Here is a 57,671-nt window from a genome sequence, read left to right on the forward strand (position 1 = left end):
GGCGAACATGGCGGCGGGGGGCGGGAGGCGAAGGCGGGAGCGTTGTCTCTTGGTACGCCACGCCGTCGCGCGCTGCTGTGCGCCGCCACCTCGGAAGCGGGCGGGCGAGAGCCCCGAACGTGTGCCGGGCCGTTCCCTACGCCGGCTACTCGCAGCGGTAGCGGATTACGCCCGCGGGGTCGTTTGTGGGCGTCCGCCCGAGGCTGATCACGCCTTCCTTCAGGAGGTGCGTCTGGTCCCGGTGGAGGAAAACCAGCTCCGCGCCCATGCGGATATACGTCCCGTTCGTGCTGCGGTCGGCGAGGACGAAGAAGCCCTTGCGGAACTCGACCGTGGCGTGGGTCCGCGACACGCCCTGCTCGGGGATGACGAGGTCGTTGTCCTCGCCGCGCCCCATCTGAAACGACGGCCCCTGCGCCTCGACGACGCGGCGGTCCGATCCGTATTCGAGGATGAGCTTGCCACCCCCTTCCTCCTCTCTCCCCCCCGACCACGGCAGGGCGCCGATCATCGTCAACTGCTCGGTGTCCTCCTGCCAGACCAGCTCGCAGAGCTCGATGGGGAGCGCCTTGCCGCGCACGCGAGCTTCGCCGAGCCGACGCGTGGCGTGTTTCAGCGCCGGCGGGAGGCGTTCCGCCGTCTCCTGCGTCGCCATGATCTGGTCGGGCTTCGCGAGGCCGACCATCCGGGCGGCGACGTTCACGGCATCGCCGTAGACATCGCCCTTCTCCAGGATTACCTCCCCGATGTGCAGCCCGACCTTGATGCTCGCCCCGATCTCTGTGAGCATCGGGTCGGCCTTGACCGCCTTGTGCATCGCCGACGCGGCTTCGGCGGCGGAGACCGCGTCCGCGAAGGTCGCCATCACTTCGTCGCCGATGGTCTTGATGACCAGGCCGCGGTGGCGGACCGTCACGTCCGAGAGCACCTCGAGGGCGCGGCCGACGATCTGCAACGCCCGGTCGTTGCCGACGCGCTCGAACAGCTTAGAGCTCCCGCACAAATCCGCGAAAACGATGGCGCGCACGCCTTTCGAATACGGACCGTTCTGCTCCTCGAACGAACTCATGCTACGCGACTCGATAACCTGTCAACTGGAAGCGAAGGGAGACGCAATGTAGCACAATTCCACCCCCGTAGGCTGCAGGCTTCGGGGTCGAACCGTCCACCACGCCGGCCGCCGCAGGCGCGCTGACAGCGTGGCGCCGTCGCCGTAAACGAGCGAAGCCCCGAGCCGGCGGGGTGCCGATTCGGGGCTTCGCATAGCGTGCCCGGGAGGATTCGAACCCCCGGCCTTCTGATCCGTAGTCAGACGCTAAGCGGATCAGGCCGGTGCTCTAATGTCCCTTATGCCCCCGTATTCAGCATTTTCGAGCGAGTCTCAGAATGCTAGCTTGTAGTGTTTCCGCACATCTTCCGCAGATTGTGCGCCGTCGTGTTCTGACGAGACGCTTGAGGATCTAAATGTACGCATCGGCAGCGAGCTTGTCCCTACGTGGCGCTACTCCCCTCCTGCCTCTCAAGAGTTGCCTGACCGTCTACGCGTGCAGCCCTACCTCTTCAAATTTCGCCCCCTTTGGTGAAGACCAAAAACGAGATCCAGCCCACCGGATCTCGCTTCCCTTTGCCGTGCTAGTTCGCCGGGCGTGATAGCGCGTGCTCGATGAGCGACGACACGGCGTACTCGTTGTGGCGGAAGTCGCTTACCGTCGGCCGATCCGCGTGCCACGTCACCGCCGTAGCCGCATTGAGCAAGCCCCAGCCGCTGAGTTCTTCTTCCAAGAGGTAGCGGTCCACGACCTTCCCCCACAACGTCACCGGCATGTTCGGGAGCACGTCGCGCCGGATCTCGCGTAGACGAGACGACGACATCCGCATGGACGCCAACGACCTCGCCGCCATTGCGAAACGGGCGATGCCCCCTTCAGCATGCCGCAATGCCCCCAGCGTCCGCTCCACCTCACTCTCCCATTCCGATGCCGTGGGATCGTGGCGGAACCGGACCTCTTTAAACAGCGACTTCGCCACCATCCCGTTCGAGCACACCAGCCTTGTTAGGTACACCCCGGCGCTGAAGGCCCGGCTCCCGTCGTAGCTGTTCCAGAAGCCCAAGGACAGCCCTAATACGTCGCCCGGCTTCACTTCCACCGTCTGCGCTTCCTTTGCCGTCAAACCAAGGAAGTAGCGCTTGCCGTCGAAGAACGTCCGGTCCTCTTGGAAAGGCAAGCCGGAGCGGTGCGCGATCTCCCCGGCCAGATCCCGGACCCTTGCATTGGGGATGAGGAGGTAATCGCCGCTTACGACGCCGCACTCGCGCCATCCGGTTTCTCCGTCGGGGTCGGCGATGCGGACGGTGTAGCCCGCGCTATCCATGCCGTCGGCCGTCTGGAGCCGCCGCTTCTCGATGGGGGCGTACGGGCCGGATTCCGGCTCCGGATAAAACTGGCGTTCGGGTGTGGTGATGAGGGTTCGTGTGTTGTCATGAGTTGACAGATTGCCATTGTTCGCGGCGTTGCCATGTGTTTTGCCGTTGGTCGTGCCGTTGCTAGATAGGAGGTACATGGAGTCGTTCATGGTCATGTTGGTTGAATGGTTGGAGGGTGGCATCTTTGGCGTATCCCAACGGTGCGGGATCGTGCGAGTCCAGCGGTGGTGCAAACACAGAAAGAGCCGGGCAGCGTGAATAGCCACCCGGCCCTGATCGTGTCGATGCCTTGATCGCGTCGATTTATTGCTGGCTACAGCCCGGCTTGCAACCGGACGTAGACGTTGACGCCGAGCGTGTGCCCCTTCGCTTCGTCGCCAGTCACGCCGATGAGGTGGACGGAGACGTGCGCTGGAAGGAGCGGAGCCAGCCACGGCGCGTGCTTGTCCTGTATCCGACCGATGGCGAGGCTTCCCCAGTAGACCACCACCCCGTTGGGCGTGGCGTGGAGGTGGAGTTCGAGGCCTGCTTGGACCAGATGATTACGCGCGGCATCACGCAGGGCACGGACGTTGGACTGCACCGCCCTTACCCCCACCAGCTTCGTCGGGATGGAGAGCACGACCGGACCGATAGAACCGGATGATGCAGCCGAATCATTCTCACCGATGGAATCCCTCTTTCCGTTGGAATCCATGTGGCCATAGGAATCTCTCTTTCCGCTAGAATCACCCCAGCCGTTGGAATCCCTCTTGCCGTTGGAATCCATGTGGCCGTTCGGGGGATAGCCCGTCCAATCCTTCTGGCGGGCGAGGTAGGTCAGCGTGAACGAGAGGGCGGCGAGGGCTTTCTCGACGACGTAGGCCGGATCGAGCTTGGAGTTGGCAAGGACGTGCTCCGTCCAGCGGCGGGCCTGCCGGATGAGGGCGTGGATGAACGGGAGCGTCGGGGGCCCTTCGAAGGACCCGAACGACGTGGCGCCGTTCTTGGGGATGGCGTGGGGCGGCATGAGCAGTGGGGGTTGCATGAGTTGGAGTCCGTGGATCGGACCCCTTACACTGCTATGGTGCCGGGATACGAGCGAATCTTGCAGCTGTCGCCGGACACCCCGTTGCCCTCCTCACCCCTCCCCTACTCCTACGCTTTAGATCTACCACCTAGCGCCACGAATTGTTATACTATTTCGTGACAGTCCGAAATTTGCGCGCTCACGAAAATCGTCGCCAGAATGCGATCAAAACGGCCAATGTAAACTAATTAGGCACTATTGAAGGAATGCACCCAGTTGTCTTCACACAATCCCAACGACCATAAAGAGAAGAATCATAGATAGACGACGAGAGAACCACCTACAAGACTCCAGACGATCAAGATAGATACAACAATAATAGAAGATACAACTAGAAGTAAGATATAACTAGATAGACTCCCTAGATAGAAGACTACAAGAGATCCAGAAAGACCACTACAACCCCTCTTCTTTCGCCGCCTCACCCAATACCTCCATTTGCGGCCTCATCCGATTTTTTGGCGCCGACATCCGAATCCTCCCCTCCTTGTGGTCGCAACACGCCCTATCCCTTCCCTCTCACCTATCAACGTTCTGCCGTCTCTATCGAATAGAGAGGTCTCTATCACGTAGAATGGTCTCTCTCTATCACATAGAAAGGTCTCTATCAGCTAGAGAAGGACGCCAACACATCCATTGACATGACCTGTTGCCGCTTCCTTCCCATACACGACGTGCTGCCATTCTAAGACGTGACGTGCTGCCACTTCCTTCCCATACATGACTTGACGCCATTCAAAGAGAGACGTGCTACCATCCACATAGACGTGCTGCCATTTCCGACGTGGCCTGAACCTGAATGTGTCCTCTGCCATTGCTAAGCCTTTGATCCAGCATTGGGCTCCAAATCTGGCGCTGTCATTGATCAGCATTTGGCCCTGATCCAGCATCAGCCTTTGATTCGGCTGCCAGCTTTGATCAGCAATTGGGTCTTGATCAGCACCGGCCTTTGATCCGGCCGTTGGCTTCGACCAGCACTTGGCCCTGATCCGGTGGCAGACCGCCAATCTTGCGTAGGCTTCGATCAGCATGAGCCTCTGATCCGGCGGCAGGCCCTGCATCCTACGAAGGCTTCTATCAACTCAATCCATTGATCCGGTCGCAGCCTCTACCTGCATCGTGCTTCGCCCTTAATCAGCCCCAGAATTCGCCGCCCCTTTGCCCTCCCCTCTTAACGCGGTCGAACCGGACGAGCGTAGCGGGCCTAACAGGAGCATCTGCGGATCGATGAGCATCCGTGGGTCGATGAGCATCTATGGACCGTTGAGGGGCATCTGTGGGCCGAACAAGAGCAATCGAATACGAAGCATCAGGATGTCGGTGGCGCGAGATCAGCGGCTACCAGATGCGCCTCAACGTACCCTCTTGATGTCTGGCTCGCCGCTGATCAATACGGTCGCTTCCTAGAGGCATACGACGCGATATGATGCCGTGCTGTAGTGCTTGCGTCCGCACTCCGGACATCGCGCCAACTTGCTTGACTCCTTCATCGTTACCGTCTACATTGCCACACCCCGCTGCCTGGTACAGCAGGTGAAGGGTAACTCTGTTGTGCACTTAGGTGCAGCACAACATTACTGTGATGTAAACAGCGCAAGAAGTCAGCCTCAGCCCCTCAACCCCAGAATGGTTCAGCGATGAAACGCCTTCTTCTACTCTCTGTAGTTTTGGTGTTAGTCCTCTATCCGATTCCCTTGGTCGCTCAATCCCCTCAAAGCGACTCATTGGAGATTAATCCATTTATAGACTTGGTTGAAAGGTCGAGATCTCTTCCTGATATAGAATCCCATATTCTGATCTCACCCAATATGTTCGAATCACTAAATAGTATTCTAACAGAGACCTTTGAAGAGGCGGGAGACACACCCCAGGATCAGGTAGATGCCATGGCAATGGCATCGACCTACCTATACAATGCTAATTCCGTGGATCAAAGATATCTATGGGGCAAAGATGCAATAGAACGAATGATTGCAGGTGTAGATAACGTTAATGAAGTTCTGAGAAGTGCACAATTGGAACAGTCTATTGGACTAGGAACCAATTTATGGTCCGATGAGAACTTTCGAAACGCAGCGGATCAAGTAGGAGATTGGGGCACTGCAATTGGACTCCTTGCTTCTGCTGCCACTATACTAATACCTCAAGAAGACAGAGGCGGTCTACCTCAAGTAGGATTGGGTATTACCGCACTCTCCAAATTCGTAGGCACAATCTGGGGAGGACAGACGGGGAACAATTTTGAAGACAAAACCCGCTTCATCGAATTTACGCGTTCTGCTTATGAAGACATGAGAGAGCGAAATACTATGATAGCCCTATATATTCAAAGCAACGAAGCTTTCAAAAGTGATCTAGTTAAATTCAAACAGGAAATGTATGATAGTGCCAGCAGCACTGAGCTTAAGCGGGAAGCAATTCTAAACACTTCTTTCTTTGTAACTCAGTATGACAACATTCTAACACAGATACCGGCTCTGTACGAGGTGTATCAAAAGCTAGTGACAGATTACTGTCCTGATGTATTCATTCACCCGACCCCTGCCGCTGCAAAGTGCGAACCTGAAGTTTCAGGTGTAAAGTATACCCTAAAGGGCGATCCAAGAGATAAAATCCTGGAAGCCGCATCGATCGTAGAAGACTTACAGCGTGCTAGGGCTAGCTCAAACAGCCTCCGCCTCCTTACTGCACAAATGCGATCCGCATTCTTAAACGTTTGAAACGCAATTCAAGCACAGATATGTCTAAACTTCCATTCATACTCGGAATATGCCTCGTCGTTTCTGGCTGTGCCGCTTCGGAGCGGGCAGGGACGGAAAGCAAATTCGTAGAACTGACAGGTGATGGTCAATCGGGGTTGTACGACTTGTCAGACACCAATATTCCCGCGCAATACCTAGAAATGGTGAGGTCGGCAATCAATCGCGCGGATTCGCTTTCATTGAGTCAGACGTTTCTTGCTGCCGTAGGGGAGAAGACGGATTGGAGCTATGTGAGCAATGACATAGGGGGGGAAACAGTAGCTAAAATACTAGAGGCCCGGGTGCACTCGATCGACAGTCGCCCTATTCGCCCAAGTCTCGCATTTTACACACCACCTCGTGTTGGCCGCGACATATGCAATGGGTGGAGTTGGTGGGGACTGAGGCGGACGGCTTCAACCGGCTGTACGTCGAATGGGACGGTCTACAAAAGTCTTGAGAGTATCTCGGATGACCCCAAAGTCTTAGCTGGTTTCCTCCTTCATGAATGGCTCCATGTAGCTGGCTTCGGGCACGACGGCAATTTTCAACAATGCAGCGAACGGAAGCGCAACTCTGTTCCTATCTATGTTGACTGCTTGTCTCAGGCTCATCCTGACCCCGAACAGGTCGCGCTTTGCTCGCTTGCTTGCTCGGGTGATAGCGAACGTGAGTGAGGCGGAGAAGAGTAACCCATTTAAAACGTTGACGTAGGGGCTCACATGCAGAGAATCAGTATGCAGGCATCCCAGCTTCCGGCCTCCGCATAAGACCCACGAAGAAACCAAGTGGAAAACCAAGATGGCTAAGTCGAAATCAGGCTACAAGATCGAAACCGTCAGCGCCAAGGAAGCCCACGAAACCCTCTCCAAGCTGCGTAAGGGCAAGGGTGGAAGGAGCAAGTACCAGCCGATGCTAGAGGCCGTGCAGAAGGCCAACAAGGGCGATTTGGTTACGATCAAGGGCGTGCCGAAGAGCGAGGTGCAGCCGATGCGCTCCTACATCTACGGCGCCCTCGACAAGGAGGAGTACACCGTGAAGAGCGCTCGGGAGGACGAAGAGGGCAACACCTACACCGTGGTGGCCGGCCGCACCGTGGATTTCGACTGATCCTACCTATGCCGGTCGTTGTGGTAATGGAATTGCGGGGCTCAGCTGTTTCGCATCATAGGCCTCATGCGGCTACAGCCTCACCGGACCGGTAGACAGGGTACGGCCCCCGCGACTGGTCTATTTGTAGATACAATGGGCACTTCGAGACTATGAGAAGACCTAAGTGGATCGCCATGTCCGTACCCATCTGGTATCTGGTGCTGCTATTGGTGCCGTTCACCTTCCTTGGCTTACCCATGTGGCTCACCGGAGGGAGGATCGCACTAACGCTTAGTCTGGTCTATACGCTAGTCAGCTCGTTTGTGGCAATCGGTTTCACTTGGACCTATTTGAGCCTAATCATCAAGGAAACCAGTCGGCTCAACAGTTCTGGCTCTCGTCCCAGCAGCTTCGGTGACAGGGTCAAGGCGCACTTTGCAGACCTTCAATCCTCTGGCGTCGGATTTTTGCTCGTCGTTGTGATAGCCGGGTACCTACTGATATCTATCCCATTCGGGCTGGCCTACTCCCTTGCGGGAGACCTCACCACCAGTGACTCAGTATGGGACAATGTGCTGTTCAGCACCAACTTGCTTTCCACGGTAGTATTTGGAGATATAAAACCTGTCGGCTTTGGAAAAACGTTGGCTTCCATCCAAACCATCGTGGGTTTGATTTTTCAGGTCATGGTCGTCGCTCTCGCCATTGCTCTGGTGATTCCGGACAAGGAATAGCCACGTGCCCATTACCCACGGCTGCACGCCGACGAAACGCTCTGCCGTCTTGCCTCTCACCACCGTCCTCGTCTACGTTGCCCCGTCCCGCCGTCTTGCCGCGTGCTGCTGGTGAGCGGCCATCCGTTATGCCCACTCTAACCTTAGACCGTGTCTGACACAAAGCCGGACTACTCCTCATTCGAGCATGGAGGACGCCGTTTCTCTGTCCGATGGGGCAACCTACTCGTCTCGCAGGCCCAGGCTCGTGAGATGACAGAAGAAGAGGCCGCTTCCCTACTGAGAGTGTGGGGCGCCGCCGCGCTGGAGGAATCAGACCGCGACCCTTCCGGTTACATCTACTTGGCGCATATGCCCGCCACAGGACACTACAAGGTTGGCTACAGCAAAAAGCCAGAGGCCCGTGTCAACCACTTCGACGTGCAGATGCCAGTCGAAGTAAAGATGCTTCACTCGTTCCCAGCCGATGACGCTCGCGCCTGCGAACAGCAGATCCACAACTGGGCGGAGCCGTGGCGTGTCAACGGGGAGTGGTTCGCGCTCCCCGGCGGGCAGGCTTTGCTGATCCAATACTACCGGGGATACGAGAACGGCCGGTTCGTAACCGATCCTAATGAGGTGCCAAACCTCATTCAGGACCTTGGGCAACTACCACCTAGAGAGTTTCAACCGCACCCTGAGTCTTTAGCCATAGCAGAACAAGGGCGAAAGCAGAGAGAGAAGGACCTCCGTGAGCGCCAGAACTGGCCTGAACTAGAGCGAGACCTGCCAGCTTCGAAGCCAGACCTCAAGCGCCTGTTCAGCCATGTTAGATCTGCTATCAGCTCAGAGGGCTGCGACCACACGCTCAGGCACACTCTCTCTTGCTCAGCAGCTAATAATTTGCCTGAACAACCCTTAGTCACGTGGCTTCAGCACGGAGGCGGATACTGCGACTGCGAGGTGATCGCCAACGTCGCTGAAATGTGGGAATGGCGGCTGTGACAAGGCTGCGCCACGTGGGCATAGCCAGCCTCCCCACCCGCCTTAGGGCACTACAGCCTTGCCTCTTTCCACCGCCAGCGTCTACGTTGCCTCATCCAACCGCTTCGATACCCGGTGCGGCTTAAGTGCCACCTTGTTATACCGCCCTCCGACCTGTGTACACTGATTCCCCGTTGAGGCCAGGTGTTCTGATCGTTGACGACGATGCCATCGTCCGTTCAGTCTGGGCGAAGTTGCTAGAGGATAATGGCTTTTCGACGGTCGAAGCGAAAGACGGAATTGAAGCAATCGAAAAGCTGTCTGCAGCACAGGAAGGCATCCACGTGATTTTGCTAGATCGCATGATGCCCAGGATGACCGGGGACGAATTCCTTAAGCACATTATCAATACTCACCGCTGCCACGTATCGGTTATTATGATAACAGCTTACGATTCAGAAGAAAGCAAGCTTAAGTTCTATGGCCTGCGGTCTGAATACGTAATTCCGCACCGATATATTCCGAAGCCATCAAATTGGGAAAGCCTTTTGTCGAACGTTAGAAGCTCTGCCGATTCGGCAATAGATAGACGTAATAACACAAGCAATTCAGAAATGTCTCGAATGCGAGATGATATCCAGAGGCTACACGAGAATACCTTAGCCATGCAGAGATTACTAGCAGAGCTTCCTACAAAGACACAAGTTGAGGGTATACGTGCTGAGATGGCGAAGCATAATAGAAGCTTTCTGTCAGAGATTGGAATGGATTTGATTAGGGCGCTTGTCATAGCCGCTGCAATAGTTGCTATTCTCTCCTTAGGATTGCCAGATCTGATTCAGAGACTTATTGGGGCGGTATAGTCTGTTGAGATCGAGTGGCATTCCGCCGCTCCAGGAGTACCAGCCCATTGCTGCATAGGATCATGTGGGTACTTGCATGTTGAACCGTGGCGCCCTCATCGTCCGCCCCGCGCAACCGTACCTCGATTGGGCCGCCAGCTTGGACGACTCCGGCATCCTACCGGACCCCCACGACGAGGTGACCATCTACTTGGTCCCGGAATACGAAGACGACCTAGAAGCAGATAAGGTGCTCAAGCGGGTGTACGCCGAAGTCTTCGAGCGCGAGCTGTTCGGGTGGTGCACCGACGAATCCCTCTGGCCAAAGCGCCGGACCCTCGCCCTCTTCAAGGCGTGGTTCACCGTCGAGATGCACTCCATCGTAGAGGATCTAAGCAACGCTCCCCTAGTCGATGACGACATCTAGATGGGCAGCAGATGGGTATGGAAGCCTCAGCTAGGTTGTGACGTAGCTGCAACGGGAATCAACTGATTGACTCAGGATTAACGCAAGCTATTTATCCCATTATCGTGACAGTCGGATTTACGTGCCCCACCGGATTTGGCCAACAAGAGGGGTATAAATCGTCCTTTTTAGCTTACTAATCCACATTCTCGATCACCGGCCGTTGCTCTTCACACAAACCCAACGACCATAAAGAGAAGATACATAGATAGATGACAAACCACTAGAGAAGAATATATAGATCGAGTAAGGAGGCTAGACAGACGACACAGTCTAAGAAGACAGACTACGACAAGCATCTATAAGAGACAACTAAGCAGACTAATAGAGCTGTTTTTTTCACACGCTGACCTTTTATCGCCGCATTCCCGCTAGAGCACGTTCGCCAGCGTCTATGTTTTCTAAACCAACCGCTCCGTCTCGTGCTGCATCTGAGTGACGGAATGTTATGTTAGGCCGCTTCAGAGACGGTATAAAAATACAATCACGTCTAAGCTACGGCACTTGGCAATCAGCAATAGAGATGGAACCTGACGACACGACGCCCACCACCTCCGTAACTCGGGCCGATATCCAAGCTATCAGTCCTTTCACCCAAGGACTGAACACATTCCTTGTTAGCCACGGCCTACCCACAGACAACGTGCTTGTCAGTGTAGAGGAGAGACGCAGGGTCATTGGAAACATCGGGGACGCTCTGACTAGGCTGGACACCGACCAGCGAGGACGTGCCCTTTACGTCTCCAAATTCACTGCTGCCGTAGCTGCAGGGCTTTTTGATGCAGCCCTCACCTACCTGTGGGATGAGACGGTCCAAGAATTACGGCGCCGAATCGCGCACTACGACCTCTCGTATTTCTTCGATGTTGCTGTAAAGAGTCCGGACAAACGGAAAAGACTTCGGACAGCCGACGACCTCGACAAGATCGACGACGCCGAGCTACTCGAAGGAGCTCGAGAGATTGGCCTGATCTCAAATGTGGGCTACCGTCAACTAGATCACATCCGATACATCAGGAATTGGGCCAGCGCTGCTCACCCAAACCAGCATGAGTTGACCGGTCTCCAGCTAGTAGCATGGCTCGAGACATGCATCTTGGAAGTTGTGGCGCTCCCGCTCTCTGTTGTCGTCGTACAGGTCAAGCAACTGCTTGTTAACGTTAAGGCGTCTGCCTTAGACGAAACTAGAGCGAATCAAGCTGGCGCGTTCTTCGCCGATCTAGATAGAGAGCGCGCGGAGAGCTTGGCGAGTGGATTCTTCGGCATCTACGTCGATCCTGATTCGACAGAACAGACGAGACAGAACGTCCGGTTCCTACTGCCTAGGCTCTGGCCATTGCTGAATGACGACGCAAGGAGACAGCTTGGCGTTCGCTATGCGCAGCACGTAGCCAATGGCGACGAACAGCCAGCTACCCTTGCAAGAGCCTTTCTTGACGTAGTCGACGCGGCAACGTACATCCCCGATCCAATTCGGGCCGCAGAAATCCAAGAGGCGCTTCAGGACCTGCTCCGCGTGCACAGAGCCAACCTCAACAACTTCTACAACGAGCCTGCTTTCGCAAAGAGGCTTAGCGCGGTAGCGGGGGCCACCGGTTCTATCCCTGATGCCGTTGAGCCGGAGTACGTTCGCGCCCTTGTGGAGGTGTTTCTTACAAACGGCCACGGAATCGCTTGGAATGCTGAACCAATCTACAAGGCACTGATTGAGCAGCTCACTCCACAGCAAGCAGCACGAGCTCTCATCTCCTTCACGGATCAAACGATAGCTACGAAACTCCAGCGCCAACTCAGCCGGACCAAGTTTGCAGAGTTGCTTACCCTCATTGAGAACAAGCTTGCGTCTCCCATAGCGCGAGAACTGCTCGCCGCTGTACGGGCTTTCACGGGCCCATTTGAGAAAATGGGCAACGATTCAACTGTTCAGCGCCGTGTCGCCGTGCTTAGGGAAGTATTGGGGTTATGACGCCCAACGCCCCTGCCGCTTCACGCCTGTAGCATGCTGAGGCGTCCTTGCTTCGTCCGAGCGTCGGCGTCTACTTTGCATGCTCTACCGACTGTGCGCATGGGGCGGCTGAACATCGATCCGTACGGCCCCCGCATCTCGCTCTGTTGAAGCAGGCCATGATTCGATAAGGTGGCTCCTTGTAGTCTAGCTTTTCGCATCGCCAATCTCAGACAGCATGGATGTTGCTTCTTTTTTGAGGACGTTCTCCGTTCGGTCGGAACGGATCATGTGGTTTCTCGGAGCGGGCGCTTCCCTCTCGGCAGGAATACCGACTGCGTGGAACATGATATGGGAGTTCAAGCGGGCGCTCTTCTGCTCGGAGCAGCGCGTTCCGATCTCTCACGTCGAGAATCTTAACGACGAGCGGGTCAGGCTCCGTATCCAATCGTACCTCGATGATCGAGGGGACTGTCCCACCCAAAATGCCCCCGATGAGTACTCCTTCTACTTCGAGCGGGTGTATCCAAGCGCAGGGGACCGTCAGCATTACATCGACCAGTTGGTCAGGAAAGGGTCGCCTTCATACGGACACATTGTTCTCGCTTCTCTCCTCCGTACTGGCCGGTCTAACGTGGTCTGGACTACCAATTTTGACCGGGTACTTGAGGACGCTATCCTTCCCTTACTCGAAAGCAGCGGCGATCTCGTCGTTGCGGATCTCGCTCATACAGCACTCGGAACGGAGGCTCTTAGGAAGCACAACTATCCTCTGTACGTCAAGCTCCACGGGGACTTCCAGTCGAAGGAGCTAAAGAATATTGCAGACGAGTTGCAGAGTCAGGACGCGACCCACCGCAGGAACCTGATTCAGGCGTGCGGCGGACGGGGGCTTGCCGTTGTCGGTTTCAGCGGCCGGGACAACTCCATCATGGACACCCTTGAGGAAGCAATTGACGATGGTCACGGCTACCCTGACGGGCTTTTCTGGTTCTCGAAAACAGGGGCACCGGTCTTCAGTCGAGTGACACAATTAATTGAGAAGGCGCGTTCTGCGGGGATCGAGGCCTACCTCATTGAGTCGGAAACGTTCGATGAATTGATGGGCGACCTGTTAGTCTTAGAAGACAAGAAGGATTGGTCGGAGAAGGTGTTGAAGCGGCTCGACAGCCAACGCCCCCGGTTGTCAAATGCTCTGGTTCCTTCATGGGAGGGGACGTGGCCTGTCCTTCGCTTCAACGCTCTCCGCGTGGAGGCTTGGCCCGCGACCTGTCGCTTGATCAAGTGCGGAGTTGGCGGTCAGAAGGAGGTTTACGAGGCCATCGAGGCGACAGGAGCTGAAGTCGTTGCTGTTCGACGGCGGGTCGGAGTGCTCGTCTTCGGGAGCGACTCCGAGGTTGACAAAGCATTCGGGAGCTACAAAATCGACCACCGCGACCTCTATACAATCCAAGACCACCACCTCAAAGACTCGTACCAAGAGCATGACCTTCTTTACCAAGCCTTAGCCCAAGCCATTGGACGAGAACTGCCAGTGTACGTGCGTCGGAAGGGGCGGAGAAGATTTATTGTCGCTGACCCTGCGGCTCAGAATGAACCGTCGTACCGGCCCCTCAAAAAGACTGCACGCTCACTTGGGGGGCAGGTGCCAGGTACTAAGGTGAGGTGGGCGCACGCTGTCCGAATCCGTCTCGACTACAAGAGTGACAGGTTGTGGCTCCTTCTAGAACCAACGCTCTGGTTCGAATCCCCCGGTGACGCTGCACTGGCAGACAGAGCCAAGGAGTTTAGGCGTGATAAGCTCGCAAAGCTCTACAACAGCCAATTCAACGACCTAATCGTCGGCTGGGCCTTCCTGCTCTGCGGGGGGAGAGGCACATCCAAGATCCAGGCATTCGGCATCGCTGATGGGGTAGATGCCTCGTTCTTAATCACTTCCATCACTGCATTTAGCCACCGCACGGCATGAGCGAGACAACTGCATCTTCTTTTGCCTTACCCGCCCACGGACTGCTTGGGGAGCCCGAATTGCTGTTTCACCCCGACCGGGGCAACGATACCGATATCCACCCTCTCAACGGCCTGCTCCGGTACGGCCCTTACAGCCGCTCCCTGATCAATGGCGTCTTGGACCCCATCCGGGTCGGTCTAGTCGTGCCTCCCCATACGCGTGGGGTTATTAAGCACCTGCTGGAGGAGTTGGAATCACCGCAGAGACCACAGGAGAGACAGAAATACCTGCCTCCCTACCCCGGCTTTGCCAAAATCTTCGGGCTCCGAATTGTGCCTGCTTCATCTTCCACATGGATACAGCTCCCCGACGACATCGATAGTAGGATCATCGATGCTGAGAAACCGCACCTCGTGCTGGCTGAGGAATTGACGAAGTCGATTAAGGCCATATGGAACAATGGTAGACAGGAGTGCGACGTTCTCCTGATCTACCTCCCCGACCGGTGGCATACCGCGTTCTATGGACCAGAGGGCGATGACTTTGACCTCCACGACCATGTGAAGGCAGTGGCGGCGCAACTCAAGGTGCCGACGCAAATCATCCAAGAAGAGAGCGCGCTGACTTACAGGTGCCGCGCAAGCGTTATGTGGAGGCTGGGGCTTGCCCTGTACTGCAAAGCCGGCGGTGTGCCGTGGAAGCTAGCAGGGTCGGCACCCGAGGCCGCATATATCGGCCTTAGCTACGCCGTAAGGCCAAAGAAGTCCAAGGGGGCGCGGTTCGTCACATGTTGCAGTCAAGTTTTCGACTCCGACGGAGCAGGGTTAGAGTTCCTGACTTACGACACTGACGAGGCCTATGTCGAACGACGGAACCCGTACTTGACTAGGAACGAGATGATGAGAGTGATGGCAAGGAGCCTCAGCCTCTATCAACACCGCCACGGTGGAAGAAGTCCTAAAAGGATCGTCGTACACAAAACGACCGAATTCAAGGATGACGAGGTTGAAGGGTGTTTTGACGCCTTCAGGGCAACCGGCGAGGTTGACCTCGTCCAAGTGATAAAGAGCGCTGCATGGAAGGGCGTGCTCATTGATGAACCGACGAGCGGCCGCAGGGGGCAGCCCGCTCGGTTCCCGTGCCGAAGGGGATCGTTTTTGCCTCTGACGGGGCGTGATGCGCTGTTGTGGACCCAAGGGAACGTCCCCGAGGCTGCAAGAGGAAGGGACTACTACAAAGAGGGCAAGGGAATCCCTACACCACTGCTACTACGGCGATTCGCGGGTCATGGAGCATGGGATGAGACCTGTAGGGCCACACTTGGTTTAACGAAGATGAACTGGAACAACGACAGTCTGTACGACCGGCTCCCCGTGACGCTGGAGTATTCCGATGCTCTTGCTAGCGTGATCAAGCGTTTCCCTGCTGCGTCAAATGGACTGTACCAGTTTCGGTACTTCATGTAGTATGTACTTCATGTAGTATTTGGCACTACTTATCAAACCCACCACCGTTCTTGGCAGTCTTACTCACACTTCAAGCTCAAGGGTGCGCTCCCGCTCCAATTCGACGAAGTGACGACGCGAACAATCGAGTACATCGACGTGCTCTGGCTGCAGAAGAACGCCATCGTAGCTGCCTTCGAGGTGGAGAGCACGACGTCCATCTACTCCGGCCTTCTCAGGATGTCGGACCTCATCTCGATGCAGCCGAACCTCAGCATTCCCTTGTACCTCGTCGCGTCGGATGACCGGCGAAACAAGGTGTTCGAGGAGGTCAACCACCCGACCTTCTCCCGCCTCGCTCCCCCTTTGGTCGATGTCTGTCGCTACATCGCGTTCGAGACGCTGAAGGACCGGTTAGCGGCCGCTGGCGACTTCATCAAGTACCTGAAGCCGGAGTTCCTACAAGAGCTGTCCGAAGAGTGCGCACTTGAGGAATGACGGTTGTTCATGTGCTGCGACCGCCCGGGTCACCGCGACACGCGCGTGCTGGCAAATCGGTCATGACACCTCCAACCGCGTCGGAATCCCCCGCTTCCCGGCCTCTTCCGCCACTAGTTGCTGCAGGTTGGCCACCACCGTCTTCCGGTGCCTTTCTTCTTTGAACCACAAGGAAAAGCCGTCGTGCTGCCACAACACGATCCGCCACAACGGCCGGGCCTTCTTCGCCTCGTCGATAGCGGCGTAGATGACCGGCGCGAGGATGGCCATTTCTTCCGCTTGCGCAGCTTGTGCCAAGGCGCTACGAGCCGCTGCCTTACGCTGATCTATGGTACGGCCCTCCACCTTGATCCAACGACCGAAGCAGTCCGTGAGCCCGCCGTCGGAAAGCACGCGCTCGAACACCCCCTTCCGAGCTTCTAGTAGCGCGGCGATCAAGGGGTGTTGCAATAACAGCCGCCCGGCCTCCTTCGGCTTCATCCCGAACACCTCCTCGATGACGCGACGGTGTTTGTCGGCGTCGGCGTCGAACTCCTTCCCGAAACGGCCAAGATTCCGCTTCCCCATCCCGTAGCTCAACCCATAGACGACGGCCTTGAGCGCGTCCTTCACTCGCTCGTACAACCCCCTCGCCTTGATATCCGCCACGTCGCCGCCGAGATGCTGGATGAGGTCGGGCCAAACAGAATAGTTCGGATCTCGCAGCGTCTCGATCACGCTTTGCACGTTCCAGCGCACGGCGTTGATAGCAAGTTGGGCGTTCGAGAGATCTAGCTCGATCCACCCGGCCAGCGAAGCCCAATACTTTCGGACCTCCGACTGCAGCATGGCGATGTTCAGTCCATACGGAGACAGCCGGACCGTTTTGGGCGACGTGTGGTAGAGCGGCTTGGGGTCGAGCAACATCGCTTGGCACACGCCGATGGCGTACCTGCGGGATGCCGGTTCGCCCGCGAACGTCGCTTTGATGAACGCCTCCACCTTCTTGATGAAGTCGGGCTTTAGGAGCGCCGCAAACGGCCGCAGCGGCAGCGTAAGAACTAGGTAGTACAACAGGCGGCGAGCGATTTCGGGCACGTCAGAACGGGCCTCAGCCTCCTCTACGAACGCCTTCGCTTCCTTTGCGGACTTCGCTCGGGTGGCTTTTCGCGTAGCGGGTTCGCCGGTGCGTAATTCGACGAGCGGCTCCATGATCCCGACGTCCCGTTCACGTCGCAGCGCCGCCTTAATGGATTTCGGCACCTTCAGATAGAGGCAGTACGTGCAGTGCGATCCCGCCCGGTAGTCGCTGAACTTCACGGTGATGGCGCCGCCCGACCCCTCCTTCACAATGTCGGCGAACTCTTCGAGGTAGCGTATGTGGGGGAAGTTTCCGTTTTTAGCCCGCTCCCGCTCCTCCTCCCCCGCCATGTCGGCACTGAGGTAAGACGGTGTAGGCACGGGATGTTTGAGCACGCCGAGCACGCCGTCGTTCCTTCGATTCCCGGAATCGAGCAGGTAGGTCAGCTTGAGGGCGAAGTCCCCATGTTCGCGTAGCTGAGGACACACCTCGCACAACGTTTCGTAGTAATTCGCTGTTGCCGTCTTCCTGTATCGGACGTACCCCCGCTTACCCTTGGCGTGGGGCGGCAGCGCAAGGCTCGCGAGACGGCGATCCTCGAACTCGCGCAGCCACGCCACCCGACGAGCCATTGCCCGACGCCTGTTGTGAGGAGAAGCAAGAGCCGCCAAACTCGCTGATGGCCCCGCACTCTTACCCTGAACGGCCCGCCCCTTCTTTAGTCGCACATGACGACGTTTTTTGTAGCACAATTGCGTGACACTCTCGTTATCCATGACGGTGATCTTGAACGTGGTAACGGGATGTCGGTGACGGCCTTGACTTCCGTTCGACGTTGACCGTGCGTCGGCGCTGGTCTTCGCTACCACATTGGTTCCGTGCGCGGCTGGCGCTATCTCGCGGCGTGGTGTTCTCTTACTGGCTGTAGATCGTGGTAGAGGATTGGCGTTGGCACGCTGGAAGCTGAAGTGTGTGCTTGGCGGGGAAGCGAGCACATAGGGCAGCGTGCTCCGAGAAACGGCTTAGGCGACCGGCCTCACGCAAGCGTCCTCGTTCGCTCACCAGAGGCCGGGGGAGCCCGCGCGGTTCCGGATTCGAAACCACGCGTGACTCCCCCGTCCAATCCGCAAGCGCTCGTTTAATTCGGCGGGAACCCGTCGATGAGGTTTTGGATGAGCCGCCCGAGCCGCCGGTACTTACGGATAAGGAAGGCGAGATATAGGCCCGCCGGCTCCTCGTCGCCGTCGGTGATCCGGCGTGCCCATCCGGCGAGACCACCGTCAAAGGCGTCGAAATACATCTCGCGGAAGTCCGCGCAGTCCAGCTCAAGCTTCAGAACGCGGGCTGGTGCCGTACCGTCGAGACCCGCCCACCGCAGCATCTTCGCGGCGGCGTAGTGGGCCCACCTGTCGCGCGAAGAAAGCGGGTGGTGATTGTCGAAGTTCTCGCCGTCGTCGGTCGAAGGTGCGTTTGCCAGAACGACGGCCCTGCGATCCAACACTTTCGCGTAGGTCTCAACGTAGACCCCAGCGTTGTCTGCGTCGAAGCCGTCGGCGTCTACGATCCGCTTGAGAAGGGCATCCCGCTCGATGGCGCGACGTCGATCAAGCTCGTCCATCTTTTCGAGCTCCCACAAAAGCCCGGCCGGTTCGGCATTGAACGCCGCCCGGGCGCCTGCCTCGTCGAACTCGACCGAACGTGGCCGTGACTGCTCGCGGATGGCCCGAAGAAGCGCGGTCGCGAGGTCGCGATCGTTGCCGTCCGGTAGTGCTTGTAAATCGTGCATGGTGATAGAAGGATTGGAGAGCAGCGCGGGCTGCGGGGGCAGTGCGGTGGTGGCCGCATCACACTCAGTGCGCAGGCTGCTCAGGGTAAGGGAAAGGTGCGGAGTCCACTTTGGCTCGCGCACGTGCTTGGTAGCGCCCTTCCCAACCGTTTACAGAAGTCGCCATATAGGTGCGTATTATGTCTTCCGATTTATAGGTGCCATTTTGAGCCAAAAACCGCACTTTTGAAGGCACGACGGGGAGCGCTACGAGGTTGTCACCGGCCAGCAACTGGACGCCGAGCGCCCGAATGGGCTGGGAGGTAGATGAGCGTGGCCGACTGGTTCACCTACGGAGACGCAGGTTGGCCCACGATTACGATCAAGGTTCGCCGCCAAAACGAGCGCCGCCATCCAGCGGGAACCGGACGGCGGCGTAGCCTGCGAGATCGGATTGCTTAAGTGAATTCGCCGTTTTTAGCTCGACGGCGAGGCTTTATGCTATAGAGTTGATTGCGAGAACTCTGGGACGATCACGGCGCCCTCGACGGGTAGGGTTGCCGGGGGGGTGGACTGGGCCGTGACCCTGTTAATCTCGACCGATGTCGGCAGCATCTCTGATGAGCGTTCGAGCATCGCTGATGGTGGCGAAGCCCTCAGGATGCAATTCCGTTCATGCGAACACGTCATCAAGCTCGCTCTTAAGGTGCTCGTTGGCCATGTGCACATAGAGCATGCTCGTGCTCACGTCAGCGTGCCGCGCCGCTTCCTTTATCACGTACAGCGGCTTACCGGCTTCGGCGAGCTTGGTGCAGAAGCCGTGACGCAACCCGTGGAACGTGATCCTCCGATTGATCCCGGCGAGCTTCCTCGCCGCCGTAAACGCCTTCGACGCACGCTCCACGAAAGGGCGCACCGTTCGATTGCGGCTCCCGTTGCCGGGGGGTGTGAACACGTAATCCTCCGTCCCGCCCCTCTTAACCATGTCGAGCACGGCGACGGCGCGGGCGTTGAGCGGGATCGTCTGCTCCTTGCCGTTCTTCTGGACGTGGATCGTGATGAGCCGCTTGTCGAAGTCGAGGTGGCCCCAACGTAGCCGCGCCAGTTCGCTCGCCCGCATGCCGGTGCAGAACGCGAACAGCATGAGCGGTATCCGCCAAACGAGATCCCCTTCTTGGATGTACCCCTTTTCGTGCTTCTCCTGATAATCCATGATGACCGCGATGCAGACGGCCTGCAGTTCGTCCTCCGTTACCGATTTGGGGAGCTTGTGGGGCTTACGAGGGGGCTCCACGCCTTCGAGAGGGTTCGCCTCTATCATCTTCTCCTTGTGCATCCACCGAACGAACACCCGAAGGTGACGGAGATATGTGATCTTGCTCGTCGCGTTTAGATTTCTAGATGCGAGGAAGGTCTGGACGTGAGAAGGGCGCAGCGCTTCGGGGTTCGCGACACTGTCCACGCTTTCGACGAAGCTGCTCACAACGAAACGATACATCTGTTGTGTGCTGCCGCTCAGGTTGCTTTTCGCATCGAAGAACGCGTCAGCGGCTTCGGCTAGATTCGTTCTCTCCGGCCGCTGCGGTCGTTGATCCCAAGGGTCATACCGCCCTCTGGCATGATCTACTTCGAGCGCTGCTAGAGCCGCCGTTGCCGCGCGTTTATTCCCCGTACGCAGGGGGACGTACTTCCTTTTCGGTTGCCGCGTGGGGTCGTAGAACACGGCGTAGTACAGCTGCCCCTTCTTTTGTAGCGTTGCCATCGCGCTTCCCTCTCGATCTGAGGTCACGCGGAGATGCGCATGCTATCTACCACCCCAAGACTTCCGCATATCTTCCGCAAGAAGCGGAGCGGCATGGCCCGTAGCTCAGCTGGATAGAGCGGATGACCGTTGCTCGGCACAACGAAAAAGGCCCCAGAGGTAGCTCAGTGAGCCGTTCTGGGGCCTTAGTATCTGCGTGCCCGGGAGGATTCGAACCCCCGGCCTTCTGATCCGTAGTCAGACGCTCTATCCAGCTGAGCTACGGGCACGGGTCCTGCAGGGCTGCCAAGATACGGACGTCACGCCCCTCGCCAAATGAAGAAAGCGTAGGGCCGGCGGAGTCTTAGGGTCCCGTGCACGTCCCGCGCGCCCGGAAGCCCGCCTGCCGCACGACGTCGAACGCCGGCGTCACCGACACGTCCACGACGTAGCCCGCCCCGACGAACCCGAACCCGTCCTCCACGTTCGTCAGCGCGTTGGGGTCGACGAGCACCTCGGGGTCGTAGGTCCCCCCCCGCGGCACCCAGTCCTCGCTGGAGACAACGGCGCGGAGGCGGAAGTCGAGGAGCGCCACGTTGTTGCTCGGCGCGAGTTCGTCGAGCACCCGCCGCGCGTCGGCGAGGAAGTCCGTCGGCACCTTCCAGCCGAACTCGAACGGCTCCGCCGGTCGGCTCACCGGAACCACCTGCGTCAGCACGTTGCAGTCGGGATCGGCGAGGATGAAGACGGCCTCGGCCTGGTTGAGACGCGGCGCGGCGGGCCACAGCGCAGAGACGACGAAGGCTCCGATCGGCCGCTCGGACGGCTGCGCCAGCGCCTCCACGAACGGCGGCACCGTCACCTCCGCGCGCGAGACGGCCCCGTCGGCGCGGCGGGCTTCGATGCGGTACCGGTCCCGGTAGGCCGGGCTGAAGTCCGCGTGGTAGATCGTGCCGAAGCGGCCGTCGCCGAACAGCACGAGCGAGTCGGTCCACACGACCTGCTCGCCCGTCATGAGGTTCGTCGACACCACCTCGGCGCCGACGAGGGCGGGCTCGCGCGGGTTGATGTCGGGCTCGAACGGGACCACGCGGAGCGTCTGCCGCTCCACGGTCGGGTCGAGCACGCCGTAGAGCGTGTAGGGCTTGTCGGCGTCGAACGTGGGCTCGACGGAATCGGCGCAGCCCACAGCGACGAGGGCGAAGAAGAGGGCGAGAAACGAGGGTCGGAACGGAGGCATAGGGAAGCGGCGCCGCGTCAGTTGAAGGCGGCCTTGAGGCCGAACGTGGGCACGACGGGGAGTTGGTCCACGCGCTGGAGCGTGAACACGTCGTAGGCGAACAGATTCCGCCGGTCGTATGCGTTGATGAGCCCGGCCTGCGCCGTGAGGCTCAGCCGGTTCAGCTCGAACGTCCGCTCCACCGACACGTCGAGCCGGTGGTAGGTAGGGAGCTCGGCGTTGAACGGGCGGTCGTAGACCACGCGCGGCGTGCCGTTCTCGGAGTAGGGGTCGAACACGCCGTCCATCAGCACGAACACGTCGAAGCCGAGCGGGCTGCTGAAGGGGAGCCCGCTGCCGAACTGCCACCGCGCCGAGAGGTCGAACCCGGCGACGTCGACGGAGACGAGGGCGTTGACCTGGTGCCGACGGTCGTGCGAGGGCCGGTACTCGATCGTCTCCTCGCCGAACCACGTCTCGTAGCGCTCGCTCGACGCGGCGTAGTTCACCGACGCGAGGCCGTAGTTAGCGAACCCGTAGAACCGCCCGGCGCGGACCTCGACGCGGGCGTCCATCCCCTTCACGTCGCCCTCGGCCGACTGGAGCCGCGTCGTGAGGCGAGGGAACGCCGTGAACTCGCCGACCGAGAGGTTCGCGAGGTCTTTGTAATAGCCCTCGACGGCGACGTCGAGCCACGGCGTCGGGGTGACGCGGTAGCCGGCGATCGCGTGGATGGCCTGCGGCGTCTGCCCCTCGGGCGCGATCGTCCACGCTGTGAAGATGCTCGTCGCATCGCGCCGGTCCGCCACGCCGACGACGGGCTGGTTGTAGAGCCCCGCGGCGCCACTTAGCTGGTGCGGCCCGGCCTGCCACTTCACGCGCCCGCGCGGCTCGAGGAACGTCTGGCCCTGGTTCGGAAGCGTGGTCAGCCGGAGCCCGAACGCCACGTCGAGCCCCCCGCCGATGCGGAACTCAGGCATGAGGTACGCGCCCGCCTCCGTCACGTGGTCGCGCTCCGTCTCCAGGTTCTGGAACGCCCCGCCGAGCGCGCTCTCGACGGTCGTCGTCCGCAGGAAGACGCCGGCTTGGAGGTCGGCCACGCGGAGGTACTGCGTCATGTTGACCTCGGTGCCGAACTGCTCGATGTCGGACATCCGCGGCGGCGGGTCGGTGAACTGCGGGTCGCGCGGGCCGAGCTCGGTCGAGAAGCGCGAGCCGGTGAGGAGGACCTCGGCGAGGATCGGCAGCCGCGTGGGCACGAAGACGTAGCGCCCGCCGAAGGCCGTGTTCTCCCACCGCACCTCGTCGGGCCGCGGCGCGGCGAGGTTGCCGACGACGCCGCGGTCCCACGTGTGGAGCGCGGTGACGGAGAGCTGCCCGCTCTGCGCCACGTCCACGTGGAGCTTCCCGAACACGTCGCCGAAGTCGTAGGGCAACTCTTGGTCGACGAGTTGGGAGGCGCCCTGCTCGATGACCGAGATCCGGCCCGAGCCGAGGAACGAGGCCCGGTCCGGCACGAGCGGCCCCTCGATCGTCACCGCGCTGACGAAGGGCGCGACGGAGGCGGAGGCGTTGAACCGCCGCTTGTTGCCGCTGCGCGTCGCCACGTCGAGCACGGACGAGAGCTGGCCGCCGAAGCGGGCGTCGTAGCCGCCGGCGTAGAGGTCGGCGCGGTTGAGGATGTCGGAGGGGAAGGCGGAGTAGAAGCCGAGGACGTGGAACGGCTGGTAGAGCGTGATCCCGTCGATGAGCACCTGGTTCTGGCTGGGCTCGCCGCCGCGGATGAAGAGCTGGCCGCCGCGGTCGCCCGTGCTCACGATGCCGGGGACGGTCGAGAGGTAGCTCGCGAGGTCGCCCGAGACGTCGGGCGTGGGGACGAGCTCGATGTCCTGCACGCGGATGCTCTGGAGGCCTGCCGTCACGTTCGCCGCGCCCGAGGTCCGCTCGGACTCGACGGTGACGGCGTCGAGCTCGGTCTGCCCCGTCGTCAGCCGGATGTCGAGCTGGAGCACCTCGCCGGGTTCGAGCGCGAGGGAGTCCACGTAGGGGTCGTAGCCGAGGTACGTCGCGCGGAGCACGTGCCGCCCCGGCGGCACGGCCGGGAGGTAGTAGAAGCCGTTGACGTCGGTGGCCGTGCCGCGCAGCTCGCCCGCCGCGTCCTCCACGACGACGTTCACGCCCGGCAGCGCCTGCCCGTCGTCGTCGTCGGTGACGAACCCGCGGAGGGCGGCGGTCTGCGCGAGCGCCGAGGGCGCCGCGACGGCGAGGAGGGCCGCCACGAGCAGGGCGCGGATCGGGTCGAACGGCTGCTTCCGCATCGGGGAGGGGTGGAGCGAGCGAGAGGAAAGGGGGACGCGCGAGCGCGCGGGGCGCGGTCTTTTCGGAGCGCCGGGAAACTACGCCGAGACGGCGAAAAGGTCAGGCCGCGGCTGGTTCAAATATTCCGCCCTTTTTTCGGAGGGCCGCATGGCTTAACCTCCCGGCTGCATTCGCCCGCCCGAACACGCTCCCCCCACCTCCGCTCCCCACCCGATGTCCGGCTCCCCCCTCTCTCGGCGCACGCCCCGCTCCCGGTGGGCGCTCCTCCTCGCGTGCCTCCTCCTCGCGCCGAGCGCCTTCCTCCTCCCCGGCTGCGGCGACGACCCCACCGGACCCGGGCCCGGCGGCGACGACGTCCTCGAGCTCCTCTTCGCCACCGAAGACCTCCAGCTCCTCGGCGGCATCATCGGCGAGCTCGGCCTCGACGTCGTGCTCCGCACCGAGCCCGACCTCACGTTTTTCGCCCCCACCGACGAGGCCCTACTCAGCCTCGGCCCGGAGATGCTCGCCCGCCTCAACAACCCGAGCAACGCCGACGTCCTGCGGAAGCTCGTCCGCCGCCACCTCGTCCGTGGTCGCTTCCGCGCCGCCGACCTCACCGACGGCACCGTCCTGACGCCGCTCGAAGGTCCACCGCTCACCGTTCGCGTCGTGGACGAGGCCATCACCGTCAGCGGGGCGCTCGTGACGGAGACGGACTTCGCCGCCGGCAACGGCGTCGTGCACCAGATCGACGAGGTCGTGCGGGACCACCTCACGATCGCTGAGCGGCTGCGGGTGACGCCGCTGATCACGACGTTCGCGAGCGCCTTAGCGACGGCGGACCTCACGGGGCTCGTGTCGTCGGGCCAGCCGTACACCCTCCTCATCCCCATCAACAGCGGCTTCGCCGACCTCGGTACGGCGGAGCTGCAGTACCTCCTCGCCACGCCCAACCGCGGCGTCCTGCAGAAGGTGCTCCGCCACCACATCCTCCCCGGCCGTGTGCGGGCCGACGCGTTCACCGACGGCGCCACGCTCGCGCCCCTCGGCGGCCTCCCCCTGCAGGTCGAGGTCGACACCGAGGACAACATCGTCTACGTCGGCGGGGCCCGCGTGATCGTGCCGGAGGTGGAGACGGCCGACGGTCTGATCTACCTCCTCGATTCCGTCGTGCTCGGCCACCTCACCCTCGCCGAGCGGATGCAGGTCGCCCCGCGGCTCACCACGTCGTACGCGATCCTCCGCGACGCCGGCCTCCTCTCCCGCCTCAACGGCTCCGACCCCTACAGCCTGTTCTCGGCCACGGACGCCGCCTGGGCCCCGCTCGGCCTCCCGCTCCTCGACGCCCTCCAGGACCGGCCCGACCTCCTGCTCAAAACGGCCCAGCACCAGATCGTGCCCGGCCGCGTCGAGCGCGACGCCCTCTTTCAAGGGGGCACGCTGAAGACGCTCGGCGGCTACGACCTCCCCGTCCGTGTCCGCAGCGAGGTCGGCGGGCCGCAGGTCCTCGTCGGCGACCGCGGCGTCGTCGACTTCCCGCCGCTGGAGGCGACGGGCGGGCTCCTCTACGAGATCGCCCCCTTCAACATCCCGCCTGACGTGGACCTCGAGGAGCGCGCCGTCTTCGCGGGCCTCTACCGGTTCCTCAACCTGATCGTGCGCGGCAACCTCACCTCGACGCTCGAGTCCGAGGGGCCGTTCACCGTCTTCGCCCCCATCGACGAGGTCCTCGCGGCGAACCCGATCCCGAACGGCTCCATCCCGGGCGTCATGCGCTACCATATTGTGCCGGGCACCTACGAGGTGGGCGACCTCCCACCGGTCATCCAAGACTCGCTGTTTTTCCGCCTCCCCACACTGCAGGGATCGGACATCAAAGTCTATCCCACCGACCGGGGCGTCCAGTTGAACTGCACCGAAGAGAACGTCTTCGATCCGGAAACAGGCCAGATGGTGGGGGTCAACCTCGTGGACTGCGCCCCCCTGACCTTCGTCAACCTCCGGGCGCGCAACGGCATCATCCACCTCCTCAACGGCGTGCTCAGGCCGTGAGCGGTGGCCGGTCTGCGAGGAAGTAGAAGTGGTTCGTCGGCCCGTGGCCGCCGCCGATGGCGAGGCCGTGACGGATGGCCTCGGTGACGTACGCTTTCGCCGCGCGGACGGCGTCGGCGAGCGCTTCGCCACGAGCGAGGCGAGCCGCGATCGCGGAGGCATACGTGCATCCCGTCCCGTGCGTGTGCGGCGTGTCGATCCGCTCGGAGCGGAAGGCGTGGACCTCGGCGCCGTCGAATAGGACGTCTACGGCGTCGGCCTCGCCGTCGAGGTGGCCGCCTTTGACGAGGACGGCCTGCGGGCCGAGCGCGTGGATAGCGCGCGCCGCCGCCTCGGCATCCGCCCGCGTGCGGATCTCCCCACCGACGAGCCGCTCGGCCTCGTGCACGTTCGGCGTGACGAGCGCGGCGAGCGGGAACAGGTCGCCCTTCATCGCCTCGACGGCGTCGGGCTGCAAGAGTGCGAACCCGCTCTTCGAGATCATCACGGGGTCGACGACGAGCGGCGCGAAATCGTGCTCCCGCACCTTCCGTGCGACAAGCCCGATGATAGCGGCCGAGGACAGCATTCCGGTCTTGACCGCACCGAACGTGAAGTCGTCCGCGACGGCGTCGAGTTGAGCTTCGATGATGTCGAGCGGGAGGTCGAAGGCAGCGGTGACGGCTCGCGTGTTCTGCGCAGTGACGGCGGTGATGACGCTCGCGGCGAAGACGCCGTTCGCTTCCATCGCTTTGATGTCGGCCTGGATACCGGCGCCGCCGCCGGAGTCGCTGCCGGCGATCGTGAGGGCGAGGGGTTTGGCGTTGGGGGTCGGGACTCGGGGGTCGGGGGTCATGGCTGTAGCTCGGCGAGATAGCGGGCGGTGGCGGCAGCGGGGTCGGGGGCGTGGAGGATGCCGGAGAGGGCGGCGACGCCATACGCCCCGGCGTCGAGGCAGTCCGCGACACGGTCCGGCGTGATGCCACCGAGGGCGTAGACCGGCGTATTGGGCACGGCACGGCAGCAGGCCGCGAGCGCGTCGAGCCCCACGCCGACGTGGTTGGGCTTGCTCGTCGTCGGAAAGATCGGGCTGAACAGCACGGCACAGGCACCCTGCTGGGCGGCGGCGCGAGCCTCGTCCACCGTGTGCGCGGAATAACTCAGCAGGGCCTCGGGCTGCCCTCGCCTCGCTTCAGCCACGGACGGCCCCCGTGCGCCGACGTGCAGCCCGAGACCGAGCGCCCCAGCGACCCCGATGTGGGTGTTGACAGAGACCGCCGTCTTCGGCCGCACCGCCCGTACCTCCTCCATGAGCGCCCGGGCTGACCAGGCGAAGGCCTCATCGGAGGCTTCGTGATCGCGGAGGTGCAGCCAGAGCCGACCGACCCGAACCGCTTCGATCACGCACCGCTGCACCGCCTCGTCAGTAAACCCGTCGGCGATGAGCATGAGGCGCGGCAATACGGCTCCTGTAACGTCTACCGTCCACCGTCCACCCTCAACTGACATCGATCCGCCCGTCCATCGGCGACGAGGCATTCGCGTAGAGGCGGCGCGGGATGCGCCCGGCGCGATACGCGAGCCGCCCGGCCTCGACGGCGTGGCGGACGGCGGCGGCCATTAGCACGGGGTGCTCGGCCCCGGAGATCGCCGTGTTGAGGAGCACGCCGTCGTAGCCGAGTTCGAGCGCCCGCGCCGCGTCGCTCGCCGTGCCAAGTCCGGCGTCGACGATGAGCGGCGTGTCGGGCAGCGTCTCGCGGATGATCCGCAGCGTGTACGGATTGACGAGCCCCATCCCGCTGCCGATCGGCGCGGCGAGCGGCATCACGGCAGCGCAGCCGAGGTCGGCGAGCTTGCGGCAGGTGATGGGGTCGTCGTTGCAGTAGGCGAGGACGTGGAAGCCGTCATCGACGAGGGTCTTCGCCGCCTTCAGCAGTTGTTCGACGTCGGGGTAAAGCGTCTCGTCGTCGCCGATAACTTCGAGCTTGACGAGGTCGGTGCCGAGGGCCTCGCGGGCAAGCCCGGCGGTGAGCACGGCTTCGCGGGCGGTGTAGCACCCGGCCGTGTTCGGGAGGATCTCGTAGCCGCGCGCCCGGAGTAGGCCGAGCACGCTCTCCCCTTCCGTCTCGCGCAGGTTCACGCGGCGGATCGAGACGGTGACGAGTTCGGCCCCGGACGCCTCGACGGCGTCGAGCATGACCTGCGGGCTCGGGTAGCGGCTCGTCCCGATGAGCACGCGCGAGCGGAGTTCGAGCGGGCCGATCCGCAGGAGGTCGTCCGTGGTCTGGGCACCGGGCTCCGTAGTCGTTATCTCAGCCATGCCTCATCCGCCCTGTGTCGCAGTGATGATCTCGATTTCATCGCCCGTTTCCACCGGCGTCGCGGGCCACTCAGCGCGGCGGACGACGGCGCCATTCCGCGCGACGGCGATGCCGGGCTGCTCCGGGTCGAGGTCGAGGCGATGCAGCAGGGCGGGCAGGGTGAGGCCGGTCGGGACCTCGCGGGCGTCGCCGTTGACGGTGATCGGGACGAGGGTGGCGGTGGACATCGGGGGGAGGGTCAGCGGAGGGAGACGCGGCGGATCGCGGCGCGCCGAGACGCTACACGTTGTGCCGTTGCGGGGAGAACGGGGCCAGCCAATCGGAGGTTTCGAACGCCGAAGCGCTGGGCCGGTCGAGCGACGCATCGAGTGAGGCCGCGAGTTCGTCGGCGGTGACGGGGGCGAGGAGGATGCCGTGGCGGTAGTGGCCCGTCGCGAGCACGACGCCGGGCGCCCCGCTCGGTCCGAGGAGCGGCGCGTGATCCCGGCTCGCCGGCCGCACGCCCGCCCACGTCTCGATCACTTCGAGCTCTTCGACACCCGGCACGACCTCGACCGCGCCTTCGAGCAGCCGGTAGAGCCCGCCCGCCGTGACGCGTAGGTCGAACCCCATCTCCTCACTCGTCGCCCCGATCACGAGCCGGCCGTCGGACTTCGGCGCGAGGTAGGCGTCGGGGCCGCGCACGACGTGGCGCAGCTCGAACGGCCGATCCATCCGCAGCGACAGCATTTGCCCTTTCACCGGGCGGACCGGCGGCGCCGGCTCCAACCCGTCGATCTCCCGCAACCACGCTCCCGCCGCGAGCACGACGACGGCCGCCTCGATCCGCTCGCCCGCGTCGGTAACGACGGCGGGCCGCTCGCCCGGCTCGACGGCCCGCACCGTCACGCCCTCGCGCAGCGTCGCACTCGGCGCGCGCTCGACGGCTAGGCGCAGCGCCTCGACGACGCGGCGGTTGTCGACCTGATGGTCCTCCGGCGAGTGAATCGCGGCGGCGAGCTTCGGAGAGAGGAACGGCTCGATTTCGAGGGCTTCGCTCCCCGTCAGCCATTCGACGGGCACGTCGTGGGACTGCTGAAAGCGGTAGAGTCGGCGGAGCGCCTCGGCTGCGTCCCGGTCGTCGGCGACGACGAGCGTGCCGTCGTCGCGGTAGCCGACGTCGTGGCCGCTCGCCGCTTCGAGCGCGCGGGCGAAGGCGGGCCACCGGCGCAGGCTCTCACGCCCGAGGCGGTATAATGCCACCTCCTCGAACCGGATCTCGACGGCGGGCGCGAGCATCCCGGCGGCGGCGTACGACGTGCCGCGTCCGGCCCGCCCGCGCTCGACGATCGTCACGGTCCGGCCGCGCTGCGCCAGTCGCCACCCGAGCGCGAGCCCGATGATGCCGCCGCCGACGATGACGACGTCGGTTGAGGGTTGAGGGGTGGAGGTCATGGGGCTCATTGTACCCACGGCCGCCGTTTCCATCCGCGAACAACTGACAAAGGACTACGGACTCGTGACAGAACACCTCATCGTCGGCGGCGGGCTAGCCGGGGCGTGCGCCGCGCTCTGGCTGAGCGAGCACGGCTCGGTCACAGTGCTCGAAGCCGAGCGTCCGGCGGCGGGCGCGTCCGGCGCGGCGGCGGGCCTCGTCAACCCCTTCATGGCGCACCGGGCGAATCCGGCGTGGCGCTTCGAGGACGCGCTCGCCGCACTCCACGCGACGCTCGACCGCGCCGGGGCCGCCGACCTCTTCCGCGCCACCGGCCTCCTCCGCCCCGCCCGCGACGCGAAACAGGCGCGCACCTTTCGCGACCGTGCCGACGCCCTCCCGGACTACGCCGCGTGGCAGTCGGCCGACGCGCTCGCGGCGCAGTATCCCGACGTCGCGGCGCAGCACGGCGGGCTGTGGATCCCGGCCGGTGGCGCCGTCGATCTCGGCGCGCTCGTCGAAACGCTGCTGCACGCGGCGACGGCGCGGGGCGCGACGGTCCGCTCCGGCGTGCGCGTCGTGGCGTGGGGCGAAGAGGAAACGCAGGCGTGGGTCGAGACGGCGGAGGGCGAGCGGATCACGGCGCGGCACGTCGTGCTCGCTCTCGGCGACGGCTTCCGCCACGTGCCCGAACTGGCCGCGCTGCCCCTCCACCGGATCAAAGGGCAGACGATCCGCATCGCCCGACCCGACGGCCTCGGCCCGCTGCCGTCGCTCTCCGGCTTCGGCTACGTCGCGCCGGACGGGGACACGCTCGTCGTCGGCAGTTCGTACGAGCACGACTTCGACGACCTCGAGCCCAGCGCGGCCGAGTCGGAGCGGCTCGTGGCCCAGTCGGCGCGGATGGTGCCCGCCCTCGCCGGGGCGCGCGTGCTGGAGGCGCGGGCGGGCGTCCGCGTGACGGTGCCGCGCACGCACTCGCCGCAGCGGCTCCCGCTCCTCGGCCCGCTCCCCGGACGGCGGCGCGTGTGGGTCTTCACCGGGCTCGGCTCGAAGGGGCTCCTCACCGCCCCGCTCCTCGCCCGGGATCTCCCCGCGTGGCTCGACGCCCCCGCACAGATCCCGGCCGAGGTACGTGCGCCGCGCTGAACGCCGCCCTCCGTATATTCCACAGGCCCCGCCTCTACCGCCCCTCCGACCTTTCTGCACTGCCATGGCTGAAGTGACTACCTCGCGCCTCGAAGAACTCCTTGGCGCGGAGGCCGACGACCTCCTCGGCTTCTCGAACCCGAAGATCTCCAAAGACCACCTCCACCTCCCCGGCCCCGACTTCGTGGATCGCGTGTGGTCGGCCTCCGACCGCAGCCCGCGCGTGCTCCGCTCGATCCAGAGCATGTACGACCACGGCCGGCTCGGCGGGACGGGCTACCTCTCGATCCTCCCCGTGGACCAGGGCATCGAGCACTCCGCCGGCGCTTCCTTCGCCAAGAACCCCGCGTACTTCGATCCGGCGAACATCGTCGAGCTCGCGATCGAGGGCGGCTGCAACGCTGTCGCGTCGACCTACGGCGTGCTCGGCGTCGTCGCGCGGAAGTACGCGCACAAGATCCCGTTCATCCTCAAGGTCAACCACAACGAGCTGCTGACGTACCCGAATACGTACGACCAGATCATGTTCTCCCAGGTCGAGGAGGCCTACAACATGGGCTGCGTCGCGATCGGCGCGACGATCTACTTCGGCAGCGAGGAGTCCGGCCGGCAGATCGTCGAGGTGTCCGAGGCGTTCGCCCGCGCGCACGAACTCGGCATGGCGACGATCCTGTGGTGCTACCTCCGCAACGGCGGCTTCACCGTCGACGGCACGAACTACGAGACCTCGGCCGACCTCACCGGCCAGGCCAACCACATCGGCGCCACGATCGAGGCCGACATCCTCAAGCAGAAGCAGCCGACGAACAACGGCGGCTACAAAGCGCTCAACTCCGGCGACAGCTCCTACGGCAAGCTCGACGAGCGGATCTACTCCGAGCTCGCGAGCGACCACCTCATCGACCTCACCCGCTACCAGGTGGCGAACGGGTTCATGGGCCGCGCCGGCCTCATCAACTCCGGCGGCGGCTCGGGCAAGGACGACTTCGGGCAGGCCGCTCGCACCGCCGTCATCAACAAGCGCGCGGGCGGGATGGGCCTCATCTCCGGCCGTAAGGCGTTCCAGCGCCCGATGAAGGAAGGCGTCGAACTCCTCCACACCATCCAGGACATCTACCTCAACGACGAGGTGACGGTGGCCTGACCGGGTCGTGACTTTTCGCCCGAGGGCGGCTTCCTTTCGGGGAGGCCGCCCTTTCCGTTTCGGCGCACCCGCGTCACCCCTCCGGCTTTACGAATACCAAAAAATGTTGCCGGGGCAGGAAGTCTTTCGTCTCGACGTGTCGCAGCCCGACGGCCTCTAGTTCGAGCCGGACCTGCGCCTCGGTCATCTTGTGCAGCTCTTTGATCGGGATCGACGGGTCTTCGCCTCGGTACTCGACGAGGACGACGCGCCCGCCGGGGCGGAGCGACCGGACGATCCCCTCCATCATCTCGCGCGGGTGCGAGAACTCGTGGTAGGCGTCCACGATGAGCGTGAGGTCTACGGACGCCTCGGGCAGGTTCGGGTCGCTGATCGTGCCCTGCACGGCCTCGACGTTGTCGGCCCCCTCGCGTGCGGCCCGCTCGTCGATGATGGCCAGCATCTCGGGCTGGATGTCGACGGCGTAGACCCCGCCCTCGGGCACGCGGCCGGCGATGCGGAAAGTGAAGTAGCCCGTGCCCGCGCCGATGTCCGCGACCACGTCGTCGGGCGCGAGGTCGAGCGAGTCCACGACGGCGCCGGGGCGTTCGAGTTCTGCGCGCTCGGCGCGCTCGAGCCAGGCGGCGCCTCGGTGGCCCATCACGTGGGATATCTCGCGGCCGAGGTAAAGCTTGCCCGTGCCGTCGCGGCTCGGCGTCTGATAGGTGTAGACGCTCGTGTCCGCCGCCGCGCCGCCTGCCGCCCGCACCGACGCCGCGGCCGAGTCGGAGATCGGCGGGCGGGCCGCCTCGCCCGTCGAGGGTCCGCCGCAGCCCACGGCAAAAGGCAAGACAATGAGGAGGGCGAGGGGAACGAATCGGTTCATCGGGGTCCCGTAGGGGCGCAGCGCTGCTGCGACCGCGTTCGTGTCAAAGCAGCGGTTTCTAGATCATACGCCGCCGGCCGCGCCCGGATCGCCACGGGTGGTTCGGCGTGCCCTCACGCTAGCCACGTCACGCGCCGGGCCGGGTGAGCGGGATCGACGTCGCGCCGGGCCGGCGGATCTCGTCGGGCAGCGGCATCCCGGTCAGCGTGCCCTCCGCCGCGTAGGGTGAGCGGAGTTCGACGGGCGCCCGCTCCCCGCTCGCCTTCCGCGAGCGGATGTTGAGGAACTCGACGAGGAGCGAGAACGCCATCGCCGTGTAGATGTAGCCCTTCGGGATGTGCTGCCCGAGGCCCTCGGCCACGAGGTTCACGCCGATCAGGATGAGGAACGCGAGCGCCAGCATCTTCACCGTCGGGTGGTGGTGGACGAAGTCCGAGATCGGCGTGGCGAAGGCCATCATCACGCCGACGGCGATCACGACGGCGATGATCATCACCATGATCTCATCGGCCATCCCGACGGCCGTGATGACGGAGTCGAGCGAGAACACGATGTCGAGGATGGCGATCTGGATGAGGACGCCGGTGAACGAGACGCCCTTCCCCTTCTCCGTCGCGTGGTGGGCGTCGCCTTCGAGCTTGCCGTGGATCTCGTGCGTGCTCTTCGCCACGAGGAACGCCCCGCCGATCAGCAAGATTAGGTCGCGGCCTGAGATCACCCATGGGAGGTCACCCCGCTCGCCGCCGTGCACCTCGCCGCCCATGATCCCTTCGAGGAAGCCGAGTTCGAAGAGCGGCGCCGTCAGCCCCATCACCCACGAGATCGAGAGGAGGAGGAGGATCCGCATCCCCATCGCAATCCCGAGGCCGATCGTGCGGGCGCGCGGCTGCTGGTCTTCGGGGAGCCGACCCGAGAGGATCGAGATAAAGATGATGTTGTCGATGCCGAGGACGATCTCGAGGGCAGTCAGCGTGCCGAGGGCGACCCAGGCTTCGGGGGAAGCGATCCAGTCGAACATGAGGGGCGGGGATGGGGGGAGAAGTGCGAGCGCGCCCGGTTATATTAGCGACGCCCGCCCTTTTGATCCGGCCTTTCTTTGCGCCGGTCCCGCCCCGACGGATCATCCCGTAGAGACGCCCCGGCGGGGCGTATCTGCCCTCATTCCCAGCATCCCGCTCGTACAGACGCAGCACGCTGCGTCTCTACCTCTACTTCCAGCATGGCGCAGACCCAAGCCCCTCCCGCCGGCAACGGCGCGGCCGACACCCTCGAGACCTACATCGCGCACTACCCCGAGTGGGCCAAAACGCTGGCCCGCCGCTACTTCACGAAGACGATCAACCAGTTCGTCCTCCACGGCAACGTCCGCGACCTCGTCCCGACCGAGACGGCCGACGGCGGGCGCGACTTCGTCCCCCTCCGCGAGTTCCTCGCGGGCGACCTCTTCGCCGGGCGCGACATCGTCCTCTTCTACGACCGCTCCTCCGGCATCCACTTCGGCGACAAAGCCAGCCAAGCCGACTTCAACCGCGCGCTCTCGGGCTACGACACCATCTTCGGCACCGAGTACGCGCAGAAGCTCCCGAAGGACCCCGTCCGCGTCTTCTCCGTCCTCGACAACTACTTCCGCCTCCGCATCGCCGACGGCAAGCGGATCGCCTGCATCCTCGACTACGCCGAGACGATCGTCCCGATGGCCGAGGCCGCGAGCTACTCGTCCGAGGACCGCAACGCCCTCGTCTTCCTCCAGCGCTGGAGCCATGACCCCCACCTCCTCCGCGCCGACTTCACGCTCGTCCTCGTCGCGGAAAACCTCAACGACCTCAACCGGCAGCTCGTCCAGAGCCCGTACACCGAGGAGATCCAGATCGACATCCCCGAGGAGGCGGACCGGCTCGCGTTCGTGAAGTGGATGCTGCGCAACGGCCGCGCCGAGACGTTCAAGAAGCTAAGCGACGTCAGCCAGTCGGCCCTCGCGAACAGCACGGCCGGGCTCGGCTACGTCCAGCTCCGCACCGTCCTCGCGGACGTCCTCGAGAACGGCCGCCGCCTCACGTACGAGCGGCTCACCGAGCGGAAGAAGGAGCTGATCGAGGCCGAGGCGTACGGCCTCCTCGAGTTCGTCCACACCGACTTCACGCTCGACCTCGTCGCCGGGCACGCCGAGGCGAAGGAGCACCTCCGCGACGCGTCGCGCGCCATCAAACAGGGCCGCTCCGACGTGATGCCGATGGGCTACCTCATCGCGGGGCCTGTCGGCACGGGCAAGACGTTCCTCATCACCTGCTTCGCCGGCGACATCGGGATCCCGATGGTGAAGCTGAAGAACTTCCGCAGCCAGTGGCAGGGCGTCACCGAGGGCAACCTCGAGAAGATCCTCAACCTGCTGCGCGCGATGAACCCCGTCGCGGTGATGATCGACGAGGCCGACGCCGCGCTCGGCGACCGGAGCGCATCCGGCGACAGCGGCGTCTCCAGCCGCGTCTTCGGCCAGATCGCCCAGGCGATGAGCGACACGCGCTATCGCGGCCGGATCATCTGGTTCCTCGTCACCGCCCGCCCCGACCTCATGCCGGTCGACCTCAAGCGGCAGGGCCGCGCCGAGGAGCACCTCGCCCTGTTCTACCCTTCCACGCGGGAATCGCGCGAAGAACTCCTCCGCGTGATGATGAAGCGGACGGGCGTGCAGCTCCCGATGGAGGAGGTCCCGGATGCCCTCCTCAACGGCGAGCGCACGCTCAGCGGCGCCGACATGGAGGCCCTCTTTACGCGCGCCAAGTTCCGCGCCGCCGCGCAGACCGACGGCCGCAAGAAGCCAGAGGTCACCGCCGCCATCCTCGCCGACGTCGTCAACGACTTCATCCCGCCGACGTACCCGTTGCAGGTGGAGCTCCAAGCCCTTTCCGCCGTGCTCGAATGCACGAGCCGGGCGATGCTTCCGGAGAAGTATCGGCAACTCGAACGCGAGCAGATCGTCCGCCGCGTCGAGGAGCTGAAGGCGCTCATCGGCGACCGATAAACGCGCGCGTGCTCGGCCGTCACGTCGGGCGGCCGAGCACGCAACGTCGTGATCCGACCGCTACTTCTTCTTTTTGTCCCGAGCGTCGAGCAGTTCGACGTAGAGTTCGTACGAGATCAGCACTGCGTACGGATCGTTGTTTTTCTGGATGAGAATGCCGCTCTTCATCTTCTTCGCCTGCTCGACGAGCCCCGACGTGTCCGAGCGGAGTTCCGTGACGGTGGCGACGGCTTCGATGCCATACGTGCTATACATACCTTGACCGATGTTGGAGGGATGGGGGCCGCCACCCCTCTCGGAACGACGACGTGACCCGGGCTAGTTTGCGACTTCCAATGTAGCATTTTTTGCCCACCTGTTCCACCCATCGTAGCGCCCCGTTTACCGGACATCCTCGGACCGCCTCTCTCCTCCCCTCCTTTCGCCCCCGTCCATGTTTCTCTGCAAAGTCACCGGCACCGTCGTTTCGACGCAGAAGAGCGAGCGGTTCCGCCGAGCGAAGATGCTGATCGTCCACCGCGTCGACACCGCCGGCGGGCTCGTCGGCTCGCGCGACATGCTCGCGCTCGACCCGAAGTTCGACGCGGGCGTCGGGGACTTCGTGCTCGTGGCGAAGGAGGGCGCCGTCGTGGCGCAGCTCCTGGACGGCGGGGACGAGGACGCCGCGAGCGGTACTCCGGCGAACGTCATCATCATCGCCGTCGTGGACGACTGGGCGCTCGCGGGATGAGCGCTCGCGTACCCCTCCACGTGCACGTGTGAAGTTTGAGCAGGATCGGGTGCCGGCCGCGAACCCGCTCGGTCGCTCTCCGCTACAAACGCAGCGCGCCGCCTATCTTCCGACGCGACTCCTCACCCAAGACTCTGGCACTATGGCTACTCCTTCCTACGACGTCGTCGTGATCGGCTCCGGGCCGGGCGGCTACGAGACCGCGATCCGCGCCACCCACTTCGGCCTCAAGACCGCCATCATCGAGAAAGACAAGCTCGGCGGCGTCTGCCTCAACATCGGCTGCATCCCGACGAAGGCCCTCATCAAGAGCGCCCAAGTGGCCGAGCAGCTGAGCCACCTCAGCGACTACGGCTTGAGCTTCGGCGGCGACGGCGCACCGACCGTCGAGCCTGACTTCGCGGCCGTCGTGCAACGCTCGCGCGGCGTGGCAGACAAGATGAACAAGGGCGTCGCGTTCCTCATGAAGAAGAACAAGATCGACGTGATCATGGGGAAGGCCACGCTCAAGGGCGGCGGCAAGATCGCCGTCGAGCCGTCGGAGACGATGGACGGCGAGAAGGTCGGCGAGAAGCAGGAGATCACGGCGAAGCACATCATCGTTGCCACGGGGGCTCGCGCCCGCGAGATCCCGCCGCTCCCCATCGACGGGAAGAAGGTGATCTCGTACAAGGAAGCCATGCTCCAGACGGAGAAGCCGAAGTCGCTGCTCGTCGTCGGTGCCGGCGCGATCGGCGTCGAGTTCGCGTACGTCTATCACCACATGGGGACGGAGGTCACGATCGTCGAGGTGCAGGACCGACTCGTGCCCGTCGAGGACAAGGACGTCTCGAAGGAGCTGGAGCGGGCCTACAAAAAGATGGGCGTTAAGGTGATGACCGGCGTCCAGCTCGAAGGCGTCAACACGAAGGGCAAGAAGGTCAAGGCCACGATCAAAACGAAGAAGGGCGAGGAGACGCTCGAGTTCGACCAGGTACTCTCGGCCGTCGGTGTCGCGGGCAACGTCGAAGGCATCGGGCTCGACGAGGTCGGCGTCGCGTACGAGCGCGGTGCGATCAAGGTCGACGAGTTCTACCGCACGAACGTCCCTGGCATCTACGCGATCGGCGACGTCGTCGGCGGGCCGTGGCTCGCCCACGTCGCCAGCCACGAGGGGATCGTCTGCGTCGAGAACATCGCCTACGTCGAGGAGAAGTCCGACACGAAGCCGCACCCGATCGACTACAACAACGTCCCCGGCTGCACGTACTGCCAGCCGCAGATCGCGTCCGTCGGCTACACCGAAGAGGCCGCGAAGGAGGCGGGCTACGAGGTGAAGGTCGGAAAATTCCCGTTCTCGGCTTCGGGCAAGGCATCGGCGATCGGCGACACGACGGGCTTCGTGAAGGTGATCTACGACGCGAAGTACGGCGAGTGGCTCGGCTGCCACATCATCGGCCACGAGGCGACGGAGATGATCGCCGAGGCCGTGACGGCCCGCGCGCTCGAGACGACGGGCCACGAGGTGATGGAGGCGATGCACCCGCACCCGACGCTCTCCGAGGCTGTGATGGAAGCGACGAGGGCCGCCTACGGTCAGTCGATCAACATCTAACAGGCCGCAGCAGGAACCACGAGATCAGAAGGAGCGAGCCCCCGATGCCGAGCGCGGCGTCGGGGGCTCGTCCGTTCGGGGCCGTTACCAACCGACGATGCTGCCTCGGAACAGGCAGTCCCTGAGGGTCGGGAGGATCGGCCCGAGCCCGGCGTCCGAACCTGGCAGGGTTTCCCTCGTGCAACTCGTTCCCCTCTCTTCTCCCAGCCCCTCTCCCGATGAAAACCGAAGCCACGCACAACGAGCAGATCGAGCACCTCGCCGCGCTCATCGGCGACATCGACATCTGCATGCTCACCACGATCGACGACGACGGCAAGCCGTGGAGCCGACCGATGGGCACGCAGCACCTCACCTTCGACGGCGACCTCTGGTTCTTCACCCGCGACGACTCTGAGAAGGTCACCCACATCCGCCACCGCCCCGGCGTCGGTGTCGCGTTCGCGAAGCCAAGCGAGCAGGAATACGTCACGATGGCCGGCCACGCCGCCGTCATCGACGACCGGGAGAAGGCGGAGGAGCTGTGGAGCGAGCCGCTCGCGACGTGGTTTCCCGAGGGCCTCGACGATCCCCACCTCCGGCTCATCAAAGTCGAGATCGAACGGGCCGAGTACTGGGACTCCCCGTCCAGCTTCATCGTCTACGCGTTCGGCTACGCGAAGGCGAAGCTCACCGGCGAGCCGCCGCACAGCCTCGGCGAGCACGCGAAGGTCACCCTCTGACTGAACAGGACTGCGCCCCGCCCTGGGCACGACGCCGAGGGCAGGGCGCAGCGTTCTTCCCGCTAGCGGGTTACTCGCTCTTGAGGACGATGTCGCCGTAGTACGACGTCGCCGTGGCGCCGGTGTCGTCGGTGTCCGTCATCACGGCGATGCCGGAGATGGCGGGCGGCTCTTCGCCGAAGGCCCGCCGGTAGTCGTCGTAGAGGTTGCGCCGCTCGGTCCGCCACACCCCGACGTTCTCCGCCCCGCTCTCGACGGGTACCATCATTACCCAGTCGGTGTAGGGGTTGGCGACCATGTCGGTCTCGCCGGGGTGGTTCGCCCAGATGTAGCTAAGGGCGCGGAGCGGGACGTCGCCACCGCTGATGGCTTTGGCAGCCTCGTACTTCATTCGCTCGCTGAGGGAGAGCTCGCTCGGATCGTAGGCGAACGTGACGTAAATCCGGGCGGCGTAGTCGTCGCCGCCCCGCCGGTCGACGGCGCCGTCTTCGATCACGTTTTCGGCTTTCCAGCGCCATTCGAGCACCGGATACCGCTTCGCGTCGAGGTTCACGCGGCGCACGAGTCCGGAGGCCGCGTCCTGCGCCTTCGCCCGGATCACCACCTGACTGCCCTCGCGGACGAGGGTGTACGAGCTGGGCGCCGTGCGCCCGAGTTTCATCGGCTCCCAGTCGGCGGGGAGATGCCCGGGATCGCCCTGGGAGAAGGCCCCGATGCGGATCGTGCCGGCGCTCCATCCGGCAACGCAAAGCAGGACGGAAGCGAGGATACAGAGTCGGATACGCATGGGGGAACGGTGAGGATCGGAAGTCCCCCCGGAGCCACAAGCGCGCTCCGAGGGCAGTCCCGATTCCAACCGGAGCACGGTCGCCTCGTTCAACCACTCCGTGCTCACCCTCCGCTCAATTCCTGCCACCTCCTGCTCAGCCGATGGTCATTCCCGCCCGCCCTCAGCGTGCGAGCGTCACCCGCCGCGTCTCACTCGACGAGCCTGTGGCGAGGCGGACGAAGTACACCCCGCTCGGCAGGCCCTTCGCGACCAGCACCGCTTCGTGCTCTCCCGCTCCCTGCACGCCGTCGGCCAGTACCGCCACCGCGCGGCCGAGCACGTCGTACACGGCGAGCGTCACGAGGCCGGACTCGGCGAGGTTATAGCGCAGCGTCGTCGCCGTGGCGAACGGGTTCGGGTGCGCCGCGCTGAGGCGGAGTCGAGCGGGCGCCGCGCCGTCCTCGGCGTCCGTCGTGCCCGAGCCAAAGGCGATGATGGTGCCCGCATCTCCGACGGCCCAGCCCTGCGTCGCGCTGACGAACGAGATGCCGCTGAGGTCGACGCCGGTCGGGGTGGGCTGAAGCTGCCACGTCGCGCCGCCATCGGTGGTGTGCCATACCTGACCGGCGTCGTCGGCCGTCCAGCCGGTGGACTCGTCGAGGAAGGAGAGCGCGTCGCCGCCGGCGTTGCCGTTGGAGATGTTCGTCCACGTCGCGCCGCCGTTCGTCGTTTTGAGCACGGTGTCGCCGCTGCCGACGATATATCCGATCTCGGGCGAGAGCATTTGGATCGCTTTCAAATCGTTGGCGGTACCGCTCGCCTGCGCGCCCCACGTCGCGCCGCCATTGCTGCTGAAGCGGATCTCCCCGCCGCGGCCGACGGCCCACAGCAGGTTAGTGCCGACGGCCTCGACACCCTCGGTGCGCTCGACGGCGCCCGTCGAGAAGGCCGTCCACGTCAGGCCGCCGTCGCTGGAGCGGGCACCCGATGCCTCGCGGCCGGCGGCGAAGACGAACGTCTCGGTGCCCCACGCCACGCCGCGCAGGTCCTCGGCTCCCGTGCCGATGGGAGCGAACGCGGCCCCATTCGTCGTCCGGTAGACCACGCCGTCGTCGGTGACGACGATGCCGACGCCGCTCCCGTTGAACGCGATCCCTTCGAGATCGAAGCCGGGGAAGCTCTGGGTCGCCCACGTCTGTCCGCCGTCGGCGGTGGTCAAGAGCGTGCCGCCGTCGCTGCCGACGTACGCCGTCTGCGTATCGACGGCGAACACGGCGTTGAGGTCGGCGGCGGTCGGGGCGGATTGGAGCGTCCACGTCTGAGCGAGCGCGCTGGGAGCGATGCAGACGAAGGCGAGGAGCGAGACGTAGCGAAGAGCGAGCATGGTCTTGGCGTTTAGAGGAGGAGGATGCGGCGCCTCTTCGCTTCCGCGCAGCCTCTGCACAGCCGCGTGCAGACGATGCGCAACCGGTGGAGAAACCGACGCATAGGGCACTGCCGAGGCGTTTCGCGTGCCTCGCCCTTCGTATTCCAAACCCCGTGCCGCCTCGCTACAGCCCGACCCGAATCCGCAAGCCGACCTCGCCCCCGCCGATGGTCGGCCCCACCGTGAACGCCCGTTCCGCCGGCCCGCCGAAGACGAGCGCGTCGACCGCCGCGTACGTCCACACCGCCGCCGCGCCGAGGACGAACGCGCTCCGCGCCTGGTGCCACGTGTTGAACGTGTCGTAGCGGTCGGCGATCTCGGCGGGGTCGGTCGCGCCGAGGTAATCGTCCTCGGCCTGGCTGCGGAGGACGTGCGCCGTCACGGCTCCGGCCGCCGTCGCGCCCCAGAGCCCGACGAGGGTCCACCCCTTCGCCCGCTCGCCTTTGTAGAGCTGGCCCCAGCCCGGCACGGCGAGGGAGCGCACCGTCGCCGCCGGGCGCGGGTCGCGGACGCGGACGTAGCGGACGACGGGCTCCCTCTGGATGGCCCCGCCGTCCGCCGCGAGCCCGGCCCGGATGTCGTCGAAGAACTCCAGCGTTTTGGGCGAGACGAGGAGCGGGTCCAGCGTCAGCCTCGGGTCGAGGGATAGCGCGGCCTCGAACTGCGTGCGGGCTTCGAGCGGCTCGTTCCGAGCGTAGAGGATCAGCCCGAGCGCGGTGTGCACCTCCACGAGTTGGTCGGCGGAGAAGGCGTCGAAGCTGGCGAGGGCTTCGCGGGCGCGGCGCTCGGCGGTGTCGTAGTCCAGCCGCTCGTACGCATCGCGCATCGCTGCGAGCAGACCCGACGGGTCCCCCGACTGCGCGGCGACGGGCACGGCCCACAGCGTCCCGATCAGTCCCAGCACGACTCCGACGCTACGCAGCATGGGGATCAGCGCAAGAGAGTGAGCTTCGTGACGGCGTGCCCGACGGCCCCCGTGAGACGGGCGACGTACACGCCGGGCGCCAGCCGTCGGCCGTCGTCGGCCGTGCCGTCCCAAGCGACGCGATGCTCGCCCGCCGTCAGCACGCCGTCCACAAGCACCGCGACTTGCCGACCGCGCACATCGTAGACGGTGAGCGTGACGGCGCCCGCCCGGTCGAGCCGAAGGGGGAGCGTCGTCGTCCCGGCGAAGGGGTTGGGATACGCGGCGCCGAGGTCGAACGCGGTCGGCGTTGTGTCGTCCTCGTCGTCCACCGAGAGGAGGTAGCGCTCCATCGTGCCGAGGACGTTCCCGTTCGCGTCGCGTCCGCCGACGACGTAGATCGTCCCGTCGATGACGGCGGCGACGGCCCCTTCGCGCGCCGTGTTGAGCGAGGCGACGGGGGTCCACGTGTTCGAGGCGATGTCGTAGCGCGTCACCGTCGCGAGCACGGTACCGCTCGGGTCGACTCCGCCAATGGCGAAGAGCGCGCCGTCCGTACCGGCGAGGGCGAGACCGCCGCGCGGCGAGGGCAACGGGGCGAGGGCCTCGGCCCCGGCTCCCACCGCGTACCGTTCGAGCAGATCGAGCGGGCCGAACTGGCTCAGCCCGCCGGCGAGGTACGCCACCCCGCCCACGTTCGCGACGCCGAAGTAGGCCCGCGGGGGGTCGAGGACCCAAGGGGCGTAGAGGTACCAATCGTCGCCGTCGTAGACCTCGGTGCCGGCCTGCGGGCCGCCCCCCCCGCTCACCCCGCCGAGGGCGTAGACCGACCCGTTCAGCACGACCGCCCCATGCCCGGCCCGATCCCGCTCCATGTGCTCGAACGATTCCCAGTCGTTCTCGCCGACGACGTACACCTCGACATCGTCGGTGATCTCCCCGCCGTCCTCGTAGCCTCCCATCAGTACGATCTGCCCGTTGTAGGCCGCCGCCGCCGCCGCGTAGCGCTCGTCCCGCAGCGAAGCCACTGTCTCCCACTCGCTCCCATCGAACCGCTCGACGCGGCCGAGGGGCGTGCCCGCCACGTTGCGCCCGCCGATGACGTAGAGATCGCCGCCGAGGACCGAGACGGCGGCCTCCGCGCGTGGCGTCGGCATCGGGGGCCCGGCCACCCACGACTGCGCGTGCGCGGCCGGCGCGGCGAACCCTGTCGAGAGCCCGAGGAAGAGGAGGATAAAACGGGAGAGCGTGTGCATGGAATCGTCGGCTGTGCAGAGAGTGCACGGTCCGCCCCGGAAGATGGCGACGTAGCCGGGGTATTGCAAGCGGTATGCCGCGCTACGGGCGGCCCTCCGCGAGGTTCACCCGCAGCGTCCGCGACTCGCCCGCCGCGATCCGCAGCGAGATCTCCCGCGTCCCGAGCGCGGGGTGTGTAAACGTCAGCCGGTGCTCGCCCGGCGTGAGGATGAGCGGGCGCTGCTGCGGCGGCACCGTGTCCCACACGCGCCCGTCCACCGCGACCTCCGCCCACGGGCTCACGACGAGTTCCACCCGCCCCACGAGTTGCCATAGCGAGACAGCCAGCCGCTCCTCCTCCCCCGCACCGACCTCCACGCGAACCGTGTGCGTCGGAAACTCGGGGTTCTCGAACGTCACCGTGTGCGTCCCCGCCGGGAGCGTGAGCGCCGCGAGGGGCGTTGTCCCCCGTAGCTCGCCGTCGATGCGGACGCGGGCCCACGGCTCGGCCGCCACGCGAAGGGTGCCGGGGAGCGGCTCGGACGTGGTCTCGGCGTTCGGCTCCGTGGAAGCGACGAGCGATTCATCCGAGCGCTCAGCGACGGGCTCCGTCTCCTGCGCGACGGCGGGATTGAGAACGCCGGCTTCGGGGATCGCGTCGGGTAGCACGTCGGCGGGCGACGAGGCGGCCTGCTCGGCCTCGTCCCTCGCCAGCGTTCCGTCGGGGGCTATCGACGCCTCATCCGGCAGCGGAGGTACGTCGGCGTCCGCTGAGTCGGGCACCGCCGCCACGATGGGAGCCGGAGGCGACACCTCCTGCGATGCGTCGTCGCGCGACAGCGGGCCCGTGAGCACCGTCGCGAGGCCGAGCGCGGCCGCCGCGAGCACGCCGGCGGCCACGCCCCACCACATGCGGCGACGCGGCGCCTCGACGCGCTCCACAACGACAGGCTGAGCCGGCACAGCCGATGGCTCAGCAGGTGACTCAGCGGGCAGTTCCGCGACTGGTTGCGGCGGGACGTAGCTGCTCGGGTCGCGGAGAAACGCGGCGAGGTCGGCCGCGTCGGCAGGGTGTTGCGTGCGGATCGGCCCGAGCGCGTCGAGCAAGGCGGACGCGGTCTGTGGTCGGTGCTGCGGGTCTTTGGCGAGCAACCGTCCCGCGAGGTCGGCGAGCGCCGTCGGGATGCGGGGATCGACGATGAGAGCCGCCGCGGAATCGTGGTGCAGGACGGCGTCGAGCGTGGCGCCGTCGGTGTCGCGGGCGAAGGCGGGGCGGCCGGTGAGCATCTCGGCGAGGAGTGCGCCAAGAGCGAAGAGGTCGGCAGCGCGGCCGGGCGGATCGCCGCGCACGACTTCGGGCGCGAGGTAAGCGAGCGTCCCGCGCACCTCGGCCGGGGCGCCCTCCTCCCCCGACGGCGCGAGCGAGGCCAGCCCGAAGTCGGTCAGCTTCACCGCGCCGTCCTCCGAGACGAGGAGGTTGGCGGGCTTGAGGTCGCGGTGGAGGATGCCCTCAGCGTGGACGGCGTCGAGCCCGCGCGCCGCCTCTGCGAGCACGTACGCCGCAAGCGCCGCCGGGAGGGCACCGCGCGCGACGAGCGCCCGCAGATCGAGCCCCTCGACGAACTCGGCCACGAGGTACGCCCCGAGCCCGTCCCGCCCCGCATTGAGCACGGCGACGACGTTGGGGTGGCGAACCCGCGCCGCGAGCCGCGCCTCGTCCTCGAACCGCGCGATGAGGGCCTCGTCCTCGCCTCCCTCCGGCCGCACGACTTTCAGCAGGACGAACCGGCCCGGATCACGCTGATAGCCCTTGTAGACGACTGTCGCCCGGCCGCGCGCGAGCTCGGCAAACGGCTGGATGCCGCCGATCGGTTCGGGCATGGGGGCAGAGGGAAAGCGGGCGGAAAGGAGCCATAAAGTACGCGTATTCCGTCCGTTGCCCTCACCGCCGTCGCCTGCCGCGGCCTATTCCTCACGCCACTCTTTCAGCTTGTAGTGGAGCCACCGGCGCGACACGTCGAGCGCACGGGCTGTCGCCGATACGTTCCCGTCGTACTCCTCGAGGGCGCGCTCCACGACGCGCCGCTCGACCTCCTTCAGCGGGAGGCCGGGCTCGAACACGGTCTCGGCGGGCTCGCTCTCCGGGAGCCGGAGGTCGTCTTTCTCGATCATCTCTCCGCGTGCGAGCACGACCGCGCGCTCGACGGTGTTCTCCAGTTCGCGGACGTTGCCCGGCCACCGATGCCGCTTGAGCGCGTCGAGCGCCTCGGGCGTGAAGCCTCGGATGCGCGCGCGCGAGCCGGTGGCGAACTGGTCGAGGAAGTGGTGCGCCAGCAGGGGCAGATCGCCGTGGCGGTGGCGGAGCGGCGGCAGCTCGATCTGGATCGTGTTGAGGCGGTAGTAGAGGTCCTCGCGGAACTCGCCGTCCTTGATGAGCACAGGCAGCGAGCGATTCGTCGCCGCGAGCACGCGCACGTCGACGCGCCGCACCTCGGTGTCGCCGACGCGCTTGATCTCGCCGAGTTGGAGGACGCGGAGGAGCGCCGTCTGCAGCTTCGTGCTGAGATCGCCCACCTCGTCGAGGAAGATCGTCCCGCCATCGGCGGTTTCGAAGAGACCTTTCTTGTCGGCCGTCGCCCCGGTGAACGCGCCTTTCCGGTGGCCGAAGAGTTCGGACTCCAGGAGGTCGTCGGGGAGCGCGCCGCAGAAAATGGCGACGAACGGCTTCGCTTTTCGGTCGCCGTTGTAGTGGATGGCGCGGGCGATCAGCTCCTTCCCCGTCCCGCTCTCGCCCTCGACGAGGACCGTCGCGTCGGTGTCGAGCACGCGGCCGACGGTCTCGAACACCTCGCGCATGCGCGGGCTCTGGCCGATGATCTCGTCGAAGCCGTGGACGCGCTGCACCTCTTGCCGGAGGTGGCGGTTCTCCTCGCGGAGGGTCTGCACGCGGTGCGCGTTCTCGATGGCAACGGCGGCCTGGTGCGCGAAGGCCTTGAGGAACGGGAGGTTGTCGCGCGTGAACCGCCCGCGCTGCGTGACCGAGTCGAGGTAGATCGCACCGATCTGTCGGCTCCGGAGCCGGAGCGGGACGCAGGCAATGGACTGGATCTTTTGGAGCACGACGCTCTCGGAGGCGCTGTACCGCTCGTCAGTGGCGGCCTCGTAGACGAGCACCGGCTCGCCCGTCCGCAGCACCTCATCCACGACGCTCGTCGAGAGCGCCTTCACGCCGTCGAGTTGGTCGTCGGTGAAGTTGCGGCTGGCGCCGACGGCGAAGGGGCTCGTCCCGCTCTCGGCACCGTCCGCGTCTTCGAGGAGCACGAAGCCGCGCTCGGCCTCCAGCGTCTGCATCGCAATCTCGAGGACGGTCTCGAGCAGGGCATCGGGCTCCTGCATGGAGTTGATGAGCGCGGCGATCTCGGAGAGCGCTTCGAGCGAGGTCTGTGCCCCGCTGGGTGCAGGCGGACGGTCGGCCGGAGGAGCGGAAGAAGGCATGGGCGAAGCGAGAGAGCGGGGAAGCGCGGCGAGCGGAGAGAACTACAAGAGTGATGCCGGAGCTAGGGCACACGGAACCCGGCCTCGCGCGACCGACTCCGGTTGCCGAAGGCGTCGACCACCCAGACCGTCCAGTAGTAGTCGCCCGGCTCCAGCTCTGTCGTGACGGGCACCGACGTCACGCTCGGATCGAGGTCGCGGTGTGTCTCGGCCTCGATGAGGTTCGGAATGCCGGCGGCGTCGACGAGGAACAGGTCCACGCGGTACGTGAACGCAAACGGGAGTTGCGCCGGCCGCCACACGAGCGTCGGCGTGTTCGTCTCGATGAACACGAACCCCTGCGGGCTCAGCGTCTGCGGCGAGAGCTCGATGATGCGGACGAGGCTCATCGGCGGGCCGAGGCTCGCGTTGCCGGAGGCGTCGCGGACCTCGATGCGCAGGGTTTGCCCGAGCAGGGCCTCGACGCCGGGCGCCGGCAGGTCGTCCGCACCGAGTGTGGCAGTGAACCGGTCCCCTGTCCGCGTCAGCTCGGCGGAGAAGCCGAGGTCCGGGACGACGAGCGCGGCCCCGTCGATGTCTTCAGGCCGGTCCGGGTCGTCGGCCATCGCTTCGACCTCGAGCTGGAAGACGGGCTCGTCCGGCACCCAGCGCACGATGTGCACGGTGCGCAGGCTTTGCTCAGTCACGACGGGGAGCGCGTCGAGCCGGATCGTCGTCTCGGCCGCCGCGCCGGGCGCGACGGCGACGGTGTCGGACGCTTCACGAAACCCCTCCCGCTCTGCGACGACAGCGTAGGGCCCCGTCGGCACCCCGCCGAGGGCGAACTGCCCGTCGGCGTCGGTCCGCGTCGCCAGCTCTGGACGCCCCGCCGCGCCGATGGGCACGAGGCGCACGCGGATGTCGGCCCGGCCCGGGAACGGCGGATAGAGCCCCGTAACCCGCCCCGACACCGTCCCCTCATCCCGGAAATCGTCCGAGAGCGGATCGAGCGGATTCGTGCGAGCGGCGTCCCCGCAGCCCGACCCGGCGGCGAGGCCGAGCACGGCGGCGAGCACGAGGAGGAGTCGGAACCGAGGGAGCAAAGCGGGAGCGAAAGGGGGGCGCGGGAACGGCGAGACTGTTAATATAGAGCCTCTGCGAGGCTACAAGCGCCGTGCCGCCCCTGATCGCACGGGAGCCGACGGCGGATGAGCGGCGCTGTGGAACACCCTTTGCAGAAGCGTGCGGCTGACCCCGCCCTCGCATGTCCACCACCACCCTCTCTCCCCCTTCCTCTCGATTGGCCCAGCGGATCTACCAGATCGGGCTCGCCACGACGTGGCTCGTCGTGGCCGGCGCCTTCCTCTTCTGGGGGCTCGACTACTACGTCCTCCCCCTCGCCGAGCGGCCCTACGCCGACGGCCACGACCTCTTCAAGCCGACGGGACTCGTCGGCAACCGGCTCGCGATCGCGGGGACGCTGATGCTGACCTTCGGCGTGGCGTCGTACTCGACGCGGAAGCGGTGGGAGCGGCTGCAGACGTGGGGCAAGCTGCGGCACTGGCTCTCGTTCCACATCTTCCTCTGCACGCTCGGGCCGTTCCTGATCACGCTCCACACGTCGTTCAAAGTCGGCGGGCTCGTGTCGATCGCGTTCTGGAGCATGGTGCTCGTCGTGGCGAGCGGGCTCGTCGGGCGCTACGTCTACGTCCGCATCCCGAAGACGCTCAACGGCCGCTTCCGCTCGATGCAGGAGATTGAGGCCCGGCAGAACGAACTGCTGGCCGAACTGGCTGCGACGGGTGCTCTCGCCGAAGACGACCTCGCGAACCTCCGCACGGCGCAGCCCGCCACGCCGCGCGGGCTCCTCCACGCCCTCGCTCTCGCCGTTCGCTTCGACTGGGAGAGCCGGCGGGAGACGCGGCGGCTCGACGGCTTGCTCCGCGAGCGCGGCGTCGAGGCCGAGACGCGACACCGGCTCGTGGACGAGGCGCGCGAGCACCGGAAGCTGGCCCAGCAGCGCGTGCTGCTCCAGCCCTTCGGCCGGCTGTTCCGCTACTGGCACACGTTCCACCTCCCGCTCGCGATTGTGATGTTTCTGATCCTCGCCCTCCACATCGGCGTCGCCGTGGCCTTCGGCTATGCGTGGACGCCCGCGCCGTGATGCGTGAGATCAGTCCTGACCGCCACATTCATTCCCTTCGATTCCGACTCGCATGAAAAAGCTTACGTCCAATCCGACCCTCGTGCTGCTCGCCGCAGGCTTCGGCCTGTTCGCCGTGCTCGCGTTCGCGCAGAAGTCTGCGTCGCCCGAACCGTCGTCGTCTCCCCTGCGAGCCGTGGCGGAGGTCGCCCCACCGCCGTCGGCGGACAACGTGGACCCGAGCTTCCACGCCCGGCTGATGGCGCTGCGCGAGCAGCTCACGACGACGCCGGACGACACGACCGCGCTGCTGCAGGCCGCGCGGCTCGAACAGGACGCCCACCAGCTCCCCGCCGCCGCCGAGCACTACGAGCGCTACCTCGCCCTCCGCCCGCAGGCGCATCAGGTCTGGCTCGACCTCGCGAACGTGCTCGCCGGGGACGGCCGCTGGGACGAGGCTCAGCGCGCCTCCGAGTCGATGCTGGAGCACTACCCCGACGATCCTTCGGCGATGTACAACCTCGGCGCGATCCACGCGAATCAGGGCCGCCCCGACGAGGCTCGCCGGTGGTGGACGTCTGTTCAGGGCGGTGCCGACGCCTCGCTCGCTGAGCGGGCGACGAGTTCGCTCGGCCAGCTCGCCGGAGTCGCCACTGCCTCGACGAATCCTCGCCCCGCGACGTCGGGCGCGTCGCGCGCCAATCCTCATGCTGCGCTGCCGATGCAGCCGGTCGTCGCACGCCGCGTGAGCGGGCTCGGCGCGGAGTGACGGCACGGGCTCCATATCGCCCCGACGCGGCGTGGGCGACCGGCCGGTCGCCCCTACGGTGGATCGTGGTCCTGCTCGCGTTGTGCGGCGGGCCGGCGCAGGCGCAGCTCATCGCGCCGGGCAAGCTGACCGCCGCGCACGCCCGCTTCGAGGGCCTCTCGAACTGCACGAACTGCCACGCCCTCGGCCAGCGCGGGATCGAGCCGCAGAAATGTCTCGCCTGCCACACGCCCCTGCGGGCGCGCATCCGCCGCGACGAGGGCTTCCACGCCACCGTCGACCGCGACTGCGGGACGTGCCACAAAGACCACTTCGGCCGCGACTTCGACCCCGTCCGCTTCGACACCGACGCCTTCGACCACCGCAAAACAGGCTACCCGCTCCTCGGCGAGCACGCGGGCGCAGACTGCCAGAGCTGCCACCAGCCCCAGTTCATCACCGCCGCCGACGTGCGCGCGTTCAAGCTCGCCGCCGGACGGCTCGACGAGACGTACCTCGGCCTCGCCGACGACTGCGCGACGTGCCACCGCCGCGAGAACCCGCACGGATCAGATTTCAGCGTCGACTGCCAGTCCTGCCACACCCCACGCGGGTGGGAGCAGGTCAGCGACTTCGACCACACCTCGACCGGCTTCGCGCTCATCGGCCAGCACCGCACGCTCGATTGCACGTCGTGCCACGGCCAGACGGCGAGCGGGACGATCCAATTCGCCGACGCCGAGCCCGCGTGTGCGAGCTGCCACCGTCCCGATAGCCCCCATGGCACGCAGTTCCGCGGCCAGGACTGCGCGACCTGCCACACCGCGCAGACGTGGGACGAGGCCCCGAACTTCAACCACGCCCGCGCCGACTTCCCGCTCACCGGCCGGCATCTCCGCGTCGCCTGTTCCAGTTGTCACGCCACCTCCGGCGGGCGGACGCAGTTCGAGGGCGTCGCCCACGAGACGTGCCAGTCGTGCCACGAGGACCAGCACGACGGCACGCTCGGCAGCGACTGCGCGACGTGCCACACCACGGCCGGGTGGCAGCAGATGGGCCGCACCTTCGCCGACGACCGCTTCGACCACGCCGCCGCGACGGGCTTCGCACTCGTCGGTGCCCACGCCGAGGCCGCGTGTGCCGCCTGCCACGCCACGCGGGGCGACGACCCCGACTTCCACATCACGTTCGCGGGCGACCCACGCGGTGCGAGCTTCCCCCCCGTCGTCGCCGACGACTGCCTGAGCTGCCACACCGACTACCACGACGGCGCGTTCGCCGACCTCCCCGGCGGGCCGCTCTGCGCGAGCTGCCACGAGCAGGACGACTGGCTCCCGACCTCGTTCGGCATCGAGCGCCACAACGCCGAGACCGGCTTCGCCCTCGAAGGCGGGCACCTCGCCACGCCGTGCTTCGCCTGCCACGGCGGGCAGGACGAGCCGGCGCACTTCGAGTTCGTGACGACGGCCTGCGAAGGCTGCCACGCCGACGAGAACCCGCACGAGGATCAGTTCGCCGACGAGACCGGCGCGACCGTCTGCGGCAACTGCCACACCCCGAGCCAGTGGGACCTCGCCGACTTCGACCACGCCACGACCGGCTTCGCCCTCACTGGCCGCCACGACGCGCTCGACTGCCAGTCCTGCCACACGCCGACGACCTCCAGCGACGGCCGCACCGTCCACGCCTTCACCGGCCTCGACCCCGAATGTGCGACGTGCCACGCCGACGACGACCCGCACCAGGGCCAGTTCGCCGACGCCTCGTGCGCGACGTGCCACGACACGCAGGCGTTTACGATTGCCGCCTTCGACCACGAGCAGACCGACTTCCCTCTTGCCGGGGCGCACGAGGCCGTCGCGTGCGGATCGTGCCACCGCACCGAAGCTGCGCCTGACGGGACGCCGTTCGTCCGGTTCCAACCCCTCGGCACCGACTGCGCCGACTGCCACGGAGGGGACGGATGACCGACGTTACCTCCAAAGAGTGTTATCCGTTCGCCCCCCTCGGAGGGGGGCAGCGAGGTCCGCTTGCGGGACGAGCGGGGGGGCCGCCACGCCGTCTCCGTGCGCCGAGGACCCCCACCTGCCCTCCCCCTCGGAGGGGGAGGGACGCAATCCTGAATCTGTTCGCCGGAGCCGTAGCGCTCGTGATTGGGCTGTGCGCCTCGGTGCCGAGTGCCGCTGCCGTCCCCGTTGACTCGCTCCTCTACTTCGAACTCCTCCCGGCCCGCACCGTCGGAGTTGCCCTCGCGGCGAGCCCGGTTCCCCGCCTCGCCAATCCACACGGCGACATCTCCATTCCGTGTGAGGCCTGCCACACCCCGGACGCGTGGACGCCGCTGCGTGATGACATCGACTTCGACCACAGCGAGCAGACCCGGTTCGCGATGACCGGCAAGCACACCCTCGCCGAGTGCGGCTCCTGTCACCTCGAACTTCGCTTCGACCAGCCCGACCTCACCGCCGACGAGTGCGCCTCCTGCCACCTCGACGTCCACCGGGGCCAGCTCGGCGACGAGTGCCAGACGTGCCACAACACGCAGGATTTCCAGCTCACGAACGGCGCGCTCATCCACGCGCAGACCTCGTTCCCGCTCACCGGCTCGCACCTCCAGATCTCGTGCGAGACGTGCCACACCGACGCCCCCGACGGCCTCTTCGCCCCGCTCGATACCGACTGCTTCGCCTGCCACGCTGTCGATTACCAGACCGCCGCAAGCATCGACCACGTCGCCGCCGGGTTCTCGACGGACTGCGAGCAGTGCCACAGCACGCTCGCCTTCTCCGCCGCCGGTGGCTTCAACCACGTCGTCGTCTCCGACGGCTTCGCGCTCGTCGGGACGCACGCCGAGATCGCGTGTGAGTCGTGCCACACCGTGCCCGGCTTCGAACCCATCTTCGACGCCGCGGATCAGAACGACTGTTTCGCCTGCCACCAGACCGACTACGAACGGACGACGAGCATCGACCACGTCGCCGCCGGCTTCCCGACCGAGTGCCAGCAGTGCCACAGCGTGACAGTGTGGGAGAATGCGACGTTCGAGCACGTCGCCGTGTCGGAGGGCTTCGCGCTCGTCGGCGCGCACGCCAGCCTGCCGTGCTCGTCGTGCCACGTCGGGCCCGACTTCGACGTGCCGACCGACCCGGCCGGGCAAAACGACTGCTTTGCCTGCCACGCGTCCGAGCACGAAGTCGAGCACCCCGGCTTCCCCACCGACTGCTTGCAATGTCACAACGTGAATACGTGGGAGGACGCCGACTTCGAGCATGCCGCCGTCGCCGACGGCTTCGCCCTCGTCGGTGCACACGCCACGCTCGACTGCGCCTCCTGCCACGTCGGAGCGGAGTTCGACACGATTTTCGATCCCGACGGGCAGAACGATTGCCTCGCCTGTCATGCTGCCGAGCATCAGGAAGAGCACCCGTCGTTCCCGACGAACTGCCTCGAATGCCACAACGTCAACACGTGGGACGATGCGGACTTCCAGCACACGGCCGTATCGGGCGGCTTCGCGCTCGTCGGCGCGCATGCCTCGCTAGACTGTGCTTCGTGTCACATCGGCCCAGACTTCGAGCCCATCTTCGACGCGAGCGGCCAGAACGATTGCTTCGCCTGTCATGCCTCCGAACATCAGGAAGAGCATCCCGGCTTCCCGACGGAATGCCTCCAGTGCCACACGGTCGATACGTGGGACGACGCCGACTTCGACCACGTCGCCGCGTCGGAAGGCTTCGCGCTCGTCGGGGCGCACGCGACGCTCGCCTGCGCGTCGTGCCACGTCGGCCCCGACTTCGAGCCCATTTTCGATGCCGAGGGGCAGAACGAGTGCTTCGCCTGCCATGCCCCGGAGCACGAAGAGGAGCACCCGGCCTTCCCCACCGACTGCCTCCAATGTCACAGCGTCAATACGTGGGACGACGCGACCTTCGACCATGCCGTCGTCACTGGCGGGTTCGCCCTCGTCGGAGCACACGCGACCATCGCGTGCTCCTCCTGCCATATCGGGCCGGACTTCGAAGTCATTTTTGAAGCCGACGGCCAGAACGACTGTTTCGCCTGTCACGCTCCCGAGCATGAGGAGGAACACCCTGCGTTTCCCACCGACTGCTTGCAATGCCACAGCGTCGACACGTGGGACGACGCCACGTTCGATCACGCCGTCGTCACGGGGGGCTTCGCGCTCGTAGGCGCGCATGAGACCTTGCCCTGTTCGTCCTGCCATGTGGGTCCCGACTTCGAGGTCATCTTCGACGCGGACAATCAGAACGACTGCTTCGCGTGCCACGCGCCGGAGCATCAGGAAGAGCACCCGGCCTTTCCCACCGACTGTCTCCAGTGCCACAATGTGAACTCATGGGAAGGCGCTGTCTTCAACCACAACACGGCGACCGACTTCGACCTCGTCGGCGCACACGTCAGCCTGCCGTGCTCCTCGTGCCACGTCGGCCCCGACTTCGACCTGATCTTCGAGCCCTTGAACCAGAACGACTGCTTCGCCTGCCACCAGGCCGAGCACGAAGACGAGCACCCGAGCTTCCCGACGAACTGCCTCCAGTGTCACACGGTCGATACGTGGGACGGCGCCGAGTTCGACCACGATCCGTTCTTCCCGATCTACTCTGGCCGGCACGAAGGCGAGTGGGATAGCTGCCAGACCTGTCACAATCAAGGCACCTTCGCCACGTTCACGTGCCTCGTCTGCCACGAGCACAACCGCGAAGACATGGACGACGACCACGACGAGGTCGGCGGCTACGTCTACGAAAGCAACGCCTGCCTCGCCTGCCATCCCGACGGCGACGATCTCGGAGGGACGTTCAAATGAGGCAGACGGGGCTGTACGTGTTATTCACCTTCCTCGCGCTGCTGCCGTGGACGAGCGTCCAGGCGCAGGATGAAGCGAGGATCGACGTGCGCGTCGAGCACATCGCGGGGGAAAACGCGTACCTCGACGCGGGCACCGAGCGCGGCATCGCGGCTGACGACACGCTCGACGTGTGGCGGGGCGACGTACAGCTCGGCCGGCTCCGCGTCGTGAGCGCGACGGTCACGCGCGCCGTCGTCACGTTCGCGGGCGAGCCGTTCCCGATCACGCGCGGCCAGTCGCTCACTGTGGTGCGAACGGCGGTCACCACCCCAGCTGAGCCTGTGCTCGTCGGCGAGCCGGATGCGCCCGCGCCGGCCGACCGAACGTCCATCTTCGACCAGCCTACGGCGCCGTTGCCAAGCAGCACGAGGGCCGAGCCCATCCGGCTCACCGGCCGGCTTCAGGTCGGCACGAGCGCGCTATGGTCGAGCACATCGCCCCTCGTCGGCGACGGCGCGGCAACGACGCGCTCCTTCGCAACGCCGTTCGTCGGCCTGCGCGGGCGTGTCACCGGGCTGCCGGGCGGCCTGCTCGTCAACCTCAACGGCCGCGCGTCGTACCGCTACCGCTCCGACGGCAACTTCGATGAGCCGACCGATCTCCGGCTCTATCACGCCAGCGTCGAGAAGAGATTTTCCATGGTGCAGGTCGAGGCCGGGCGCTTTTTCAACGAGCATGACCGGTTCTCGGGCTACCTCGACGGCGCCCGTGTGCACGTCGGCTCGGCCGTCGCCGGCGTCGGCATCACGGCCGGATTGGAGCCCGACCGCGCCGACGGGATCTTCGCCTCCGACCTCCCGAAGTACACCGTCTACGGCCACTACCGGATCAGCCCGAAGCCGCTCCGCGTCGAGGTATCGGCCGTCGCCGGGCAGGTGCTGCCGCAGACCGAAGGGCTGACGAGCCGGACGTTCGCCGGCGGCACGGCGAGGGCCTCGGGCAACGGGTTCTCGCTCTCGGCCGACGTGCTCGTGGACCGCGACCCCGCCGACGACGCCCTCGCCCTCTCGCGCTTTCTCGTGCGCGGCTCGTGGTCCGTCCTCCCCCGGCTCCGGCTGCGTGCGCGCTACTACCACCGGCGGCCGTACATCCTCTTCGAGACGATTCAGGTGCTGCGCGACGCGAGCGATCGTCTCGGCGGCGGCCTCTCGTACACGCTCGGCGGGCGGACCTTCGGCGGCACCGTCCTCCGCGCCGACCTCTCCCGCTCGACGCGCACCGGCGACGAGGCGAGCCTCACGTATTCCGGCGGCGTCTACGTTCCGCGCCTACCCGGTCTCGGCGTCGGGCTCAACGCGACGGGGAGCGTGTGGACGCGCGACGGGCAGCAGTCGCTCTACGCGCTCGCGTCCGTCACGCGCTCGCTCGGGCGGGCGTACGTCAGCCTCGGCTACCAATTCCAGCAGACGCCGCTCCTCACCGAGTCGCTCACGACGCACGGGATCGAGGGCACGCTGCAGATCCCGCTCATGGACAACGTCTCGGCGACGGTCCAAGTCAACGGCAGCTTCGGCGAGACGATCTCGAACGCCCGCCTCTACACTGGCCTCTGGTGGCGCTTGTGAACGACGAATGACGAGGTACGAATGACGAACGCTTCGTTCGCCGCTCCCTCGTAACTCGTCGTTCGCAGCTCGACACTCGAACTCATGGACCTCCTCATCATCCTCGCTGTCGCGTTCGTGCTCACCGCTGTGGCGGTGGTGCCGTTCTTGCGGAAGCGTCGGGGGCACGAGCGCCGCGCCGAGCGGGCCGAGCAGAAGGCCGAGGAGTACGGGCTCCACGTCCCCGCCTCACTCCACCCCGTCGTCGACCTCTCGAAGTGCCTCGGGTGCGGGGCCTGCACCGCCGTCTGTCCCGAGGGCGACGTGCTCGGCCTCATCGGCGGGCAGGCGCAGCCGATCCAGCCCGCGCGATGCGTCGGCCACGGCCTCTGCCAGCGCTCCTGCCCCACCGACGCCATCTCGCTCGTCTTCGGGACCGCCGAGCGCGGTGTCGACATCCCGCGCATCCAGGGCAACTTCGAGACGAACGTGCCCGGCCTCTACATCGTCGGCGAGCTCGGCGGGATGGGGCTTGTGCGCAACGCCTTCGAGCAGGGGCGGCAGTGCATCGAGGGCATCGTCGCCGAGAAACGAGCGAAGCCGGACGGCGCGCTCGACGTGCTCATCGTCGGGAGCGGGCCGGCGGGGCTCTCGGCCTCCGTCAACGCCGCGCACCACGGGCTCGACTTCGTCACCGTCGACAAGGAGCCCGACCTCGGCGGGACCGTCCGCCATTACCCGCGCCGCAAGCTCGTGATGACGAGCCCGATCACGGTCCCCGGCTACGGCAAGATCGACGCGCGGGAGATCCAGAAAGAAGACCTCGTGTCGCGGTGGAACGACCTCGCCGAACACGCCGGGCTGACGATCAACACGGGCGAGACCGTCTCCGCCATCACCCCGACCGACGGCGATTGCTTCACGGTCGAGACGAACGCGCGGTCGTACCACACGCGGCGCGTCGTGCTCGCGATCGGGCGGCGCGGCATCCCCCGGAAGCTCGGGATTCCCGGCGAGGAGGGCGACCACGTCTACTACAGCCTCGCCGAGCCCGAGCACTTCGCCGGGCAGCGCGTCGTGATCGTCGGCGGCGGCGACTCGGCCGTCGAGGCGGCGATGATGCTCGCCGACGTGGGGGCGACGGTCCGCCTCTCGTACCGCAAGTCCACCCTCTCGCGCATCAAGCCCGGCAACCACGACCGCATCGAAGCCGCGATTGCTGACGGCCGCGTCGAGCCGCTGTGGGAGACGGAGCTCGCGCGGATCGAGCCCGACGCCGTCGTCTACACCGACGCCGACGGGAACGAGCAC

General features: G+C 65.2%; 48 protein-coding genes and 1 tRNA gene (2 of these 49 cut by a window edge). 23 read left to right on the forward strand and 26 right to left on the reverse strand.

Annotated features, from left to right (window positions below):
- From ABJF88_18400 to ABJF88_18420, 5 genes are all read right to left on the reverse strand, one after another.
- Positions 1–9, reverse strand: the 5' portion of a protein-coding gene (locus ABJF88_18400; protein MEP0548912.1) for a universal stress protein. 948 nt of this gene lie to the left of the window's left edge; the window shows 9 of its 957 coding nt (coding positions 1–9); it begins with the start codon at positions 7–9; its stop codon lies beyond the left edge, outside the window.
- A gap of 136 nt (positions 10–145) precedes the next feature.
- Positions 146–1,069 carry an adenylate/guanylate cyclase domain-containing protein gene (locus tag ABJF88_18405; GenBank protein MEP0548913.1) on the reverse strand — a complete coding sequence of 308 codons (924 nt, stop codon included), beginning with the start codon at positions 1,067–1,069 and terminating at the stop codon, positions 146–148.
- A 563-nt stretch (positions 1,070–1,632) separates the two neighbouring features.
- Positions 1,633–2,580, reverse strand: coding sequence for a DUF932 domain-containing protein (locus ABJF88_18410; GenBank protein ID MEP0548914.1), 948 nt, complete (start codon positions 2,578–2,580; stop codon positions 1,633–1,635).
- Between the two features lie 158 nt (positions 2,581–2,738).
- Positions 2,739–3,434 (reverse strand): hypothetical protein, encoded by a 696-nt coding sequence (locus tag ABJF88_18415; protein ID MEP0548915.1) that lies wholly within the window; start codon positions 3,432–3,434, stop codon positions 2,739–2,741.
- A 671-nt stretch (positions 3,435–4,105) separates the two neighbouring features.
- Positions 4,106–4,525, reverse strand: coding sequence for a hypothetical protein (locus tag ABJF88_18420; protein MEP0548916.1), 420 nt, complete (start codon positions 4,523–4,525; stop codon positions 4,106–4,108).
- Positions 4,526–5,131: 606 nt separating this feature from the next.
- Between ABJF88_18420 and ABJF88_18425 the strand changes: the two genes are divergently transcribed.
- The 10 genes from ABJF88_18425 to ABJF88_18470 all read left to right on the forward strand — a co-directional run bounded on the left by ABJF88_18425 (position 5,132) and on the right by ABJF88_18470 (position 16,171).
- A complete protein-coding gene (locus tag ABJF88_18425) occupies positions 5,132–6,214 on the forward strand; it encodes a hypothetical protein (protein ID MEP0548917.1) in 1,083 nt (360 codons plus the stop codon).
- Between the two features lie 822 nt (positions 6,215–7,036).
- Positions 7,037–7,345, forward strand: a complete 309-nt coding sequence (locus tag ABJF88_18430) for a hypothetical protein (GenBank protein MEP0548918.1) — start codon at positions 7,037–7,039, stop codon at positions 7,343–7,345.
- A gap of 176 nt (positions 7,346–7,521) precedes the next feature.
- Positions 7,522–8,061, forward strand: a complete 540-nt coding sequence (locus tag ABJF88_18435) for an ion channel (GenBank protein MEP0548919.1) — start codon at positions 7,522–7,524, stop codon at positions 8,059–8,061.
- A gap of 150 nt (positions 8,062–8,211) precedes the next feature.
- A complete protein-coding gene (locus ABJF88_18440; GenBank protein ID MEP0548920.1) occupies positions 8,212–9,045 on the forward strand; it encodes a DUF2695 domain-containing protein in 834 nt (277 codons plus the stop codon).
- 155 nt (positions 9,046–9,200) lie between these two features.
- Entirely contained in the window at positions 9,201–9,887 is a 687-nt protein-coding gene (locus ABJF88_18445) for a response regulator (protein ID MEP0548921.1), read from the forward strand.
- A gap of 76 nt (positions 9,888–9,963) precedes the next feature.
- Positions 9,964–10,293 carry a hypothetical protein gene (locus ABJF88_18450; GenBank protein ID MEP0548922.1) on the forward strand — a complete coding sequence of 110 codons (330 nt, stop codon included), beginning with the start codon at positions 9,964–9,966 and terminating at the stop codon, positions 10,291–10,293.
- Positions 10,294–10,855: 562 nt separating this feature from the next.
- Positions 10,856–12,298: a hypothetical protein gene (locus tag ABJF88_18455; protein ID MEP0548923.1), complete on the forward strand. Its 1,443-nt coding sequence runs from the start codon at positions 10,856–10,858 to the stop codon at positions 12,296–12,298.
- A 217-nt stretch (positions 12,299–12,515) separates the two neighbouring features.
- A complete protein-coding gene (locus tag ABJF88_18460; GenBank protein MEP0548924.1) occupies positions 12,516–14,246 on the forward strand; it encodes an SIR2 family protein in 1,731 nt (576 codons plus the stop codon).
- A complete protein-coding gene (locus ABJF88_18465; GenBank protein MEP0548925.1) occupies positions 14,243–15,694 on the forward strand; it encodes a hypothetical protein in 1,452 nt (483 codons plus the stop codon). The genes ABJF88_18460 and ABJF88_18465 overlap by 4 nt, the downstream gene beginning before the upstream one ends.
- A 108-nt stretch (positions 15,695–15,802) precedes the next feature.
- Positions 15,803–16,171, forward strand: a complete 369-nt coding sequence (locus ABJF88_18470; GenBank protein MEP0548926.1) for a hypothetical protein — start codon at positions 15,803–15,805, stop codon at positions 16,169–16,171.
- A gap of 60 nt (positions 16,172–16,231) precedes the next feature.
- Here the strand turns inward: ABJF88_18470 and ABJF88_18475 are convergent, their stop codons facing one another.
- The 6 genes from ABJF88_18475 to ABJF88_18500 all read right to left on the reverse strand — a co-directional run bounded on the left by ABJF88_18475 (position 16,232) and on the right by ABJF88_18500 (position 24,274).
- Positions 16,232–17,851: a hypothetical protein gene (locus ABJF88_18475; protein ID MEP0548927.1), complete on the reverse strand. Its 1,620-nt coding sequence runs from the start codon at positions 17,849–17,851 to the stop codon at positions 16,232–16,234.
- 518 nt (positions 17,852–18,369) lie between these two features.
- Complete coding sequence (locus ABJF88_18480) at positions 18,370–19,017, reverse strand: hypothetical protein (GenBank protein MEP0548928.1); 648 nt, start codon at positions 19,015–19,017, stop codon at positions 18,370–18,372.
- A gap of 652 nt (positions 19,018–19,669) precedes the next feature.
- Positions 19,670–20,758 carry a tyrosine-type recombinase/integrase gene (locus ABJF88_18485; protein MEP0548929.1) on the reverse strand — a complete coding sequence of 363 codons (1,089 nt, stop codon included), beginning with the start codon at positions 20,756–20,758 and terminating at the stop codon, positions 19,670–19,672.
- 195 nt (positions 20,759–20,953) lie between these two features.
- Positions 20,954–21,027: transfer RNA gene (locus ABJF88_18490), tRNA-Arg, on the reverse strand.
- A 74-nt stretch (positions 21,028–21,101) separates the two neighbouring features.
- Positions 21,102–21,977 (reverse strand): hypothetical protein, encoded by an 876-nt coding sequence (locus ABJF88_18495; GenBank protein ID MEP0548930.1) that lies wholly within the window; start codon positions 21,975–21,977, stop codon positions 21,102–21,104.
- Positions 21,978–21,994: 17 nt separating this feature from the next.
- Entirely contained in the window at positions 21,995–24,274 is a 2,280-nt protein-coding gene (locus ABJF88_18500) for a TonB-dependent receptor (GenBank protein MEP0548931.1), read from the reverse strand.
- 214 nt (positions 24,275–24,488) lie between these two features.
- Here ABJF88_18500 and ABJF88_18505 point away from each other — a divergent pair, with 214 nt between their 5' ends.
- On the forward strand, positions 24,489–26,309 hold the full coding sequence (locus ABJF88_18505) for a fasciclin domain-containing protein (GenBank protein ID MEP0548932.1): 1,821 nt from the start codon (positions 24,489–24,491) through the stop codon (positions 26,307–26,309).
- On the opposite strand, the gene thiD is transcribed toward ABJF88_18505, so the two are convergent.
- Genes thiD through thiO form a run of 5 tightly spaced genes read right to left on the reverse strand, consistent with a single transcriptional unit; the run spans position 26,299 to position 30,043 of the window.
- On the reverse strand, positions 26,299–27,144 hold the full coding sequence (thiD, locus tag ABJF88_18510; GenBank protein MEP0548933.1) for a bifunctional hydroxymethylpyrimidine kinase/phosphomethylpyrimidine kinase: 846 nt from the start codon (positions 27,142–27,144) through the stop codon (positions 26,299–26,301). The two genes, ABJF88_18505 and thiD, sit on opposite strands and share 11 nt — an antisense overlap.
- The gene (locus tag ABJF88_18515) at positions 27,141–27,737 is read right to left on the reverse strand and encodes a thiamine phosphate synthase (GenBank protein MEP0548934.1); all 597 of its coding nucleotides are present in this window, start codon (positions 27,735–27,737) and stop codon (positions 27,141–27,143) included. Before ABJF88_18515 ends, thiD begins: the two co-directional genes overlap by 4 nt.
- 49 nt (positions 27,738–27,786) lie before the next feature.
- The gene (locus ABJF88_18520; GenBank protein MEP0548935.1) at positions 27,787–28,608 is read right to left on the reverse strand and encodes a thiazole synthase; all 822 of its coding nucleotides are present in this window, start codon (positions 28,606–28,608) and stop codon (positions 27,787–27,789) included.
- 3 nt (positions 28,609–28,611) lie between these two features.
- Positions 28,612–28,836 carry a sulfur carrier protein ThiS gene (gene thiS / locus ABJF88_18525; GenBank protein ID MEP0548936.1) on the reverse strand — a complete coding sequence of 75 codons (225 nt, stop codon included), beginning with the start codon at positions 28,834–28,836 and terminating at the stop codon, positions 28,612–28,614.
- 52 nt (positions 28,837–28,888) lie between these two features.
- Positions 28,889–30,043 carry a glycine oxidase ThiO gene (gene thiO / locus ABJF88_18530; GenBank protein MEP0548937.1) on the reverse strand — a complete coding sequence of 385 codons (1,155 nt, stop codon included), beginning with the start codon at positions 30,041–30,043 and terminating at the stop codon, positions 28,889–28,891.
- Positions 30,044–30,107: 64 nt separating this feature from the next.
- Here thiO and ABJF88_18535 point away from each other — a divergent pair, with 64 nt between their 5' ends.
- Both ABJF88_18535 and ABJF88_18540 read left to right on the forward strand, forming a co-directional pair.
- Positions 30,108–31,172, forward strand: a complete 1,065-nt coding sequence (locus ABJF88_18535; protein MEP0548938.1) for an FAD-dependent oxidoreductase — start codon at positions 30,108–30,110, stop codon at positions 31,170–31,172.
- A gap of 64 nt (positions 31,173–31,236) precedes the next feature.
- Positions 31,237–32,316, forward strand: a complete 1,080-nt coding sequence (locus tag ABJF88_18540) for a class I fructose-bisphosphate aldolase (GenBank protein ID MEP0548939.1) — start codon at positions 31,237–31,239, stop codon at positions 32,314–32,316.
- 73 nt (positions 32,317–32,389) lie between these two features.
- On the opposite strand, the gene ABJF88_18545 is transcribed toward ABJF88_18540, so the two are convergent.
- Positions 32,390–33,181, reverse strand: coding sequence for a class I SAM-dependent methyltransferase (locus tag ABJF88_18545; protein ID MEP0548940.1), 792 nt, complete (start codon positions 33,179–33,181; stop codon positions 32,390–32,392).
- A gap of 127 nt (positions 33,182–33,308) precedes the next feature.
- On the reverse strand, positions 33,309–34,199 hold the full coding sequence (locus ABJF88_18550; GenBank protein ID MEP0548941.1) for a TerC family protein: 891 nt from the start codon (positions 34,197–34,199) through the stop codon (positions 33,309–33,311).
- A 201-nt stretch (positions 34,200–34,400) separates the two neighbouring features.
- Here ABJF88_18550 and ABJF88_18555 point away from each other — a divergent pair, with 201 nt between their 5' ends.
- Positions 34,401–36,200 (forward strand): AAA family ATPase, encoded by a 1,800-nt coding sequence (locus ABJF88_18555; protein MEP0548942.1) that lies wholly within the window; start codon positions 34,401–34,403, stop codon positions 36,198–36,200.
- A gap of 60 nt (positions 36,201–36,260) precedes the next feature.
- Here ABJF88_18555 and ABJF88_18560 read toward each other — a convergent pair whose 3' ends face one another.
- Positions 36,261–36,455, reverse strand: a complete 195-nt coding sequence (locus ABJF88_18560; GenBank protein ID MEP0548943.1) for a type II toxin-antitoxin system Phd/YefM family antitoxin — start codon at positions 36,453–36,455, stop codon at positions 36,261–36,263.
- 178 nt (positions 36,456–36,633) lie between these two features.
- Here ABJF88_18560 and ABJF88_18565 point away from each other — a divergent pair, with 178 nt between their 5' ends.
- The 3 genes from ABJF88_18565 to ABJF88_18575 all read left to right on the forward strand — a co-directional run bounded on the left by ABJF88_18565 (position 36,634) and on the right by ABJF88_18575 (position 39,246).
- Positions 36,634–36,930 (forward strand): EutN/CcmL family microcompartment protein, encoded by a 297-nt coding sequence (locus tag ABJF88_18565; GenBank protein MEP0548944.1) that lies wholly within the window; start codon positions 36,634–36,636, stop codon positions 36,928–36,930.
- A 142-nt stretch (positions 36,931–37,072) separates the two neighbouring features.
- Positions 37,073–38,524: a dihydrolipoyl dehydrogenase gene (gene lpdA, locus ABJF88_18570; protein ID MEP0548945.1), complete on the forward strand. Its 1,452-nt coding sequence runs from the start codon at positions 37,073–37,075 to the stop codon at positions 38,522–38,524.
- Positions 38,525–38,742: 218 nt separating this feature from the next.
- Positions 38,743–39,246: a pyridoxamine 5'-phosphate oxidase family protein gene (locus ABJF88_18575; protein ID MEP0548946.1), complete on the forward strand. Its 504-nt coding sequence runs from the start codon at positions 38,743–38,745 to the stop codon at positions 39,244–39,246.
- Positions 39,247–39,316: 70 nt separating this feature from the next.
- Here ABJF88_18575 and ABJF88_18580 read toward each other — a convergent pair whose 3' ends face one another.
- From ABJF88_18580 to ABJF88_18610, 7 genes are all read right to left on the reverse strand, one after another.
- Complete coding sequence (locus ABJF88_18580; protein ID MEP0548947.1) at positions 39,317–40,033, reverse strand: DUF3047 domain-containing protein; 717 nt, start codon at positions 40,031–40,033, stop codon at positions 39,317–39,319.
- A gap of 163 nt (positions 40,034–40,196) precedes the next feature.
- Positions 40,197–41,399 carry a T9SS type A sorting domain-containing protein gene (locus ABJF88_18585; protein MEP0548948.1) on the reverse strand — a complete coding sequence of 401 codons (1,203 nt, stop codon included), beginning with the start codon at positions 41,397–41,399 and terminating at the stop codon, positions 40,197–40,199.
- 166 nt (positions 41,400–41,565) lie between these two features.
- On the reverse strand, positions 41,566–42,366 hold the full coding sequence (locus ABJF88_18590; GenBank protein MEP0548949.1) for a tetratricopeptide repeat protein: 801 nt from the start codon (positions 42,364–42,366) through the stop codon (positions 41,566–41,568).
- 5 nt (positions 42,367–42,371) lie between these two features.
- A complete protein-coding gene (locus ABJF88_18595) occupies positions 42,372–43,601 on the reverse strand; it encodes a kelch repeat-containing protein (GenBank protein ID MEP0548950.1) in 1,230 nt (409 codons plus the stop codon).
- An 82-nt stretch (positions 43,602–43,683) separates the two neighbouring features.
- Positions 43,684–45,462: a protein kinase gene (locus tag ABJF88_18600; GenBank protein ID MEP0548951.1), complete on the reverse strand. Its 1,779-nt coding sequence runs from the start codon at positions 45,460–45,462 to the stop codon at positions 43,684–43,686.
- A gap of 84 nt (positions 45,463–45,546) precedes the next feature.
- A complete protein-coding gene (locus ABJF88_18605) occupies positions 45,547–47,076 on the reverse strand; it encodes a sigma-54-dependent Fis family transcriptional regulator (GenBank protein MEP0548952.1) in 1,530 nt (509 codons plus the stop codon).
- Positions 47,077–47,138: 62 nt separating this feature from the next.
- The gene (locus ABJF88_18610) at positions 47,139–48,158 is read right to left on the reverse strand and encodes a carboxypeptidase-like regulatory domain-containing protein (GenBank protein MEP0548953.1); all 1,020 of its coding nucleotides are present in this window, start codon (positions 48,156–48,158) and stop codon (positions 47,139–47,141) included.
- A gap of 161 nt (positions 48,159–48,319) precedes the next feature.
- Here ABJF88_18610 and ABJF88_18615 point away from each other — a divergent pair, with 161 nt between their 5' ends.
- The 6 genes from ABJF88_18615 to ABJF88_18640 form a co-directional block, all read left to right on the forward strand.
- Positions 48,320–49,219, forward strand: a complete 900-nt coding sequence (locus tag ABJF88_18615; GenBank protein ID MEP0548954.1) for a hypothetical protein — start codon at positions 48,320–48,322, stop codon at positions 49,217–49,219.
- Positions 49,220–49,271: 52 nt separating this feature from the next.
- Positions 49,272–49,967, forward strand: coding sequence for a tetratricopeptide repeat protein (locus ABJF88_18620; protein MEP0548955.1), 696 nt, complete (start codon positions 49,272–49,274; stop codon positions 49,965–49,967).
- A 65-nt stretch (positions 49,968–50,032) separates the two neighbouring features.
- Positions 50,033–51,913 (forward strand): cytochrome c3 family protein, encoded by a 1,881-nt coding sequence (locus tag ABJF88_18625; GenBank protein ID MEP0548956.1) that lies wholly within the window; start codon positions 50,033–50,035, stop codon positions 51,911–51,913.
- A 203-nt stretch (positions 51,914–52,116) separates the two neighbouring features.
- Positions 52,117–54,774 carry a hypothetical protein gene (locus tag ABJF88_18630; protein ID MEP0548957.1) on the forward strand — a complete coding sequence of 886 codons (2,658 nt, stop codon included), beginning with the start codon at positions 52,117–52,119 and terminating at the stop codon, positions 54,772–54,774.
- Positions 54,775–54,791: 17 nt separating this feature from the next.
- Positions 54,792–56,381 (forward strand): hypothetical protein, encoded by a 1,590-nt coding sequence (locus tag ABJF88_18635; GenBank protein MEP0548958.1) that lies wholly within the window; start codon positions 54,792–54,794, stop codon positions 56,379–56,381.
- Between the two features lie 84 nt (positions 56,382–56,465).
- Positions 56,466–57,671: the 5' portion of an NAD(P)-binding domain-containing protein gene (locus ABJF88_18640; GenBank protein ID MEP0548959.1), read on the forward strand. Its footprint extends 105 nt past the window's final position; only the first 1,206 of its 1,311 coding nucleotides appear in the window; the start codon lies at positions 56,466–56,468; the stop codon falls past the right edge of the window.

Source organism: Rhodothermales bacterium, from assembly GCA_039944855.1.
GTDB lineage: Bacteria > Bacteroidota > Rhodothermia > Rhodothermales > JANQRZ01 > JBBSMX01.

What these genes read in the sequence shown, in the direction of transcription:
- ABJF88_18415 (MEP0548915.1), bottom strand. Translation starts at nt 3,434, where the DNA reads ATGCCGCCCCACGCCATCCCCAAGAACGGCGCCACGTCGTTCGGGTCC.
- ABJF88_18405 (MEP0548913.1), bottom strand. Translation starts at nt 1,069, where the DNA reads ATGAGTTCGTTCGAGGAGCAGAACGGTCCGTATTCGAAAGGCGTGCGC.
- ABJF88_18495 (MEP0548930.1), bottom strand. Translation starts at nt 21,977, where the DNA reads ATGCCTCCGTTCCGACCCTCGTTTCTCGCCCTCTTCTTCGCCCTCGTC.
- ABJF88_18560 (MEP0548943.1), bottom strand. Translation starts at nt 36,455, where the DNA reads ATGTATAGCACGTATGGCATCGAAGCCGTCGCCACCGTCACGGAACTC.
- ABJF88_18600 (MEP0548951.1), bottom strand. Translation starts at nt 45,462, where the DNA reads ATGCCCGAACCGATCGGCGGCATCCAGCCGTTTGCCGAGCTCGCGCGC.
- ABJF88_18420 (MEP0548916.1), bottom strand. Translation starts at nt 4,525, where the DNA reads ATGCTGATCGAAGCCTACGCAAGATTGGCGGTCTGCCACCGGATCAGG.
- ABJF88_18425 (MEP0548917.1), top strand. Translation starts at nt 5,132, where the DNA reads ATGAAACGCCTTCTTCTACTCTCTGTAGTTTTGGTGTTAGTCCTCTAT.
- thiD (MEP0548933.1), bottom strand. Translation starts at nt 27,144, where the DNA reads ATGACCCCCGACCCCCGAGTCCCGACCCCCAACGCCAAACCCCTCGCC.
- thiS (MEP0548936.1), bottom strand. Translation starts at nt 28,836, where the DNA reads ATGTCCACCGCCACCCTCGTCCCGATCACCGTCAACGGCGACGCCCGC.
- ABJF88_18620 (MEP0548955.1), top strand. Translation starts at nt 49,272, where the DNA reads ATGAAAAAGCTTACGTCCAATCCGACCCTCGTGCTGCTCGCCGCAGGC.
- ABJF88_18545 (MEP0548940.1), bottom strand. Translation starts at nt 33,181, where the DNA reads ATGAACCGATTCGTTCCCCTCGCCCTCCTCATTGTCTTGCCTTTTGCC.
- lpdA (MEP0548945.1), top strand. Translation starts at nt 37,073, where the DNA reads ATGGCTACTCCTTCCTACGACGTCGTCGTGATCGGCTCCGGGCCGGGC.
- ABJF88_18480 (MEP0548928.1), bottom strand. Translation starts at nt 19,017, where the DNA reads ATGCACGATTTACAAGCACTACCGGACGGCAACGATCGCGACCTCGCG.
- ABJF88_18500 (MEP0548931.1), bottom strand. Translation starts at nt 24,274, where the DNA reads ATGCGGAAGCAGCCGTTCGACCCGATCCGCGCCCTGCTCGTGGCGGCC.
- ABJF88_18430 (MEP0548918.1), top strand. Translation starts at nt 7,037, where the DNA reads ATGGCTAAGTCGAAATCAGGCTACAAGATCGAAACCGTCAGCGCCAAG.
- ABJF88_18410 (MEP0548914.1), bottom strand. Translation starts at nt 2,580, where the DNA reads ATGACCATGAACGACTCCATGTACCTCCTATCTAGCAACGGCACGACC.
- ABJF88_18455 (MEP0548923.1), top strand. Translation starts at nt 10,856, where the DNA reads ATGGAACCTGACGACACGACGCCCACCACCTCCGTAACTCGGGCCGAT.
- ABJF88_18615 (MEP0548954.1), top strand. Translation starts at nt 48,320, where the DNA reads ATGTCCACCACCACCCTCTCTCCCCCTTCCTCTCGATTGGCCCAGCGG.
- ABJF88_18540 (MEP0548939.1), top strand. Translation starts at nt 31,237, where the DNA reads ATGGCTGAAGTGACTACCTCGCGCCTCGAAGAACTCCTTGGCGCGGAG.
- ABJF88_18505 (MEP0548932.1), top strand. Translation starts at nt 24,489, where the DNA reads ATGTCCGGCTCCCCCCTCTCTCGGCGCACGCCCCGCTCCCGGTGGGCG.
- ABJF88_18575 (MEP0548946.1), top strand. Translation starts at nt 38,743, where the DNA reads ATGAAAACCGAAGCCACGCACAACGAGCAGATCGAGCACCTCGCCGCG.
- ABJF88_18460 (MEP0548924.1), top strand. Translation starts at nt 12,516, where the DNA reads ATGGATGTTGCTTCTTTTTTGAGGACGTTCTCCGTTCGGTCGGAACGG.
- ABJF88_18485 (MEP0548929.1), bottom strand. Translation starts at nt 20,758, where the DNA reads ATGGCAACGCTACAAAAGAAGGGGCAGCTGTACTACGCCGTGTTCTAC.
- ABJF88_18520 (MEP0548935.1), bottom strand. Translation starts at nt 28,608, where the DNA reads ATGGCTGAGATAACGACTACGGAGCCCGGTGCCCAGACCACGGACGAC.
- ABJF88_18450 (MEP0548922.1), top strand. Translation starts at nt 9,964, where the DNA reads ATGTTGAACCGTGGCGCCCTCATCGTCCGCCCCGCGCAACCGTACCTC.
- ABJF88_18580 (MEP0548947.1), bottom strand. Translation starts at nt 40,033, where the DNA reads ATGCGTATCCGACTCTGTATCCTCGCTTCCGTCCTGCTTTGCGTTGCC.
- ABJF88_18515 (MEP0548934.1), bottom strand. Translation starts at nt 27,737, where the DNA reads ATGCTCATCGCCGACGGGTTTACTGACGAGGCGGTGCAGCGGTGCGTG.
- ABJF88_18435 (MEP0548919.1), top strand. Translation starts at nt 7,522, where the DNA reads ATGTCCGTACCCATCTGGTATCTGGTGCTGCTATTGGTGCCGTTCACC.
- thiO (MEP0548937.1), bottom strand. Translation starts at nt 30,043, where the DNA reads ATGACCTCCACCCCTCAACCCTCAACCGACGTCGTCATCGTCGGCGGC.
- ABJF88_18595 (MEP0548950.1), bottom strand. Translation starts at nt 43,601, where the DNA reads ATGCACACGCTCTCCCGTTTTATCCTCCTCTTCCTCGGGCTCTCGACA.
- ABJF88_18565 (MEP0548944.1), top strand. Translation starts at nt 36,634, where the DNA reads ATGTTTCTCTGCAAAGTCACCGGCACCGTCGTTTCGACGCAGAAGAGC.
- ABJF88_18585 (MEP0548948.1), bottom strand. Translation starts at nt 41,399, where the DNA reads ATGCTCGCTCTTCGCTACGTCTCGCTCCTCGCCTTCGTCTGCATCGCT.
- ABJF88_18465 (MEP0548925.1), top strand. Translation starts at nt 14,243, where the DNA reads ATGAGCGAGACAACTGCATCTTCTTTTGCCTTACCCGCCCACGGACTG.
- ABJF88_18555 (MEP0548942.1), top strand. Translation starts at nt 34,401, where the DNA reads ATGGCGCAGACCCAAGCCCCTCCCGCCGGCAACGGCGCGGCCGACACC.
- ABJF88_18590 (MEP0548949.1), bottom strand. Translation starts at nt 42,366, where the DNA reads ATGCTGCGTAGCGTCGGAGTCGTGCTGGGACTGATCGGGACGCTGTGG.
- ABJF88_18605 (MEP0548952.1), bottom strand. Translation starts at nt 47,076, where the DNA reads ATGCCTTCTTCCGCTCCTCCGGCCGACCGTCCGCCTGCACCCAGCGGG.
- ABJF88_18550 (MEP0548941.1), bottom strand. Translation starts at nt 34,199, where the DNA reads ATGTTCGACTGGATCGCTTCCCCCGAAGCCTGGGTCGCCCTCGGCACG.